Raw genomic sequence first — 47,931 nt, 5'->3', positions numbered from 1 at the left:
CCGGTCCAGGCCGACCTCGTCGACGTCGAAGAGCGCGAGTGCCTCCCGCGCCGCCGCCAGGTCGACCGAACCGGAGCCGTGCACCTGCGCCCAGTCGCGCACGCGTCGCAGCAGCCGGTTCGCGATGCGCGGTGTGCCGCGGGAGCGCCGCGCCACCTCGGCCAGCGCGTCGGCGGTCGCCGGTACCTCCAGCAGCCGAGCCGACCGCGCCAAGATGAGTTCGAGATCGGCGGTGTCGTAGTAATCGAGATGACCGGTGAACCCGAACCGGTCACGCAGCGGCGCGGGTAGCAGACCTGCCCGGGTCGTGGCGCCGACGACGGTGAACGGCGGCAGTTCGAGCGGGATCGCCGTGGCACCGGGCCCCTTGCCGACGATGATGTCGACCCGGAAGTCCTCCATCGCCAGATAGAGCATCTCCTCCGCGGTGCGCGACATCCGGTGGATCTCGTCGAGGAAGAGCACCTCGCCCTCCATGAGCGAGGACAGCACCGACGCGAGGTCACCGGCATGCTGGATCGCCGGCCCCGACGTCACGCGAATCGGCTGTTCGAGTTCGGCCGCAACGATCATCGCCAGCGTCGTCTTGCCCAGGCCGGGCGGACCGGAGAGCAGCACGTGGTCGGGTGCCGAGCCGCGCCTCTTGGCTGCCTCGAGCACGAGCCCGAGCTGCTCGCGCACCCGCGGTTGACCGGGGAACTCGCTCAACCGCCGCGGGCGCAGCGCCGCCTCGACGACCTTCTCGTCGTCGCTCCCACCGGCATCGACGACGCGGGCAGTCGCGTCGTACGACCCGTCGGACCACTCCCCCGGGCCCGCCTCGACGATCTCGGAGTGGAAGCCGGGGCGTTCGCTCACCGGCCCAACTCCTGCAGTGCGGCGCGCAGGGCGGCCGACACCTGCGGGTTCTCACCCAGGCCGGGACCCACCTTCTCGACGGCCTGCTCGGCCTGCTTGGCGGTGTACCCCAGGCCGACGAGGGCGGCAGTGACCTGATCGCCCCAGGCCGGGGCGGTGATGGCCACGGCCGGAGCGTCGTCGCCGGTCACGGGCACGACGCCCACCTTGTCGCGCAGTTCCAGGCAGATGCGTTCGGCGCCCTTCTTGCCGATGCCGGGCACCTTGGTCAGCGTGGCCGTGTCGGAGGTGGCGATAGCCCGGCGAGCATCGTCGGGGGTGAGCACGGCCAGCAACGCCAAGGCCAGGCGCGGCCCCACGCCCGAGACGGTCTGCACGGTTTCGAACATGTCGCGTTCTGCGTGGTCCCCGAACCCGTAGAGGGTCAGGGAGTCCTCCCGCACCACGAGGGTGGTCGCCACGGTGGCCTCCATGCCGGAGCGCAGTTCGCCGGCCAGGCGCGGCGTCGTGTGGACGCGCATGCCGACCCCACCGACGACGAGGACGACGTGGTCGAGACCGACCTGGGCGACGGCACCGGTCAACGAGGCGATCATCGGGCCGCCGCCTTGAGTCGGGCCCGCTCCGAGGCCGCCGCCAGATCGACGCGATCGGTGCCCCGGCCGCGCCACTGGTGACAGATGGCCAGCGCCAACGCGTCGGCGGCGTCGGCTGGCTTCGGCGCGACCTCGAGCCCGAGGATGCGTGTGACCATCGTCGTGACCTGCGCCTTGTCCGCGCGGCCGTTGCCCGTCACCGAGGCCTTGACCTCGGTCGGGGTGTGCAATCGCACGGGGATGCCGCGCTGCGCTCCGGCCAGCAAGGCCACCGCGGAGGCCTGCGCTGTGGTCATGACCGTGGGCACGTGATCGGCCGCGTAGATCCGCTCGAGGGCCATGACATCGGGGTCGAACCGATCGAGCCACGCATCCAACTGTTGCTGCAGGTAGAGCAGTCGCTCGCCGACATCGGTGCCGGCCGGCGTGCGCACCACGCCGACGGCGACCATGGACATCCGCCCGCGTGTCATCGCTCCGACGCCGTCGGGCGCGTCGACCACGCCCAAACCGCACCGGGTCAGACCCGGATCGATCCCGAGGACCCGCACCGCTGCTCCACCTGCCTCATCTCCAGGGCGACACGCCCACGTGTCGGACGTGTGTTCGAGACGAGATTAGTCCTCGGCGTCGAGTTGTTCGAGGACCTCGTCCGGGATGTCGCCGTTGGCGAAGACGTTCTGCACGTCGTCGCTGTCCTCGAGTGCCTCGACGACGCGGATCATCTTCTTGGCGCCCTCCAGGTCGAGTGGGACCTTCAGGTTGGGCACCCACTGGGCCTCGGCGCTCTCGTAGTCGAGGCCGGCGTCCTGGATGGCCTGACGCACCGCGACGAAGTCGGAGGCCTCGGAGACGATCTCCCAGTACTCACCGTTGTCGTTGACCTCCTCGGCACCGGCGTCGAGGACGATCTCGAGGATGTCGTCCTCGGTCTTGTCGCCCTTGGGCATCAGCACGACGCCCCGGCGGTCGAAGACATAGGCCACCGAACCGGGATCCGCGAGCTGACCGCCGTTGCGGGTCAGGGCCGTGCGCACCTCGGCGGCAGCGCGGTTGCGGTTGTCGGTCAGACACTCGATGAACAGGGCGACACCGCCGGGGGCGTAGCCCTCATAGACGATCTCCTGCCAGTCGGCAGCCCCGGCCTCGGCGCCGGAGCCTCGCTTGACGGCGCGGTCGATGTTGTCGTTGGGCACCGACGACTTCTTGGCCTTCTGAATGGCGTCGTACAGCGTCGGGTTGCCGGACGGGTCGGCCCCGGCCCGGGCCGCGATCTCGATCGTCTTGATGAGCTTGGCGAAGAGCTTGCCGCGCTTGGCGTCGATCGCCGCCTTCTTGTGCTTGGTGGTGGCCCACTTGGAGTGGCCTGACATCAGGTGTTCTCCCTCATCCACGCCCGGACTCCGGGTCGCGGGTCTACCTCGAGCTGACGAGCCATCCTATGACACGGCCGCGCGGACCATGTCGACGAACAGGGCGTGGACTCGATGGTCCCCGGTGACCTCGGGGTGGAAGCTTGTGGCCAGCAGCCCGCCCTGGCGCACGACGACGGGGTGCTCGCTCCCCCTGGTCTCGACGCTCGCCAGCACCTCGACCTCCGGGCCGGCCTGCTCGACCCACGGAGCGCGGATGAACACCGCGCGCATCGGCGCGCCAGCGATCCCGGTCACCGTGAGGTCGGCCTCGAACGAGTCGACCTGGCGGCCGAAGGCGTTGCGGCGCACGGTGATGTCAAGGCCGCCCAGGGTCTGCTGATCGCGGGGCCCGTCGAGGATCCGATCGGCGAGCAGGATCATCCCGGCACAACTGCCGTAGACCGGCAACCCATCGGCGATCCGGGCGCGGAGCGGATCACGCAGGCCGAAGGTGCGGGTCAACTTGTCGATCGTCGTCGACTCGCCGCCGGGCAGCACGAGCCCGTCGCACCGGTCGAGCTCGTCCACCCGCCGCACTCGAATCGTGCTGGCACCACATTCCTCCAGGGCGGAGAGGTGCTCACGCACGTCTCCCTGCACGGCAAGGACTCCGATGGTCGGGGCAGCGGCAGCAGTCATGGGCGGCAATGTATCCCGCTCAATGTCAGACACACGTAGTACATTGGATCCATGCGCACGGTGACGAAGCGGGAACTCAATCAGCGCACCGCCGCTGTCCTCGATCAGGTCACGGACACCGATGACATCGTGGTGACTGAACGTGGTCAGCCACGCTGGCGGGTCAGCCGCGTACGGGAGTCGGAGAGTGCGCTGACGCGGCTCGAACGCGAGGGCCGATATGAGCCTCCCGCCGTCGAGCCCGAACCATGGCCCACGAACACGGTCGGGCGGGCCTACACCGACGAGGAGATCGACGCACTCCTCGAGGAGAATCGCGGGGATCACTGACCGTGACGGACCGCCTCGTCTACCTGGACTCCTCGGTCGCGGTCCGGGCCATTGTGGACGGCCCGGACCGCCAGCGGCTCCAGGCGTGGATGGAGCAATCGGCCCACCAGCTCGTCTCCTCACGCCTGCTGCGGACCGAGGTGATTCGCCTCCTTCGGCGTGAAGATCTGCCGCTCACGCTCGCCACGCCACTGCTCGACAGGGTCGGCCTTCTGGACATCACCCGTGAGACCCATACGGTGGCCGAGTCCATCGAACGTCACATCCGAACGCTCGATGCGCTGCACTTGGCCACCGCCCTGCTGATCGGCGCACCGGTCACGGTCGCGACCCACGATTCGGCCATGAAGGAGGTCGCCGGGCACGTGGGACTGCTCGTCACCGATCCGGTCGGCGACCGGCCGTGACACCCCGCCGGTCCCGGTGTGGGCAATCGGCATCTGGGCTTGGCCGTCAGATCGGCCTCCGACGAACCCTGCGGCAACGCTTCCTCAGCCCTGTTCCGCTGCGGGTCTTCCCAAATCGAGTCCGTGGGTTTTGGCCGATTCATGCGAGTCAGTCGAGGGGCGGCAGGTCCTCGTCGGGGGTCTCCCGTTCGCGCGAGCCGTACGGGCCTGCCTGTATTGCCGCCCAGTGCCCCTCGTACTCGGCGATCAACGACGTCAAGAGTGCGTCCAGGTCGATGTCGCTGAGCCGCGGGTCGTCACGGTCAAGTTCCAGAGGGGGCAATAGACGCATCGGAGTGTTGTAAATGGGATGGTGGTGGGGGAACTTGGCCAGCACGGCGTCCCAGTTCATGTAGCGCGCAAATCGTGCGGCGATGGTTCTGTCGAGGCGCCAGATATACTGTTTGCCCAATCCCAATTCTCGCGCCTGCTGCATGACATCGGGCTGATCCTCACCGTTGATCAGGAAGATTCGGTCGCCGAGGAACACCAAATGGATCACACCCGAGTAGACATCTTGGGGGATGTCGGCGAGTCGAACATCCACCCCTTCTTCACCCTCGTGTTCCTCAATCCACTCAAGCCATTCCAGGTCGTAACCGTCATAGTGCGGGTGTTCGATGCGCCCCTCGATCATGGATGAGAACCTACACCTGATCACCCTGCGGCGAGTGATGGTTTCGGGCCGCCTCGTCGCCTGTGAGGCGACCCGAAACCATCACTCGGCGGGGGTGTTACCAGCCGCGCTGCGCGAACTGAATCGACCGAGCCGGCTCGTCGACGTTGATGCCGACCATGGCCTCGCCCAGTCCACGCGACACCCGCGCGATGGTGTCCGGATCGTCGTGGAACGTCGTCGCCTCGACGATTGCCTTCGCGCGCTGAGCCGGGTTGCCGGACTTGAAGACGCCCGAACCGACGAACACGCCCTCGGCGCCGAGCTGCATCATCATCGCCGCGTCCGCGGGGGTGGCGATACCACCGGCGGTGAACAGCACGACGGGGAGCTTGCCCGTCTTCGCGACCTCCTTGACGAGGTCGTAGGGCGCCTGCAGCTCCTTGGCGGCGACGTACAGCTCGTCCTCGGCCATCGAGGTCAACTTGCTGATGGCGGAGCGCAGTTCACGCATGTGGGTGGTCGCGTTCGACACGTCGCCGGTGCCGGCCTCGCCCTTGGAACGGATCATCGCGGCGCCCTCGGTGATGCGGCGCAGCGCCTCACCCAAGTTGGTCGCGCCACAGACGAACGGCACGGTGAAGGCCCACTTGTCGATGTGGTTGCTGTAGTCGGCCGGGGTCAGCACCTCGGACTCGTCGATGTAGTCGACCCCGAGGGACTGCAGCACCTGGGCCTCGACGAAGTGACCGATGCGGGCCTTCGCCATGACCGGGATGGACACGGCCTCGATGATCCCGTCGATCATGTCCGGGTCGGACATGCGCGACACGCCACCCTGGGCCCGGATGTCGGCGGGTACCCGCTCGAGGGCCATGACGGCGACTGCGCCGGCGTCCTCGGCAATCTTCGCCTGGTCCGCGGTGACGACGTCCATGATGACGCCGCCCTTGAGCATCTCGGCCATACCGCGCTTGACGCGGCTCGAGCCGTGCTCGATGGGTGTGTCGGGGGTGTTCTCAGCCATGCCGTGAATGGTACGACTGAGACGCCTCACGCCGCGCCTCTCCCGACGGGTGAGACGCAACCGCGACAATGACGTCCGCCACACCGACCCCACCGATCATCGACGATCTGTTCAGGAGCCATTGATGACCCCACCCGTTCCGCAGGCCGATCCCGGACACGGCGCGAGCGCCCCAGACCCCACCAGGCACGGCGGCGCGGTCGTCACCGGCGCGGGTCGGGGTCTGGGGCGCGAGATTGCCGGGTTGCTCGCGGCCCGGGGGCACCACGTGGTGGTCACCGACGTCGAGGCCGACCTGGCTGCCGCGACGGCCGCCGAGATCGGGCCGAGAGCCACCGCCCTGACCGTCGACGTGCGCGACCGCGATCAGATCGACCGGGCCCGCGACGCCGCGATCGCGCAGGCGGGAGTGCTCGAGGTGTGGGTCAACAACGCCGGTGTGCTGCTCACCGGACCGGCGTGGGAGCAGGACGAGTCCACCCACCGCCTCATGCTCGACGTCAACACCCTGGGCACGATCAACGGCACGGTGAGCGCGATCGAGGCGATGCGCACCCAGCACTCCCCCGGCCACATCATCAACATCGCCTCGCTGGCCGGGCTGACGGCGGTGCCGGGCGAGGCCGTCTATGCCGCCTCGAAGCACGCGGTGATGGGCTTCAGCCTCAGCACGGCGGCCGATCTACGACTGGCCGGAGTCTCGAACATCGACCTCTCGTGCATCTGCCCCGACGGCATCTGGACCCCGATGCTGCACGACAAACTCGACGATCCGGCCTCCGCCCTGTCGTTCTCCGGCACGCTGCTGCAACCCGCAGACGTCGTCGCGGCCGTCGCCCGGGTGCTCGACCGCCCCCGACTCGTCACGACGCTCCCCCGCTGGCGCGGCGCCCTCGCCCGGATCGCCGATGCGTTCCCCCGAATCGGCCTGCGCGCCGCTCCGCTCGTCGTCGCCCAGGGTCGACGTGCCCAGACGACGCTCCGATCGAGGAAGGTCACCCGGTGAAGCCGCGCATCGCCATCATCGGTGCCGGCTTCGGCGGAATCGCCGCCGCGATCGCGCTCAGGGCCCGCGGCCACGACGACATCACGATCCTCGAGAAGGGAAACGACGTCGGGGGTGTCTGGCGGGAGAACACGTATCCCGGTGCGGCCTGTGACGTCCCCTCACCGCTGTACTCCTACTCGTTCGCCCCGAACCCGCACTGGCCCCACCGGTTCTCGCGGCAACCGGCCATCCTCGACTACATCCGGCAGGTGGCCGACCACTATGACCTGCGTCGTCACCTCCGGCTCGGCAGCGAGGTGACGTCGGCGACGTATGACCAGGCCGGTGGCACCTGGCACATCGAGCTTGACGGAGGAGAGTCGTTGACCGCCGACATCCTCATCCCGGCGGTCGGTCAGTTGTCGCGTCCGGCGTTCGCGAACATCCCGGGGCGTGAGACGTTCGGTGGGGTGAGCTTCCACTCCGCCCAGTGGCGCCACGACGTCGACCTGACCGGCCGGCGCGTCGCCGTGATCGGCACCGGAGCCAGCGTCGTCCAGTTCGTGCCAGAGGTGGCCAGACAGGCCGGTGCCCTGACGGTCTTCCAACGCAGCGCGCCCTATCTGCTGCCGCGGCCCGACCGGCGCTTCTCCGCGCGGCACGCCGCGGTGTTCGAGCGGCTCCCCGTGACCGAACTCGCCGAACGGGCCACGTGGTACGCGGTAATCGAGAGCCTGACCGTGGCGTGGTTGTACTCCGCGCCGCTCGCGCGCACGATCCGCGCCATCTCCCGGCGACACATGCGCCGTCAAGCGCAGGCCAAACCGGGGCTGTTCGAGCAGGTCTGGCCCGATTACCCGATCGGGTGCAAGCGAGCGCTGTTCTCCAACGACTACCTGCCGGCGCTGACCCAACCCCACGTCGAGCTCGTGACCGACGCGATCACGGCGATCACTCCCGCCGGCGTGGTGACCGACGACGGTCGCGAGCACCGGGCGGACGTGCTCATCTGGGGCACCGGCTTCACCGCAACCGAGTTCCTGGCGCCGATCGATATCCGGCGCAGCGACGGCCACCGGCTCGCGGACGACTGGCGTGGCGGGGCGCACGCCTATTACGGCATGGCCGTGCCCGGTTTCCCGAATCTGCAGATCATGTACGGACCCAACACCAACACCGGTGGCGGGTCGGTCATCTACTTCCTCGAGGCGCAGGCGCAGCACGTCGCCGACTATGTCGACCACGTCGCGCGCACCGGGGTGCCCCACGCGGTCCGACCGGAGGTCGAGGCAGCCGTGGACGACGAGGTCCAGACTCGCCTGGCCGGATCGGTGTGGACCCAGTGTTCGTCGTGGTATCGCCAAGCCGACGGTCGAATCCCGACGAACTGGCCCGGCCTGAGCCGGGAGTACCGCCGACGCGCGGCATTCGACCCTGCCGACTACGAGCCCGTGCCGCTCACCGTCGCATAGCGGCCACTCCGCCGTCGTGGCGAGGCTAGGGGGTGACCGGCCCGAGCGTGGGCCAGTTCTCCAGTCCCTCGGGCAGGGCATCGTCGAACTCGATGACCAGCGGCCACGCGGCGTGCCCGGCCAACCGGAAGACGCGCACGAACGGTTGGCGGCGCAGGCGGGTGGCCTCGGCGACGGTCTCGGCGTGGAACGAGCGGGCCATCTGCAGTCGCACGGACGCGTCGTGGAGGCGCTGTACGGCCTCGGCGTCCGGCCCGCCGGTGTCGTGGATCTCCCGCACGACCTCGTCGGGCAACGCCAATCGCAGCGCCTCGGTGAGGTGGGATTCGACCTCGGCCCGGTCACCGAAGCGCTGGCCCTCCAGCAGGTCGGCGACCCCGGCTCCGGTGGTGGTCGCCTCCAGCGAGTCGGAGGCAGCGTCGGCGAGCAACAGGCTCGAGGCCGGATCGAGCGCCCCCGAGACCGCCAGGGCCATGGTCGATTCGGCACGGCGGATCAGATAGGCGTCGAGCGCGGCCAGCGCACCCTCGACCCGGGTGTGCATGCGGTGCAGGCGCGCGGCCGTGTACGACAGCCACCAGCCGAGCGCGATGAGCACCACGGCGGCGACGGCGACGATGATCAGCCAGTCCATTCAGCGCCCCTCCCCGACCGCCGTCGTGCGGGCGACGCCGGTCAGAACGGTGTCGTACACCGCCAGCACACTCTGCCCCACGACGCTCCAGTCGTACCGGCGGATGTGCTCGGTGGCCGCCTGCGCGCGGCGTGCCGTGGCCACCGGATCGTCGAGCACGCGCCCGATCGCGGCAGCGCAGGCCGTCGCGTCACCGACCGCGAACAGCGACCCGACGGCGCCGCCGCCCAACACATCACGGAACGCCACCAGATCGCTGGCCACCACCGCCGCGCCGGCCGCCATCGCCTCGACCAGCACGATCCCGAAACTCTCCCCACCGGTTTGCGGAGCGACGTACACGTCGGCCGAGGCGAGCAACGCCGCCTTGTCCGCTTCACTGACCCGGCCCAAGGCAACCGTGGCGGCGTTGACCCGCTCGCTCGCGCCGAGCTCGGCCAGCGTCTCGGCCGTCGCGTTCGGTCCGGCGATGAACAACCGGGCGCCCGGCCAGCGCGCCAGCACCTCATCCATGGCGGCGACCAACACCGGCAGCCCCTTGCGCGGTTCGTCGGCGCGACCGAGGAAGACGATCGTGGGGCGAGCGGCGCCGCCCACCCACTCGGGGCGCGGCCGTGCCCGGGCGAACGCGGCCGTGTCCACGCCGTTGGGGATCACGACGGCGTCGCCGCCGAGGTGGGTGCGCAGGGTTCGCAGGGCCTCGGGCGACACCGCGATCCGCCCGAGGATGCGCTCCAGCGACCCGCGCAGCAGCGGCGCCGCGGCGTGCAGGGCCCGCGAGCGCTCGATGCTCGTGTGGAAGGTCGCGACCACCGGGCACTGCGAGGCCCACAGCGCCAGGATCGACGCGCTCGGGGTGATCGGTTCGTGCAGATGCAGCACATCGAAGTCACCGGCGTCGACCCAGCGCCGCACCCGCGCCGCCGTGGTCGGCCCGAACGACACCCTCGCCACCGAGCCGTTGTACCGCACCGGCACCGCCCGGCCGATGGTCGTCAGGTGCGGCTGGTCGGCGAACGCGTCGTCGTCGCCCGGCGCCAGGATCTCAGCCTCGTGCCCACGGGAGCGCAGGAAGTCCGCGAGGTCACGCACGTGGTACTGCACCCCGCCGGGCACGTCCAGCGAGTACGGGCAGACCAGACCGACCCTCACGGCGCTCCGCCCGCCTGGCCGCGCAACGGCGCTCCGCCCGCTCGGGCCAGTCGCTGCGGGTCGAGGTCGTCGACGAACACGGCCTGCATCATGTGCCAATCCTCGGGGTGGGCGGCCATCGCCTCACCGACCGCGTCGACGCACGCCTGGGTCGCGGCCTGCACCCGAGCCGCCGAGTCGCCCTCCCCGGGCGGCACGACCCGATCGTGGAAGGTGATCTCGAGGCCGTAGCCACCGTCGCGTCGACGCGGCCGTTCACGCATCGACACCGGGAACAGCGCCACGTCGTGTGTGACGGCCAGCGCCGCCGGACCGGCCGCGACGCGGGCGCGATGTCCACGCAGATCGACCGTCAGACCCGTGTGCGTCAGGTCGCGATCCGCGAGCAGCGGCATGACCACGCCCGGCCCGAGGTGATCGCCCAACCGCTCGAACACATCTCCGTCACCCAGGGCGAGGATCGTCATGCCCAACCCTTCGCGGAACTCGAGGAACTCGACGAACAACTCCTCGGGCGTGAGCCGCTCGGCGACGGTCACGACGTGCCCGAGGTTGCGTCCGCACCACGCTCCGGCCAGATCCCAGTTGCCCAGGTGTCCGAGGAAGCACACGACCGGGCGACCGGCCGCCGACTCGGCGCGAATGGGTCCGTCGCCGCGCACGACGACCGAGTCCTGCACCAACTGGGGGGACATCGCCGGCAGGCGGAACGCCGCGCAGTAATAGCGCAGGTAGCGGCGCATCCCCTCGCGCACCGTGGCCTCGAGCCGGTCACCGGTCAGATCGGGGCGGATGCGCGCGAGGTTGGCCCGCAACTGGTCGACGCCCGCACCCCCGGCGGCGTGGGCACGATCGGCGGCGAAGGTGAACAGGCGATACGCGACCGGCTCGGGCAGTGTGCGCACCAGTGACCAGGCGGCCTTGAAGGCGCCGAGGGTCAGGGTGTCGGTCAGGTCGGCGGCCCGACGACGCGCGTCCATGGTCACGATCCCGAGAAGGCTTGGCGATGGGCGGTGGCCAGCCGCTGCACGATCGTGATGGCGGAGGCCAGCGCCAGCAGCGCGAGCATGACCGTCAGCACCTCGCGCGGCAGCCCCAGCCCGACCAGGGCGGTGGCGACCAGCACGATGACGAGTCGATCGGCGCGTTCGGCGATCCCCACCGCGGCGTTCCAGCCCAGCGACTCGGCCTTCGCGCGGGCGTACGAGACCAACTGCCCCAGGACCAGGCAGGTCAGGGCCAGATACGCCGTGGGCGCGTGGTCACCCCCGTTGAGGTACCAGATCATGACGCCGGCGAACACGGCCGCGTCACCGAATCGGTCGAGGGTGGAGTCGAGGAACGCTCCCCAGTCGCTGGTGCGCTCCATGAGCCTGGCCATGATGCCGTCGAGCATGTCGGCGAACACGAACGCCGTGACGACCAGCACGCCGACGAAGAGGTGACCGCGTGGAAAGAACCACAGGGCCGCGGCGACCACGCCCAGGGTGCCGACGACGGTGACGGCGTCCGGGCCGATCCCCAGACGGAGCAGCAGACGGGCAACGGGAGTGAGGACGCGGGTGGCGGTCGCGCGCGCGAATCGGTTCAGCATGACGGGGCAAGGCTAGTCGGTGGTGACTCCCGCCACGACTCGCACCAACTTTCGTGGATTCGGTTGTGGCGGACCGGCGAGGGGGTGAGGCTGATGCAATGAACGCCACATCGCACCTCGTACGGAAGGTCCCCGACGTCAGTTCCCCTGATGTCCTTCGCAACGTCGTGTTGGTCGGACCGAGCGGGTCGGGGAAATCTGCGCTGTTCGAGCGACTGACGGGCGTCGCGCCGCGGGACGCCGACGACCAGGAACGCTCCACCGGCCTGCGGGCCGCAGCCATCGGCTACGCGGCGCCCGGCGGCGGGGACGACCTGGCGATGACCTTCCTCGACACTCCGGGTCATCCGGACTTCGTCGGTGAGGTGCGTGCCGGGCTGCGCGCCGCCGACGCCGCGATCTTCGTCGTCTCGGCGGTGGAGGGCCTCGACGCTCCGACCCGGGCGCTGTGGCACGAGTGCAACCTCGCCGGCACCCCCCGCGCGATCGCACTGGTCAACCTGGACCGCAGCGGCGCCGACTTCGCCCAGACTCTCGCCGCCTGCCAGGCCCACTTCGGCAGCAGCGTCCAGCCGATCGGCGTGCCCGTCGGCCAGGACAACATCGGTGGCACCACGGCGATCGCGGACCTGGCCCTCGGCGAGATCCACGACTACTCCGGCGCGTCGCGGGTGGTGCGCCTGGCGACGGCGCAACACGCACCGGCCTTCGACACCTACCGGGGCTCGCTCATCGAGGCGGTGATCGAGGAGTCCGAGGACGACACCCTCATGGACCGCTACCTCGGTGGCGAGGACGTCGATTTCGCCACGCTGGAGCGCGGTCTGCTCACCGCCGTCAGCCGCGGTTCCTTCCACCCCGTCGTCGCGGTCAGCAAGGACACCGGCGCCGGCATCGACGTGCTGTTGCACCTCGTGGCCGCGGCCTTCCCCCCGCCCACGCTGCGCCCCCTGCCGGTGGTCACGGACATCTCCGGCACCCAGACAGTCGAGGTCGCCGCCGACCCGCGGTCACCGCTCACGGCCGAGGTCGTCCGCACCACGTCCGACCCCTACCTGGGACATGTCTCGCTCGTTCGCGTCTTCGCGGGCACGCTCACGGCGGCCGAGCCGGTCCATGTCTCCGGTCACCTGGCCCGCTTCGACCCCCGCCCCGGCGAGGGCCACGCGGACCACGACGAGGACGTGCGCCCCGGTCAGATCGGCTTGCCGCTGGGTGAGGACGTCACCGCGGTGGAGCAGGCCATCGCCGGGCAGATCGTCGTGGTGACCAAGCTCGGCACCGCGCAGACGCTCGACACGATCTCCTCCGTCGATCACCCGCTCCTCATCACGCCATGGGCCCTGCCCGAGGCGTTGTTGCCGGTGGCGATCAAGGCCGCCTCACGCGGCGACGACGACAAGTTGCCCGGCGCGCTGCGCGAAGTGGCGGCCGAGGATCCGGCCCTGGTCGTCGAGCACTCCGCCCAGACCGGGCAGGTCGTCCTCTGGGTGACCGGGCGCGCCCAGCTCGACCTGCTGCTTGAGCGCCTGCGCGACCGCCACCGCGTCGACGTCACCACCGAGCCGGTCAAGGTCGCGCTACGTGAGACGTTCACCCGCGCCGGCGCGGCGCAGGGCCGGCACGTCAAGCAGTCCGGCGGGCATGGCCAGTTCGCCGTCGTGAGCCTCGAGGTCACTCCCCTGCCGCCGGGTTCCGGAGTCGAGTTCACCGAGACCGTCGTCGGCGGCTCGGTCCCGCGGCAGTTCATCAGTTCGGTCGAGAAGGGTGTGCGACAGCAGCTCGAGAACGGATTGCTGTTCGGCTGGCCGGTCGTCGATGTGCGCGTGACGTTGACCGAGGGCAAGGCGCACAGCGTCGACTCCAGCGACATGGCGTTCCAGACCGCCGGCGCGCTGGCCCTACGCGAACTGGCCTCACCCGAGACGATGGGGCTCCTCGAACCGGTCGATCTGGTCAGGGTCACCGTCGACGACGAGTATCTCGGCACGGTCATGACGGATCTGAGCACCCGCCGCGGGCAGATCATGGGCACCGACGCCGCCGGCGAGCAGGAGGGTCGCACGGTGCTCACCGCGGCGATCCCCCAACTCGAACTGGTCGACTACGCCATCGGATTGCGGTCGCTGGCGCATGGCACGGGCACGTTCACCCGGGAACTCCACGGCTACCAGGCCATGCCGGACCGCGAGGCGCAGAAGGCGTCGGCGGCGGTTCGCTGACGTCGGCTCAGGCCTGACGGGCAGGTCAGGCCTGGTCGGGTGACTCGCCCGCCCAGGCCGCGGCCAGCGCTGCCCGCACGTCCTCGATCAGGACCGGGATCGCCTTGGTCTGGGCGACCAGCGGCAGGAAGTTCGTGTCGCCGCTCCAGCGCGGAATGACGTGCTGATGCAGGTGCGCCGCCACCCCGGCACCGGCCACCGAGCCCTGGTTCATGCCGATGTTGTAGCCGTGCGGGCGGGAGATCACCGTCAGCGTGTTGATCGCCGCCTTGGTCAGCGCGGAGAACTCGCGGGTCTCGTCGTCGGTCATCTCGATGTACCCCGAGATGTGCCGGTAGGGGCAGACGAGCAGGTGTCCGGCGTTGTAGGGGAACGCGTTCATCACGACGTAGCAGTGCTCCCCGCGATGCACCACCAGGCCGTCGGCGTCGTCCTTCAGCGGTGCCACGCAGAACGGGCACCCGTCACCGGCCTCATCGGTGGGTCGCTCGCCCGTGACGTAGGCCATGCGGTGTGGGGTCCACAGCCGCTCGAACCCGTCGCGGACGCCGACCAACTCGCCGGCGTCCTCGATGGGTCGCCTGGCGAAGTCCGCTTCGTCCCCCGGTGCCATGCGCGCGGGGTCAGACCTGTGCCTTGGTGCGGATGGCCTCCAGCACCTTGGCGATGGCCTCGTCGATCGGCACGCCGTTCTCCTGCGACCCGTCGCGGTAGCGGAAGGACACCGCCCCCTTGGCACGGTCCTCCTCACCGGCGATGAGCGTGAAGGGCACCTTGGACTTGCTCGCGTTGCGGATCTTCTTCGGGAACCGGTCGTCGCTGTCATCGAGCTCGGTGCGGATGCCCTGGACGGACATCTGGGCGAGCACGTCCGCCAGGTAGGCCTCGAACTCCTCGGCCACCGGCAGCCCCAGCACCTGCACCGGCGAGAGCCACACCGGGAACGCCCCGGCGTAGTGCTCGACGAGCACGCCGATGAACCGCTCGATCGAACCGAACTTCGCCGAGTGGATCATCACCGGGCACTGGCGGGTGCCATCGGCGGCTTGGTACTCGAGCTCGAAACGGCGAGCCATGTTGAAGTCGTACTGGATCGTCGACATCTGCCACGTCCGGCCGATCGCGTCGCGCGCCTGGACCGAGATCTTCGGGCCGTAGTACGCCGCTCCGCCCGGGTCGGGCACGAGCTCGAGGCCGGTCTCCTCGGCCACGGTGCGCAGCGTCTGCGTCGCCTCGGCCCACTCCTCGTCCGAGCCGATGAACTTCTCGGACTTGTCGCCGGCGTCGTCGCGCGTCGACAACTCCAGGTAGAACTCATTCAGGCCGAAGTCGCGCAGGAGCCCGAGGATGAAGTTGAGCAGGTGACGGATCTCCGCCGGGGCCTGTTCCGGGGTGACGTAGCTGTGCGAGTCGTCCTGGGTGATCGAGCGCACGCGGGTCAGGCCCTGCAGCACACCGGACTTCTCGTTGCGGTACACCGTGCCGAACTCGAAGAACCGCAGCGGCAACTCACGGTAGGAGCGCCCGCGGCTGCGGAAGATCTCGTTGTGCATCGGGCAGTTCATCGCCTTGAGGCGGTAGGCCTGTCCGTCGTCGTCGATCGGCGGGAACATGCCCTCGGCGAAGTACGGCAGGTGCCCGGAGGTGTAGAACAGCGCCTCCTTGGCGATGTGCGGTGTCCCGACGTACTGGAACCCCTCCTCGATGTGCCGGCGGCGGACGTAGTCCTCCATCTCCCGCTTGATGACCCCACCCTTGGGGTGGAACACCGGCAGCCCGGGCCCGATGTTCTCGGGGAAGGAGAACAGATCGAGCTCGGCTCCGAGCTTGCGGTGGTCACGCTTCTCCGCCTCCTCGAGGCGGTGCAGGTAGGCCTTGAGGTCGTCCTTCGTCGGCCACGCGGTGCCGTAGATGCGCTGGAGCATCGGGTTCTTCTCGGACCCGCGCCAGTACGCTCCGGCCGAGCGCATCAGCTTGAACGCGTTGCCGATGACCTTGGTGGTCGGCACGTGCGGGCCGCGGCACAGGTCGCCCCACGCCACGGAGCCGTCGCGACGCACGTTGTCGTAGATCGTCAGCTGGGCGCCGCCGACCTCCACGGACGCGCCCTCGGCAGCTTCGCCGGCCGCGCCTCCCTTGAGCCCGATGAGTTCGCACTTGTACGGCTCACCGGCGAGTTCGACGAGCGCATCCTCGTCATCGATGTCACGACGCACGAAGGTCTGACCCTCGTTGATGATCTTCTGCATCGCCTTCTCGAGGGACTTGAGGTCCTCGGGGCTGAACGGTTCGTCGACGTCGAAGTCGTAGTAGAACCCGTCACGCACCGGCGGACCGATGCCCAGCTTGGCGTCGTCGTGCAACTGCTGGACCGCCTGGGCGAGCACGTGGGCGGCCGAGTGGCGCAGCACGTCGAGGCCGTCCTGCTCGTCCGCGGTCACCGGCTCGACCGTGTCACCCTGGCCGACGAGGTGGTAGAGGTCTCGGAGTTCTCCATTGACGCGCGCGACGAGCAGCCCCTTGACGTCGGGGAACAGCTCCCCGGCAGTGGTGCCCACATCGACCGTTCGCTCGTCGCCGGCGACGTTCACGGTGAGCTGGGCTGACACGGGTTCTCCTCGGTGGTGCGGTGGGACGTGGGCGTGGTGCCACGGCCTGACGATCCTAGCCCGATCCGCCGGCCCCACCGCGCTCCGGTCTTTGGGTCACGAGGAGGCGGCCACGGTTGCCGCCGTCGTGGCCGCGATGACGGCCGAGACCACCTCATCGACGGCTTGGCGCACCGCCTGGCTCGCCCAGTCACCGGCGCTGATCTCCTTGGCCCGGGCCTGGACCGCCTTGCGCTGCTCCCTGGGGTACCCACGCTCGAGGAGCGCGGATGCCGAGAGCAGGCTGATCAGGGCCGCGGTGCGTTCTTCAGGTTCCTGAATGCCCAAGAGTGCGGCATCGAGTCGCTGCCGGATCTCGGCCTCGATTCGAGGGTCCTTCGGCAGGTACGTCGTGACGGGGAAGATCCCGGCGAACCGGCGGCGCCCGCGTTCGAGCACGCCGTCGCGTTCGAGCCGCTCGAACATGGCCGCCTTGAGGTCGCTCATACGGTTGCGGAACGTCGTGAACCCGGCCACCCGGGACACGGCGGCCTTGGGAGTACGCCCGTCTGCGAGGTCGATCACCTGCAACAGCAGCGGATCGGTGCACGTCACCTGGGTCCTGGAAAGGACCGGCTTCTTGGGGTTGGCCTCGTTGATCGCGAGGTACCCATCAAGGACCAACTGGAGCAACACCGCTCCGGCCAGCCCACCGGAGAGGTGAGTGCTGTCGACCCGCGGCCGCCCGGTCTGATCGTCCCAGGCGATGAGCAGGTACTCCTCGGACAGTGTGCGCATGACAGGCCCCTTGCTGTGATCATTTCGCGACACAACCGTTAGCCAACTGCTACCGCGTGGCTAACGTCTCACGTAGACTATCGCTGATCACGGGGTCGTGATCCTTGACCCTGCTGATGTGGAGGTGGCTGTCGTGACCGTTGTCGCGAAGCGTCCTGACCTCGAGGCCCGTCGTTTCCTGCTCGCCATGAGCATCGTCCCACCCCCGCGGCACTCCGGTTCGGACACCGTCGACGCCCTACGTCGGGATTGGCAGTTGGCCGTCAAGGCGTTCGCCACGCGCGACAAGGTCGCCTCGGTCATCGAGCGCGAGATCCCCGGACCCGACGTGCGCCCGCTGCGCATTCGCGCCTACGTCCCCCGGAAGAAGCCCTCCGGCCTACCGGTGGTGGCCTATTTCCACGGCGGTGGATTCGTGTTCGGTGACCTTTACACCGCCGGCGCGACGGCCCGGGCGCTGGCTCGCCGCACCGATGCGATCGTCGTGACGGTCGAGTATCGGCTGGCCCCCGAGTATGGGCTCCAGGATGGTCGGGCCGACTGTCAGGCCTTGGTCGATTGGCTGGCCGAACATGCCGACGAGTTGGGCGGGGACCCTGCGCGACTGGCGGTGGCCGGCGATTCGGCCGGCGGTGGCATCGCCGCGGTCGTGGCCCAGACGTGCCGCGACCGGGGTCTGGAGTTGAAGGCCCAGGTGCTCATCTATCCGGTCACCGACAACCCCCATGCCCACAACACCGATCCGGTGGCGATCGGGCTGCTCACGCCCGAACGCGTCGACTGGATCACTGCGCAGATCTCGAAGGTGAACGACCTGACCGATCCCAGCCAGACCGCTCTCCACGCCGAGGACCTCACCGGGCTGGCCCCGACGATCCTGGTGACCTGCGGGTTCGACCCGCTGCGCGACGAGGGGCTGGCCTACAAGCAGCGCCTCCAGGAGGCGGGAGTCACCCTCCAGCACCTCCACTACCCGGGAATGATCCACGGGTTCGTGACCTTGGACCGCGTCCTCAGCGCGGGCGGACATGCCCTGGACCTGCTCGGCGACGGCCTCAGAGCCGCGTTCAACGACAACCTCAAGGCGGCCGAGCGTGACAACCTCCCCGGCTTCCGACTGGTCAACCCCCTCAAGGTCGATGCGCCCCAGCGCATGCGTGAGGTGCAGGTCGGCACTCTGGTGGCCGTCGAACGCTTCCGGCAACTGCGCCACGCCATCACCGAGGTGCGCGAGGGCGACGAGCCGGCGCCCCTGGCCGGCTGAAGCCACCCCACGCACCTCGCGGCGGATGCACCCGGCGCTCGCACCTAGGGTGGAGGCATGGAAGAACATGCGCCCAAGGGCGTCACCCTGGGTGAGTTGTTGCGCCAACAGCGCGAGGCAGCGGCGATCCCGGTGCGTCGGTTGGCGAAGATGGCCGGCATCTCCGGGCCCTACCTCTCGCAGATCGAGCGGGGGCTGCGGTACCCGTCGGACGCGGTGCTGGTGGCCTTGGCCAAGAACCTCGACACCTCCGCGGACGTGTTGCGTGCTCGGACCTCGACGCGCCAGCGCAGTGCGGCGGCCGAGGCCGGGGGCACGCTGGCGGAGATCGCGTCGGACCCGCGGCTGACTCCGGCCCAACGCTCTGCCCTGATCGACATGTACTCGGCGTTCGTGCGCGGCAACGACTCGGCCAAGGCGAACGCCCCGGCCGAGGTCGGAGACTCGGCCACGGACTGGGACGACGACGAATAGTTCAGGGAACAAGGCAGGAGCCCGACCACACATCGTGGCCGGGCTCCTGTCTTTTGCCGGCTGGACCGGCGCAAGGTCTGCGTCAGTTGTTGACGAGCTTGCGGGCTGCCTGGGTGCCGCGCGCGGTCAGGCTCTCGACCAGGTCGACCTGAGCGGTGGCAACGCGCTTGGCCGTCGGAACCGGAATGTTGTCGACGAGCGAGCGCTCGAGGTCGAAGAGGCGGGTCGCGTTCGACTCGTAGGAGTCGATCGTGCGGTTGCCGATCTTGACGCCGGCCTCGCGGCTGATGTCGCGGATCTGGGTGAAGGCGTCCTCGATGGTGTCGGAGATGGTCACGACGGCGTCCTTGACCTCGTCCTTGACCTCGGTGAGGGTGGCCACGGCGGCCTTGGCGTCGGCCTTGACCTCGCCGGTGACCTCGGTGGCCTTGTCGGCAGCCTTGTTGGCGGCGCGGGTCGCGGTGGCCTTGACCTCGGCGGCGGTGTCAGCAGCCTTGTCGGCGGCCTTCGCTGCGGTGGTCTTGACCTCGTCCTTGACCGCGGTCGCCTTGTCGGCAGCCTGGGCGGCAGTGGTCTTGACCTCGTCCTTGACCTCGGTCGTCTTGTCGGCAGCCTTCGCGGCGGTGGTCTTGGCAGTCGTCGTCTTGGCAGTCGTCGCCTTGGTCGCGGTGGTCTTCGCGGCGGTGGACTTCGAAGCGGGGGTGGCGGTCATGTCGCTCTCCTCTGACGTGGATGGATGTCTCGGGTGGTACTCACCCGCTGCTAACAACGTTAGCAGGATTGCTAACACCGCATCAAATCTGTGCCCTACCCCGAGGGTGGCGTGCGTCACACCCGTTCGGATTGGGGAAGTGCCGACACTGACATATTGTTGAAGCGTCAACCAGATCATCGAGCCACCCCGTTCGATGACCAAGCTTCACGCGACAGCGTGCTCGTCAAGGAGTACAGATGACCAAGATTGCCATCGTCACCGGTTCCGTCCGCCCCGGCCGCCAGAGCCTGACCATCGCCGAGTGGGTCAAGGCCCAGGCCGCCGAGCACGCCGCAGCCGAGTTCGAGGTCGTCGACATCGCAGACTTCAATCTGCCCGTCTGGGCCGAGGCCACTCCCCCGTCGTGGGGCGCCCCGCAGACGGCCGAGGGACAGGCCTGGTCGGCCAAGATGTCGGAGTTCGACGGCTACATCTTCATCGTCTCCGAGTACAACCACTCGATCACCGGTGCCTTGAAGAACGCCCTCGACTACCTCGGCTCCGAGGTCAACAACAAGGCCGCCGCCTTCGTGTCCTACGGCTCCGCCGGTGGTGCCCGCGCGGTCGAGCACCTGCGCGGCATCCTCTCGGAGATGCAGGTCGCGCACGTGCGCGCCTCGGTCCAGTTCTCGCTCTTCCACGACTTCGAGAACTTCGCGACCTTCACCCCCGGACCGGCGGCCACCGAGGCCCTCGCTCCGGCGCTGGACCAGCTCATCACGTGGACCAAGGCGATGGAGGCCGTCCGCGAGGGCGCCTTCTCCCCGGTCGGCGCCGAGGCCTGATCCTTGCCCGGCCCGCGCGGCTGAGTGACCTTCTCGATCCCGGTGACGGTTCTCCGTCACCGGGATCGGCACAATGTGCATGTGATGAACCGGGCAGAGTTGTGGCAAGAGCTGACCCAGCAGATCTTGGAGGCCGGCCCTCAGGCTCTGGCCGACATGCTCGACCTCGAGCGCATCGAGCAGAACCTGTTCCGGGCGAACTACGTGTTCGATGAGCCGCATTCCCTGTTCGGTGGGCAGGTCCTCGCCCAGGCACTCGTGGCCGCCGGCCGAACCGTGGACGAGGATCGGCCGGCGCATTCGCTTCACGCCTATTTCCTGCGCGCCGGCGACCCGAAGCGACCACTGGTGCTCGAGGTCTTCCGCGACCGCGATGGCCGCTCGTTCTCGGCTCGCCGCGTGGTGGCCGTCCAGAACGGAGAGGTCATCCTCAACCTGTCCTGTTCCTTCGCCCTCGAACAGGAGGGGCTGGACGTCCAGCCCATCGCGGCACCGGACGTGCCCGGTCCTGGCCACACCGAACGCATGCCGCGCCTGTTCTCGTTCGAGGTGGCCCAAACGAGCGAGTCTGCGCCGCGCACCCGGATTCCCGAGCGCATCTGGGGCCGATGCCTGGCCGACCTCGGTGATGACACCCTGCTCCATGCTGCGGCACTGACCTACTTCTCAGACATCTCGGCCGGCATCGTGCGCTTCGAGACGGACGTCGATCGCCTCGGCCCGAGCCTCGACCACGCGCTGTGGTTCCACGCACCGGCGCGCGCCGACGACTGGCTGTTGCTCGATCTTGCGCCCAATCGTGTGCTCGGTGGACGCGGCCTGTACTCGGGCGGTCTGTACACCCCGGCCGGAGAACTCGTGGTGAGCGTCGCCCAGGAGCAACTCTTCCGTCGTCAGCGCTGAGAGCGCGGCCAGACGGCCAAAGCCCGGCCTGCGGCTGTAACGCGGCGCGACACCCAGATTCGCCGGTGGGGCGCTTGCTCGGGTCGTTGCCGAGCTTGACTGAGATGGGGCTCCGGTGGGGAAGCCTGGAGTTACAGTGTGAATCGGAATTGCCGACCTACTCGGTGGAGCAAGGCTCCCTGCTGAACCGATCAGGCGGAGTCGCTTGCGATCCCAACCTCGCCGCTTCGCACTGCTTCACCGCAGGCTTTGCAGGCGAGTATCGGATGGAACTCCGAGCCACAGGAGTGATCGAGTCGCAGCGGCGGGCCACCCTCTCCGACCAGGTGACGGTCGCCGAACTCCCGCATTGTGGCAACAATTGGCGTGAGGGCCCGCCCGAGATCGGTCAGGTGGTACTCGAACCGCGGAGGTCGCTGTTCATACTGAACCCGGGCCACCAACCCATGATCCTCGAGCTTGCGCAGCCGGTCGGTGAGGATGTCCCGTGGTCCGCCGGTGAACCGAACGATCTCCTCGAACCGATGGCTCCCCAAGAGCAGCTCGCGAACAATGAGCAGGGTCCACTTCGAGCCGACGAGCTCGAGCGTTCGAGCCACCGAGCACTCACGCACCTGTGATCCCATGGTCCAATCGTAGTTGAGTTGGAAAAACAAACCAACCCCAGTACGTTGGAAACACCAACTCACGTGGAGCTTCCGGGCCCGAAGAGGAGAAACCATGCCCACTCTCACCAACGCGGTCGTCCTGGTGACCGGCGCCAACGGCGGCCTCGGAACACATTTCGTCCACCAAGCACTGGAGCGGGGCGCCACCAAGGTGTACGCCGCAGCCCGCAACCCCCGCGAATGGGGCGATCCGAGCATCACGCCCCTGAGGCTCGACGTGACTGACCACGCCTCCGTTACGTCGGCCGCCGCGACGGCCGACGATGTCACCGTCGTGATCAACAACGCCGGCGGCGCCAACGGCTCCAGCGTGATGGGCGACCTGATCGCCGCACGCGAACTTTTCGAAACCAACTTCTGGGGAGCACTCGACGTCACAAACACCTTCCTACCTGCGCTGCGCACGAGCGGCGGGATCGTGCTCAATGTGCTGTCAGTGCTGAGCTGGTACGGCATCGGCGACGGTTACAGCGCCACCAAGGCTGCACTGTGGTCGGCGACCAACACCCAGCGTCTCGCGCTGGCAGCTGAAGGCATCCACGTCGCGTCACTGCACCTGGGATACACAGACACCCCCATGACGACTGGTGTCGCCGGGCCGAAGAACGACCCTGCCGACGTCGTGCGCAGCGCGTACGACGGCCTTGAGGACGACGCCTACGAGATCCTCGCCGACCAACTCAGTGCCGACGTCAAGGCCGGTCTCGCTCAGCCGATTGAGGTGCTCTACCCCCAGTTGAGCCGCTGACCAGTCCAGACCCGATTCACCCGATTCCCCCACTTCAGAAGGACTTTCCATGACCATCAGCCCCGCAGCCTGGGAACCGTTCACCCTCGGCACGATCTCCCTACCTCACCGCCTCGCCCTGGCTCCGATGACCCGCAACCGCGCAAACGATGACGGAACTCCCGCCGAGATCGCCGCCGACTACTACGCCCAACGCGCCTCGCTGGGTCTACTCATCACCGAGGGGACCCAGCCCTCGGCCGACGGTCAGGGCTACCTCAATACGCCCGGGATCTACACCCCAGAACACATTGCCGGCTGGAAGCGCGTCACTCGCGCGGTCCACGAGGCCGCGGGCCACCTGTTCATCCAGCTCATGCACGTCGGCCGTTTGGCACACCCCGACAACACCCCGCACCACCGTGAACCGGTCGCACCCTCGGCTATCTCTGCCGACCAGGACTTCTTCACGCCGAGCGGCATGCAGAAGACGCCCACACCGCGGGCATTGACCACCGAGGAGGTCAGCGGAGTCGCCGCCGAGTTCGTGCACGCTGCCCGTTCGGCGATCGAAGCCGGTGCCGACGGTGTCGAAATCCATGGCGCCAACGGGTATCTGCTGCACCAGTTCCTCGCCCCGAACTCGAACCAGCGCACCGACCAATACGGCGGCTCGATCGAGAATCGCTCACGCTTCGTCGTCGACGTCGCCAGGGCGGTCGCCGACGCGATCGGACCCGAACGCACCGGCATCCGCATCTCCCCCGGTTTCCCTCTCGGCGCACTCGACGAAGGCGGCGCGGAAGCAACCCGCGCACAGTACCGCCACTTGGTCAGCGAACTGGCGCCACTGAATCTGACCTACCTCCACGTCCACCATGCCGGCGACGACGAGCTGCTGGGCTCGATACGCGAGCTGTGGCCGAGCGCCCTGTTGGTCGTGCGTTACGGGCGCGAGCGCGATCAGATCGCCGACGACCTGGAGGCCGGACTGGCCGACATCGCTCCGCTCGGCCGGTGGGCACTGGCCAACCCCGATGTCGTCGAGCGCCTTCGCCTCGACGCACCGTTCAACCAGATCGATCCCGACACGCTGTACTCGGGAGGAAGTCGCGGCTACATCGACTACCCGACCCTGGCGCAACCGTGACGAGGGCCCCGTTGATCGAACCGAACTGATGCGCCAGCGGCGTGCACATCACCATCAACTCGAAAGACCTCAATGCCCCAGAACACGACATCCGAACAACCCGAAGCAGTGCGCAGACGCACCTACGCGTGGGCCGATCCCCAACTCCTCGCCACAGCTGCCCAAGAGCTCGATGGGATTGACTTCTTCGAACGACTGGGAGATGGCAAGTTCCCGCCGCCACCGATCAACGAGACCCTCGGCATGGCCCTGGTCGAGGTCAACGACGGTCGCGCTGTCTTCGAACTCACGCCCGAGGAGTGGCACTACAACCCGATCGGCACCGTGCACGGTGGCATCCTGGCGACTCTCGCGGACTCAGCCCTCGGCTGCGCGGTGCACACCAAGCTGAAGGCCGGTACCGCGTACACATCCCTCGACCTGACAATCAAGTTCACCCGCGCGGCCACGCTGGACAGCGGCACCCTCACCTGCGAAGGACGCGTCGTAACCATCGGACGACGCACAGCCACCGCCGAAGCGGAGATCACCGACAAGACAGGTCGAGTCATCGGTCACGCGATCGCAACGTGCCTCATCATGGCCGGGAGTTGAAGTTATTCACGCCGTCCGGCGTCGATGTCGGCCTGGGCAGCCCAGATTCCTACTCCCGCGAGACGCCCAATGCATGGACTCCGCGATAAATCGTCTGGTCGCCGAGACCTGCGTGCGACAGTTGCACTCATCCGGCCGAGTCGACGTCCACTCGCACTGCGTCATCGCTGGTTCGTCAGAGTTGATGCGGATGGCTCCCGTGCCGGCACGTGCTACCGAGCATGGGGGTCATCATCCCGAGCAGGGCGTAGAACTGGGTTGGGGTGATTGGCATGAACGGCACGTCGGCCTCCTTGGGGCTGGCGTCACGCCCCGGGGCCGCGCTAACGGTCGGCCGGGGTCTATTCGTGCCCCGAGCCCTGCCCTGCTGTGTGTGCACTGTGTGTGCATCGCGGCAAAGAAGAAGCCCGAGACCTGGGCTGTACCGCAGAATCTCGGGCTTCTCGTTCGGTGGGCGCAATGGAGCACTATGGGAACAGGCGACCACGGGTTGAGAGGCTAGTTTCCGCGTGGAATCAGGGCATCCGCGAGGATGCCACCCCTGTCGGAGAGCCGGACGACCCCCTGATCGACGCGTCGGCGGAACCAAGTAAGCGACCTCGAACACGCCTCACGGACAGCGAAGTGGACGCTATGCGAACAGCCCGAGCGAGCGGCGTCAGCGTGAACGCGCTGGCGAGGCAGTTCGGCATCCACCGTGGCACGGTGTGGGCCAGGATTCGTGAGCATTAGCCGGTCGAGCGGGATGACTTCTCACAAGGCGTCGGAACCGAGGTCCTCGATTTCAGTGGGGTCCTCATCGAAGTCCCCATCGGCTTCGGGAGCTTCTGTGATGATTACAGGTTTTCCAATTGCCTTCTCGATCAGAACCACAAGCTCATTGCGGCGCTTTCGGAACGCCGACTCGAAGTCGTCGGTGCGCAGCAGAGCCGGGTCTACGAGGTGACTCCGCAGCCTGCTATTGACTTCCTCAGGCTCAGCACCGTCGCCTTCGATGCGCGCGAGGTACTCGCTCGGTGCGATGCCTCCGATGATCCGATTGGTCCGGGCTGTAAGTGGGGTCTTGTTGATGATCGAGTCGTAGACCTGCTTCGGGATGCCCGTCTTCTTGCACCAGTCCTGCGGAAAGATGTGGTGGATGTCCACGTTCTCATCAAAGAAGATCGTGTGACTGAATGTCTGACCCGAACGGAAGTCCTCTGCCCCGCGGTTCATGAGCAGTGCGTTCACTCCCTTGTAGGCGGCAGAGAGTCTCATGCGCATCGTATCCAGACGATCGGCTCGTACCGTTGCGTCGCGCACTGTCGAGGGCTCTGAACCACCGCGCACCCAGTCCACAACCTCGATGAAGTCCTTCGCGATTCGCGTCTCAGTGGACGAGCCGTATAGCTCACCGAAAACGCCATTCCAATACCACCGACGAATCTTCTCGATGGCTGCCGGTGAGTCGGCATCTCGACCAAGCTCGGCGAGAATCGCAGCAAGTGGGACAACTTGGCTCTGGTAGGGCAAGTCCTTCACTCGGTAGATGTCGAGCTGGATCAGGAACTTGGCGGCTGAGAGGAAGCCCTCTTCGACGCGGTGCTGGTACTGCTTGTACGCGTCCAACGGGAGATTGAGCAGGACCTGCCTGGTCGCGGAGACTTGAGGGAGCTCTCTGCCCGTCTTGCCCTCTCCCTTCGCGGATTCACGCAAGTCTCGTGTGTGAAACAACGAGATCGCTTGCAGGAAGTCGGTGTTCCCGACCCCGGAGAGCACGCCCTCCGCCGCTGACGGCAGCCGCATTGCTGCGCGCAGTCTGCCATGCCGCCCTTCGCCCTCTTCTGTGCCAAACCAGTCTTTTCGCAACTCATAGCCGTCGGCTGCATACATAGCGGTGATGAGTTCGAATGCATCGAGCGCCTTACCGCCGGTATTCACCTTCTCGAAAACGACGCAGACCGCTTCTTTACTTGTAGACGCCGAAAGTTCAATCTGCGGCACGAGGTACGCCGTGAAGTTCTTGATGACCCTTTCATGGAACTCGTTCAGTCGCTGGAACCGAGCTTGGAAGTCCGCAGTGCCGCTGTATTGCATTACGAACGCCGTTTGCCAGTCGGCGTAATCGAGGACCGAGGTCAGTGGGAACATCATGTTTTCGAACTCCAACTCACGCGTGGAGAGATCGAGTTCGACTACCCGCCCGAACTCTGACGTCACCCGTCGGCTTTCGGGAAGGATGACAACGGCCTCATCACGATCCCCGGCTTCGTCCAGGCATTTCTCAATGTCGAGATAGAACCACCTTCTTACCCGCTGGCGCCTCGGAGTCAAGGTCGCCACGACCTGCTTGCGGACCAGCACTTGGTACAGCGATGTGAGACGTTGCTGACCGTCAAGCAAGAGGGAGTCGGGCGTCTCATCAGCCGCAGCCGCGGGTGCTCCCTCCAACGGCCGTGGCTTGAAGTCCACTGCACCGCCTGTACGCAGGGTCATGACGGCACCAACTGGAAACCCCCGAGAAATGGAAGCAATCAGGCCCCGGATACGCTCTTCGTCCCACACCCAGCTGCGCTGAAAGTCAGGCAGCTGAAGTCGCCCCTCTTTCGCATTCTCAAGGAGGGTCTGTAGTCGGACAGAGCTGGCGGTGAAACTGGTATCGGGGTTGGTCACTGTTTCCTCGTTCGATGCTCAGGCGTAAGGCCCAAGGAAGCGTTCGCCGTTGTAGTGGATCATGTGGGTCGGGTGGTCGGCGCACCAGACTTCGGACTCCCACGCGACCTTGTCGACGTACTTGCGAAACTCCGCCCGGTCAGGGAAGCACGACACGTAGACGAGACCTGCCGTTGACTCGGCGAACAGGTCGGCGAGTTCGGCTTGTCGTTTGGAGTCGACGGGGCCGTGAGAGCTTGCTGCTTCCAAGAGCACCAACCAGTTGCGGTCTGGAATGTAGATGACGAGGTCCGGCATCTTGCCGTGCTCGTTGACTTTCACGTTGAGCGCCGCCAGGGCTTCGCGTTCGAAAAGTGCCCACTTGTCGCCCGCATCACCGATGTAGAACACCTGACCGCCTGGGGTGAAGCGGGGGCAGAAGTCCTCGACCATCGCCTTGAGAAGTACGTTCTGCCCGCCGGGCGTCAAGGTGAAGGTCGAGCAATCCGGAAGCGTGAGCGGGATGCGATCCATCTCGCGTGCAGCCGCGTAGCGGGCCTTGAGCCCCGGCAGCTCCGCGAGGTACCGATCGACGGCCAACTGCCAGTAGTCGGTACCGTATGCGCGCAGGACTTCCAACGCCTCGGCCGTGACCTGGTAGTTCCACTTCGGAGAATTGACCGGGCGTTGCGGCTCATCGGGGTTCTGCACTACGAGCTGGACCTCCACGAACTGATGGAGCGTGAACCGACGGACAGTCTCACGAGTGTTCGGCGCGTAGTCTTTGCCGTACTCGTCCCGGATGAAGTTCATGATCGCCCGCGTGCCGAGCATCGGGTTGGCGGCCTCTGCCCAAGACTCGGATGGTGCGAGGCGCAGAAGCGCCAGGAGCACAAGCGCCGATCTTTCGTTGCTGCGCTCCGCGTCCATGCCGAGCGTTTCGAGGACTATCCGCGCATCTTCCACTCGCTCATAGGCGGTCTCGCTCAACTCGCTCACGGGGCGATCAACTCCATGACCAAGAAGTCCACTTCGACCTGGGACGCGGCACCGTTGCGGCCCAGTTCGCGCAGTGCGGCCGCTGTGGGGAACCGCAAGGATCGTAGGTCGGTGGCGTTGACCTGGGTGTGCCCGGAGAAGGTTCGGAAGAACTTGTCGATGACGGAGGAGTTGAGCCACACGGCGATGCCCTTGGCGAGGTCTTCGTCCAAGCCGTGGCCTCCGATATGGAAGACGTTGAGGTGGTTCTCGAACGCTACCTCGCCGGGGTTGTCCGCGGGCGACCAGACCGAAGCAACGATCCGACGGCGCTCTTCCTTCGCGCTGAAACGCTTGACGACCGCGTACCAGCCCTCTGGCAGGAGCATGCCGCGGTCTTTGTCATCACTGGGTCGGAACCACTGGGGCTTACGAATCTCTCGTGGCCAGAGCACGCTGCCGTCCCGGAGGTTGCCGGGATAGACCAATGGCACGGCGTCCGGCTGTTCGACGGCACTCAGAGCATGACGCGACCGGAAGTCCACCACCCGACCAGTGGAGACTTGAACACCAAGATCGGTCAGCGAGCACGGCTGGGAGAGCACCACGTCGGCGACAGCCGTGTCGTCGGCATCGGTCGCCAGCCGGATGAATCGGTGGGGGTCGTTGGGGAAGACGACCTCGTCGTAGGCAACGGCACGGGACGAGATGTCATCGGTATGGCTGCGGCTGACCGAGAGTTCGACGACCCCAGGCGTCGCACCTCGTGTTCCGGCGAAGACCACGTTTTCCTGGAGGACCCCGGTATCTGCGAAGACCGTCGAGCGGGAATCGAAGACGTGCACTCGGTCGAGCGCGATTGAGTCGAGCAAGTGGGCACGGAATGCGCCGAAGTATGGGCCGTTGAAGAAGGAGCGGGGGGTGATCGCGACGACCTGCCCGCCTGCCCTGAGTGCCGCGACGGACAGAGAAAGGAACGCCGCATACAGGTTGGGCGCATCGACTCCGGCAGCACGCATGGCCGTGCGATGTGCGCTGGACACCGCCAGCTTCCCGTATGGAGGGTTCTCGATCACGAGATCGAACTGGCCATCAAGGCTGAGTGACGCACCCAAGCCGACGGAGTCGAGAATGAAGTCCGCTTCGACAGCCTCGGCGTGGACTCGGCCACCGCCAGCGTGCTCGCACGCAGAGAGCGTGGCCCGAAGACTCGGCAACACAGCGGGGTCGCGCTCAACCGCAACGATCTCAATGGACAGGCCCGGTCGCTCCGATAGCGCGCGGCTGACGAGTGCTGCGGCAAGCACGCCTGAGCCCGCGCCAGGGTCAAGCACACGCAGAGTTCCCGCCTCGGGTAAGCGGGGCATCGAAGCGATGAGCTGAGCCGCAGCTGCAGGCGTGAAGAACTGACCAAGCTCGCTCTGCGTGCGCGCATCGAGCCCACCGAGGGCGGCAACTCGCTCGACCTCGGCGACATCCAGGAGGTCCGCCATCAGCACCATCCCATCGTATCTGGGCCCACTGACACGCCGCCGGGAACACGCAGACCGCGAGCAGAGTACCGCTCCTCCCCGGTCGTCACGCTCGTCAGTTTCGCTTGTTGCTACTGACCTCGTTCGAGTGATCACGCGTCTTGCAGATCAAGGTCCGTACTAGTCTGTATGGAACTGGGTGATGTGGCCGAGCATAGCCGCCCAGCGGTGAGGAGTAATCAACGTGGTGGAGAAGCGGCGGGGTCCGGGTCGTCCGGCGTATGACTCAAAGCAGAAGCTCGTGGCAGCGACATGCACGTTGCTGTCGGAACGTGGGTTCGAAGCGACGAGCCCGGTGATGATCCAGCAACGCTCCGGCATCGGACAGGGCAGCATGTACCACCACTTCCCCGGCAAGGGGAAAGAGGGCCTGGCGCTGGATGCGATCAGTCACATGCGGGCCAGCACCCTCGCGTTCCTCGACGGCACCCCCTCGCCTCGTGGCGCAGACGTCGAGGCGGTGCGCGAACACATCGTCGCCGCGCTCGATCGTCTGTTCGACCGTCGCGAGGGTCAGGCGCTGATCCGGCTCATGGCCGACGGGGTGGCCGGGGCGATCAAGCCCCTCGCTCAGGCGACGCAGGACTGGTGTGACGACATCCGTGGAGTGATCGTGGTGATGCTCCGCGCCGACGATCCTGCCGAAGACCCTGAGGTGGCTGATGCGGCGGCCAGCTTCCTCGCTCCCGAGTTCGAGCACCTCGCCGACGAACTCTTCACTGCTGCGCTCGGGCGCGGTCTGGCCAGGTTGCCGAAGATCGCGTTCCACCTGTTCCCGGACGGCGAAGAGGCGTAGTCTGGCCACAAGACAATTCCATACGGAGTAGTACGGTGCTCGAACTGCAAGAGGCGTGTCGTCTCGAACAGGGTCTGATTGACGGGCAGTAATCCGGTGTCGTGATCCGCATTTTGGGAGGTGCTGCGCACCTACCTGTCATGAGGACTGAGGATCGACGCCTACGGCTACGGGTGACACGGAGAGACGAGCCTGATCTCGGCAAGCTCATCGAGTGGGTGCTCGGAATCACCGAGGCCCGGCACCGCGCATGGATCAACGGCGAGCCCGACCCCTACGGGCTCCCGCTGCCCGTCGGCATAGAGCCCTTGATCTTGGGTGGCGCAGTCGGTGCCGGAAAATTTCCGGGACCGTCAGGCTCCCCGAAGCGCCGAGCGGTTCGACCACCATGATCTCCACTACTCGAAGCGACCGGCTCGACCACGAAGGAGGCCCATCATGACCACCACGCTCACCACTGACGCCAGCACCGAGGAGGAAGCCCCGGTGCTGCTTGCGGTGTCCTACCTGCGGGTCTCGACGCGGGAGCAGGCTGAGCGTGGCGGCACTGAGGAGGGGTTCTCGATCCCGGCGCAGCGTGAGGCCAACCAGCGCAAGGCCGACGAGCTGGGGGCGCGGATCGTGCGGGAGTTCGTGGACGCGGGCGAGTCTGCGCGTTCGGCGGATCGCGACGGGTTGCAGGACATGCTCGCCTTCATCGCCGCGACGCGGGTGCAGTTCTGCCTAGTGCACAAGCTCGACCGGCTCGCCCGCAACCGCGCCGATGACGTGAAGATTCACGAAGCTCTGCTTGCTGCCGGGGTCACTCTCGTGTCGGCTACCGAGTCCATCGACCAGACGCCCTCGGGGATGCTCGTTCACGGCATCATGTCGTCGATTGCCGAGTTCTACAGTCGCAACCTCGCTACCGAGGTCACGAAGGGGCTGACCCAAAAAGTCGCGCAGGGTGGAACGCCGATGCGTGCGCCGGTCGGGTACCTCAATGTGCGTCGCACCGACGAGCAAGGCCGAGAGGTCAGGACGGTTGAGGTTGATCCCGAACGTGCTCCGTTGATCCGGTGGGCATTCGAGACCTACGCCCAGGGCCAGACTTCCGTGACTGGGCTGCTGCGAGACCTCACCGCACGCGGCCTGACGACCGTGCCGTCGCCGAAGCGACCGTCGAAGCCGCTGGGGAAGAACACGCTCTACAAGCTGCTGACCAACCCGTACTACGCGGGCGTGATCCGCTACAAGGGTGCGCTCCACCCAGGCGCGCACGAACCGCTCATCAAGCCTGCCCTGTTCGACCAGGTGCAATCGCTCCTGAAGGCACGCAAGGCGCAGGCAACCCGACATGTCCAGCACGCCCACCATCTCAAGGGTTTGTTGCACTGTGGAAGCTGTGGATCACGGATGCTGCTCGACTTCGCCACCAACCCGCGCGGCACGACCTACGCCTACTTCGTCTGCTCCGGACGAGCGGCGAAGAAGACGAACTGCACGAGGCGAGCGGTGCCCGTGCAGGTTGCGGAACGACTGGTCGAGGACTCCTACGCCAACATCACGATCAGCGAAGACGACTACCGACACCTCGCCGCCGAAGTCGACGCAGCATTCGACAAGCGAGGTACCGGGCGCGACCAGGAGTTCGCCGACCTCACCGCGAACCGAGCACGACTCGAAGCCGAGAGCGACAAGCTGCTCGCCGCGCACTTCACCGACGCCATCGACCTCCCGACGCTCAAGCGGCATCAAGACCGCATCCGCGCTGGGCTGGCCGACATCGAGCAGCGCCTCACCCACCACGACGAACAACATACCGGCGGTCGGGCGTTCCTTCACGACAGCCTGCGGCTGCTCACCGACGCGCACCGCGCCTACGCGCACTCCGATGACGGAAGCAGGAGGCTCGCGAACCAAGCGTTCTACACCCGGCTGGAGATCACCGAAGACGAGCAACTACGCCAGACACTGGCCGAGCCGTTCGCGACCATGGTCCACGAGGCCGGAGGCAAGGAAGCCAAACGGGAACACTCCACATCTTCTGATGTCGCGTGTTCCCGTAAGACACTGTGGGTGGACGTAAAGGGACTCGAACCCCTGACCTTTCGCGTGTGAAGCGAACGCTCTAACCAACTGAGCTATACGTCCGTGGTGCTGTCTCCGGCCCCACGTCTCGAGCCGTGACAACCCCGGAATACTACCCACAGAACCCCGAAACCTCGAAATCGAGGGTCCAGGTCAGGCCGGATTCACCCCGGGCAGCCAGAGCAACCAGGTCGAGATCGGGTCGGGCACCCACCCGGCCACACCCGTCATCACGAGCGTGCCCCACATCAGCGCCCACGCCAGCACAAGCGTCGCGCCGACACCCACCAGACGCCACGACCAGGGCAAGACGAGCACCCAGCGCTCCCAGCCCTTGAGCCGGGCCTTGCCGTGGTGAAGCAGTCGTTGGGCCCATTCGAACTCCGACGACCACACCGCGACACCGAGGAACACCACGACCCACCCCGGCCCGGTCAGCGGGATCATCGGGATCCCCACCAGGATCAGCACCGCGCCGACGAGGCCGATGACGCTGCGGTACACGAGGTGAGTGACCGGATGGCGCCGCAGCGCGCGCCGCCACGCCCATCGATCCTCGTGCGCGTCGAGGGTGATGTTCGGATCGGCGTAGCGCCGGTCGTCTGAAGCGCGCTGCTTGGCGAGTTCCTCACGCTGCAGGTCGAGCATGAGCCGCCAGTAACCCGGCTGTCGGCCCACGGCCGAGGTCATGGGTCGAGACGGTCGGCGGCGAAGCGCGCGAAGACCTCCGCCGCGGCCGCGGTGACCGGTCCGGGCGCCGCGAACGTCGTGTCGTCCACTGCGTGAACGGCCAGGACGTCCTTGGTGGAGGAGGTGATGAAGACCTCGTCGGCCGAGAACAGGTCGGAGAGCGGCATCGTCTCCTCACGCACCTCCATACCGGCCTCGCGGCACCACTCGATGGTCAGGGCCCGGGTGATGCCGGCCAGGCAACCCGACTCCAGCGGAGGCGTGAGGATGACCCCGTCCCGGACGACGAAGATGTTCGTTCCGGTGCCCTCGCACAGCTCGCCGCGGGTGTTGGCCATGATCGCCTCGACTCCCCCACGACGCTTGGCATCGGCCAGGGACACGACGTTTTCGGCGTACGAGGTCGTCTTCAGACCCGCGGTCGCGGCGCGCTCGTTGCGCGTCCACTCGACCGTGCAGACCTTGACCGACGGCGGGTTGGCCGGTTGCGCTCCGGCGGTGACGATGTAGGTCAGCGGCGAGTCGGCCCGGTCCGAGCCCAGCGGCCCCGCTCCCCCGGTGATCGTGTACCGCAGTCGACCGAACTCGATCGGGTCACCCTCGGCCAGGACCGCCTCGACACCTGCGGCAATCACGGCGTGATCGGCCGGCGGCAGGCCCAGGCCCGCCAAGGTGTGATCGAGTCGGCGCAGGTGCCGCGTGGCCGCGAACACCTGACCCTGGGTGATCTTGGCCGTCTCGAAGGCCCCGTCCCCCACGGTGACTCCGTGATCGAGCGCGGCCACGGCGGGCTCGCCCTCCCCCGTCAGTCGCCCGTTGACCCAAACCCGGATCGCGTCACTCATACCCTCACCCTTCCAGATGCGATACCCACCAATCGGTCGGCCTTGAGTTCGGTCTCCTGCCACTCGGCCTCCGGGTCGGACCCCCACGTGATCCCGGCGCCGGCGCCGAACCGCAGCCGCCGTTGTCCATCCTCCATCACCGACCAGAACGTTCGGATGCCAACGGCGAGTTCCGCTGTGCCCGCGTCACCATCGATCCACCCGATCGCCCCGCAGTACGGACCGCGTTCGGTGGGCTCAAGCTCGGCGATGACCTCAAGAGCCGTCGATTTCGGAGCGCCGCTGACCGAGCCGGGCGGAAAGGTGGCGGCCAGGATCTCGGGCCAGCTCACGTCCTCCGCCACGTGCCCGACGACGTCGGTGACGAGATGGACCAGCCCAGGGTGCTGCTCAGGCGCGCACAGCGCCTCGACGTCGACGGTGCCGGGCCGGCAGACGCGCTGGAGGTCGTTGCGCACGAGGTCGGTGATCATGACGTTCTCGGCGACGTCCTTGGGCAGCATGGCGTCGAATGTGGGAGCGGTGCCCTTGATCGGGCGGGAGACGAGGCGCTCGCCGGAGCGCGTGAGGTAGGCCTCGGGCGAGGCGCAGACGACATCGAGGCCGCTGCCGGGGACGTGGATCCGCGCAGCGTAGGGAGCCGGGTTCCCGCTCGCGAGCAGCGCCTCGAGCCCATCGAGATCGGCGTCATCGCGCAGGGGGTGTTCGAGAACCCGGCAGAGGTTGACCTGGTAGACCCGCCCGGACGCGACGTCCTCGCGGATTCGGCGCACCCCGGCGACGTACGTGTCGCGGTCCATCGACGTCGACCACGGTGCCGTCAGCGGCTCCCACCGAGCGGCGAGCGGTGTCTGGTCAGGCCCGACAGCACGTTGCACCGAGGCAAATCGGATCGCCGTGACCTCGCCTTCGAAGGTCACGACGACGGCCCAGAATCCGGACGTGACCCCGTTGAGGTCCGGACGAACCTCAACGGGGTCGCGGCACTCGATTCCACCGAATCGAGCGTGACCGATCATTTCTTGGGTGTGGTGAAGGCCTTGATGAGTGCCTGGGCGTCCTCGGTGGCCACGGCGGCGGCCACCGTCTTGGCCTCGTCGAGCCCGGCCTCGGCGCGCGTGGACTCCGCACGCATGAGTCGCTTCGCCTGGCCGAGCGCGAACGGAGGGCCGCCGGCCAACTGGGTGGCGACCGTCGTCACCGTCTCATCCAGGGATTCGGCCGGCACGACCATGGTGGCCAGCCCCCACTCGCGAGCCTCTTCGCCGACGACGACCTTGCCGAGCAGGGCCAATTCGAGGGCGCGCTGAGTGCCGACCGCGCGCGGGATGAGGTACGAGGAGCCCACGTCCGGGGTCAGTCCCACTCCGGCGTACGCCATGAGGAACTTGGTGGAGTCGGTCGTGATGACGATGTCGCAGGACAGCGCAAGCGCCAAACCGGCACCGGCCGCGGCGCCCTGCACCCGGCCGACGACCGGCTTGGCCATGGCGAGGAGTCTCTGGTGCGCGCCGTCGAGCACGTCGGCCAACTCGGCCACGAAGGTCGCGGCGTCGTCCGCGTCGTTCATCGCCGCCAGGTCGCCGCCACCGCAGAAGCGCTTGCCCGCTCCGGAGATGACCACCACACGCACGTCGTCATCCGCGGCAGCCCGCTCGACGGCCGCGTCCAGGGCCGTCGCCAAGGGCATGTTGACGGCGTTGCTCGCCTCGGGGCGGTTGAGCGTGATGCGGGCGATACCGCCCTCGGCGGTGTAGAGCACGGGCTCAGTGGTCACGCGGTTCTCCTTCGTCGGGTGGTGAATCCGTACGGCCTTGATCATGTCGTGCGGCGGCCGGCTTCCGCGAGGCCGCGACGATGATGATCATGACAGCCACGATGACGAGGCCTCCACCCAGCACCACCGACCAACTCAAGGGCTCGCTGAGAATCGCGACCCCCAACGCGACCGCGACGATCGGATTGACGTACGTGTGCGTCGTGACCAGGGACACGTCCATGTGGTCGAGCAGCCACACGTAGACCGTGAAGCCCAGCATCGAGACGATGAGCACCATGTAGGCCATCGCGCCCCACGCCACCGGACCCATCCGCAGGTCCACCTGTTCGCGGGTCACCGTGGCCATGACCAGGAGCAGCAACGCCGCCCCGCCCAACTGGTAGGCGGCCCCGACCAGGTTGTCGGCCGGCATGGCCAGGTACGGCTTGCCCCACGATCCCACGGCCCACCCGGTCGCCCCGGTCAAGACGATGGCCGCGCCCACAAGCGGGACGTGCGACTGCCCATCGCCGGCCACGACGATGCCGAGTCCACCCAGGCCCAGAACGATGCCACCCAGGGCACCGATGGTCGGGCGGATACCGGTGAGCGCTTGAAGTCCGACGACGATCATCGGCACACAGGCCACCAGGAGGGCCGTCACCGAGGTGGAGACCCCATGCGATTGCCCGAGTGCGTTGAAGCCGTTGCCGATCCCCAGCAGCAGTGCCCCCAGGACGGCAGCTCCGACGATCTGACGCACGGGCACACGTAGCGCCCGTGGCCCGCGGGCAACGAGGACGACCAGCCCCATCAGAGCCGCCGAGAGCGCAAAGCGCATCGACATGCTCGCCAGCGGCGAGGCCTCATCGATGACCAGCCGGATCGCGAGGTAGGGCGATCCGAGCACGACGTAGACGAACATCAGCCCCGCCCAAGCCCGCGGGCTCGGCGATCCGCCCATTGCGCCTGTGACGACGTTCACGCACTGCCTCCTTGTTGACGGCGACCTCCCTCTTGCACCCGCGGCCACCCGGGGGCTATCTTTGCACCAATTGTTGGACCAATAACGAGAAGGTGGCACATGACCGACTTCACCGATATCACATATGAGGTCGACAACGGCCTCGCGTGGATCACCATCAACCGCGCCGATCGCTACAACGCCTTCCGGTCGCGCACCGTCGATGAACTGGTCAAGGCGTTCAAGATGGCCTGGGTCAGCTCGGAGGTCGGTGCGGTCGCCCTGACCGGAGCCGGCGAGAAGGCCTTCTGTACCGGCGGCGACCAGAAGCAGCGCCAGGAGACGGGCGACTACGGTCCGTCCGAGAGCGGCATGCTCGAGATCGAGGCCCTGCACCGCGTCATCCGCGACGTGCCCAAGCCCGTCATCGCCGCGGTGAACGGCTTCGCCATCGGCGGCGGCCACGTGCTGCACGTGCTCTGCGACCTGAGCATCGCCTCCGAGACGGCCATCTTCGGCCAGAACGGCCCCCGCGTCGGTTCCTTCGACGCCGGCTTCGGCACCGGCTACCTGGCCCGCGTCGTGGGTGAGAAGCGTGCCCGCGAGATCTGGTTCCTCTGCCGTCGTTACTCCGCTCAGCAGGCCTACGATTGGGGTCTGGTCAACAAGGTCGTTCCGGCCGACCAGTTGCGTGCCGAGGTGCGCACCTGGGCCGACGAGATCCTCCAGCTCTCGCCGACCGCCATCAAGGTGCTCAAGCAGTCCTTCAACGTCGACACCGAGCAGTTCGGCGGCATCGGTCAGATGGCCATCACCAGCCTGAAGATGTTCGGCGACGCCCCGGAGGCCCTCGAGGGCATCAACGCCTTCAACGAGAAGCGCCTCCCGGACTTCTCCAACTACCGCGGCAACTGACCCTCCCCCACGACTCCGGCCGCCGGACGGCGCTCCCGTCGTCCGGCGGCCGGCCACCACGACACCGAAGGACACCCGCAATGCGCTTCTCCGAGGAGCAGACCGAGTTCGCCCGCGCGATCCGCAACTTCGCCGACACCCACTGCGCGACCTTGCAGCAACGCGACAAGCTCACCGACAACGGTGCGCTCAAGAACAGCCCCGAGATGCTGGAGAAGCTCTCCGACCTCGGCTGGCTCGGGGTCTCGCTCCCCGCGGAGTTCGGTGGTGGCGGCGCCGGCATGGTCGACGAATGCATCTTCCTGGAGGAGACCTCCCGCGGCCTCGTGCCGATCCACTCATACTCCACCGGCCTGACCGCCGCCCAGACCTATCTCAAGTACGGCAACGACGACCAGAAGCGCACGATCGTGCAGAACATGGTCGCCGGCAAGCTCGAGGCGATCTCGCTCAGCGAGCCGGGCGCCGGCTCCGACCTCAGCGGCGTCCGCATCCGTGCCGTGCAAGAGGGCGACGACTGGATCATCGACGGGCAGAAGACCTGGTGTTCGGCCGCGCACGTGGCCGAGAACATCCTCCTGTTGGCCCGTACCGATACCTCCGGCACCCAGCACCAGGGTCTGACCCTGTTCATGGTGCCCCGCCGCTCCCCCGGTCTGGACATCCGTGAGATCAAGACCATGGAGGCGCGCACGGTCAACGACCTCTACTTCACCAACGTCCGGGTGCCGTCCTCGGCCATCGTGGGTCAGTTGAACGGCGCGTGGAAGCACCTCATGCGCGGGCTGGCCGTCGAACGCCTCATCATCGCCGTCATGGCCGTCGGTTCGGCCCAGCGCGCGGTCGATGACGTCATTGCCTACACCAAGCAGCGCGAACAGTTCGGCCAGTCGATCAGCTCGTTCCAGGCCGTCCGTCACCGGATCGCCGATATCGCCACGGAGGTCTCGCTCTGCCGCTCCTTCGTCTACGACCTCGCCGACCGCATCGACCACGGTGAGGAGGACGCGCTGAGCCAGATGTCCTCCATGGCCAAGATGAAGTGCACCGAGACGGCCAAGGCCGCCACCCTCGAGGCCATGCAACTCATGGGCGGCTACGGCTACGCCCGCGAGTACGGCATGGAGGAGCAGGTGCGTCACAACCTCGTCCCGCCGATCTACGGCGGTACCAATGAGATCCAGCGCGAGATCATCGCCAAGACCCTCAGTCTGTGATCCGCCACCACCCACCCACGCGCACAAGGGAGTACGCATGACCACCAGCCCATTCCGTTCCGATGTCCTTGCCGGCAAGCAGGTCCTGATCACCGGCGGAGGGACCGGCCTGGGCCGTGGCGTGGCCGCACACCTCGTCGCCCACGGTGCCGAGGTTCACCTCTGGGGCCGCCGACCGGCGGTGTTGGAGGAGGCGGCCGCACAGGCCTCCGGCGGACGTGACGGAGTCGTGTTCCACCAGACGGTCAACGTGCGCGACGCCGACCTGGTCGACCAGGCCATGCAGGAGATCTGGGATCAGCACGGCCCGTTGACCGGCGTCATCAACAACGCTGCGGCCAACTTCATCGCCCCGACCGAATCGCTGAGCGCCCGCGCATACGAGGCGGTCAGCTCGACCGTCATGGACGGCTCGTTCAACACCACCCACGCCGCCGGGAAGCGGTGGATCGCGGGTGGGGACAAGGGCGTCGTGTTGTCCACCCTGACCACGTGGGTGTGGACCGGATCGGCGTTCGTCGTGCCGTCGGCGATGGGCAAGGCCGCGGTCCACGCCATGACCATGTCCCTGGCCGCCGAGTGGGGCCGTTACGGCATCCGCCTCAACGCCATCGCCCCGGGGCCGATCCCCACCGAGTACGCCTGGGACATGCTCAACCCGACGGAGAAGTCGTCCGCCGGGGCCACACAGGCCGATGCCGTGCCGATGCGTCGGATGGGCACCATCGAGGAACTCGCCAACCTGACGATCTTCCTGCTCTCGGATTCGTGTGACTACCTGACCGGCCAGACCATCGCCATGGATGGCGGCCAGATGCTCGCCGGTCCCGGCACGTTCGCCAGCCTGACGTCGATGTCCGAGCAGGACTGGGCCGAGGCTCGCGCCAAGAGCCAGGCCGCCAGCGAGGCAGCCAAGGCCCAACGCGGCGTGTGACTCCCTCCCCCCGCCGAGTGATGAATCCGCGTGGCCTACAGGGTGCTGCAGGCCACGCGGATCCATCATTTGGCGGCAGTGGGGGGCAATCCGGCCACGCGGTGCGCGGCGTCGAGGAAGGACCGCACCTGCGCCGGGTCGTCGTAGTACGCGTCTCCGGCGCCGGAGCTCGCCCGGCGGCGGCCGTACTCGTAGAGCACCGCGAGCTTCCACAGCGCCATCGCCTCGTACCAGGCCAGATCGGACAGGTCCGCCCCCGTGGCCGCGGCGTACCGCTGCGCCATCTCGTCACGGGTCAGGTACCCCTCCTCGAGCATCGCCGTGCCGAGGTCCTCGGTCGGCGTGCGCGGAGCACCGTTCACCGGGCATGACGTGAGGAAGTACGCGAGATCGAAGAGCGGGTCACCGACGGTGGCGAGCTCCCAGTCGAGCACGGCCAGCACCCGGCCGGGGGCGTCGGCACCGAGGATGACGTTGCCCAGCCGGTAGTCGTTGTGGATGATCGCCGCACCCGATTCACTCGGGACGTTCGCCCGTAGCCACGCATCGATGGCGGCGAACTGCGCGGGGGGTTCGCCCGAGTCTGCGGCGATGAGGGCACCCATGCGGTTGACGTGGCGTGCGTTGAACCCCTCCGGCCGCCCCATGTCCCCCAGTCCCGCGGCCCGCCAATCCACGGCATGCAGCGCCGCCAGGGTGTCGACCATCGACTCGGAGATCCGACGCCGAGCCGCGGGAGTGGCCAGCGACGGGGGCGTCGTCGTCGTGACGACCGGTCCCTGCACGTAACTCATGACGTAGAACGGGACCTCGATCACCTCGCCGGCCTGGGCGGTGGCGAGCACCGCAGCGACGGGCACGTCGGAGCCGGCCAAGGCCTGCAACAGCCTCGCCTCGCGCAGCATGTCGTGCGCACCCGGTGGTGTCGGCGGCGGCGGTGGCCGCCGTACCACCACCTGACGTTCCCCGTCGTCAACGAGGAACGTCAGGTTGGAGTGACCGTCCCCGATGGGACGGGTCGTGACCGGCCCGCCGTTGGTGACGCCCCGGTCCCCGAGGAACCGAGCCAGGTCCGTGCGTTGGTCATCCGACCAGTCCCACATGGGAATCCTCCTGTGTTGCGGCCACTGCCGGCCGAGCGGTCATCGACCGGTGAAGTGCGGTGCGCGCTTCTCCTTGAACGCGGCCAGGGCCTCGGGCATGTCCTGCCCACGGGTCAGCAGCGCCTGCCCACGATTCTCCAATTCGAGGGCTGCCGCGTACGAGGTCACCTCACGGTTGTGCTGCAGCGCACGCTTGGAGAGCCGAACGCCTCCCGGCGAGTTCGCGGCGATCGCGTTGGCCAGGGCCATCGCCTCGTCCATGAGGTCCTCGGCGGGGACCACCCGGTTGATCAGGCCGATGCGTTCTGCCTCCTCGGCCTTGACGAGCCGGGCGGTGTAGCAGATCTCCGCGGCCCGCGCCGGGCCGATCAGTCGCGTCAACTGCCAAGACGTCCCGAGCTCGCCGGCCGACAGGCCGACCTGGACGAAGGCGGCACTGAGCTTGGCGCTCGGTGCGCCGAGCCGCATGTCCGCGGCGAGGGCCAGCGAGAGCCCGCCACCGGTGGCGGGGCCATGGATGGCGGCGATGACCGGGAACGGCAGATGGTGGATCGCCGCGATCCCACCGGTGGCCAACTCCTGGAACTGCAGGAACTCGCGGACCCCCATCGTCGTGATGACGTCGATCTCGTCCAGGTCGAAGCCGGCGCAGAAGGCACGTTCGCCGGCTCCGCGCATGATCATGGCCCGCGCATCGGTGTCCCGCAGCGCGTCGGCGACGACGTTGAACTCGGCGAACATCCGAACGGTGTTGGAGTTCATCCGCTCGGGTCGGTTGATCGTCATGACGACGATGCGCCCGGGAAGGATGTCCAGGGTCAGCGTCTCCAGGTCCGGCGCCGTGTAGTTCTTCAGCTCGGCCGTGGTGTCGGTCTCGTCGATGGTCATACGGTTCACTCCCCCGTGAATTTCGGTGCGCGCTTCTCCTTGAAGGCAGCCAGCGCCTCGGGCATGTCCTTGCCCCGCGTCAGCAGGGCCTGACCGCGGTTCTCCAGTTCCAGGGCCGCCGCGTACGAGGAGACCTCCATGTTCGCCTGCAACGCCCGCTTCGAGAGTTGCACGCCGCCGGGTGAGTTGGCCTTGATCAGTTCGGCCATGGCCAACGCCTCCGGCAGCAGTTGGTCGGGCTCGACGACCTTGTTGACCAGCCCGATCCGGTCGGCCTCCTCGGGGCCGACGATGCGCCCGGTGTAGCAGATCTCGTTCGCCAGGGCCGGGTTGATCAGTCGCGGCAGCAGCCACGAACAGCCGAGGTCCCCGGCCGTCAGGCCGATCTTGACGAACGCCGCATTGAACTTCGCTGCCGTCGAGGCGATCCGGATGTCGGCCGCCAGGCTCAGCGAGAATCCCCCGCCCGCCGCCGCGCCGTTGACCGCCGCGATGACGGGAACCCGCAGGGTGCGAATGGCCAGCAGTCCACGCGCGGCCAACTCCTGCTGGTCGAGCATGCCCAGCGGGCTCAGCGCGGTCAGGGTCTCGGCGTCCTCGAGGTCGAAGCCGGCGCAGAACGCGCGACCGGCGCCGGTGAGGATGAGGACCCGCAGGTCATCCTCGAGCTTGAGGGTCCGGGCGAGGGTCTCCAGCTCGCGGAACATCGTGTTGTTCTGGGCATTCATCCGCTCGGGGCGGTTGAGCGTGGCGACGACGACCCCGTCGACCGGCCGGTCGATCGCGATCGTCTCGAACTCGAGTGTCGTGGACGTCACTGCGTCTCCCTTTCGTTGCGGCGGTCGACGACGGCGCCGTCGGCCACCCATTGCTGAATCGAAGTCGGGTCGATCCCCCACTGCGCCAACGCCGAGTGCGTGTGTTCACCGGGCAGCGGCGGACGGCGCCGCAGGGCCGCAGGGGTGCGGCTGAACCGGGGTGCGGGTGCGGGCTGAACGATGCCGTCGACCTCGACGAACGTGTCCCGGGCCTGGTGGTGGGGGTGTGCGGGCGCTTCCGAGAGGGTCAGGACCGGAGCGATGCAGGGCGTGCGCCCCACCGCCCGCGCCACCCACTCCTCACGGGTGCGCCCCTTGATGGCGGCGGCGATCAACTCCCGCAACACCGGCCACCGGTCGCGGTCGTACTGCCCGGGGCGCTCCGGCGGCAACTCGAGCAGATCGCACAGGTCCTCGAAGAAGTGCGGTTCCAAGGCCCCGACCGACAACCAGGCGCCGTCGGCGGTCTCGTAGGCGTCGTAGAACGGTGCTCCGCTATCGACGAGGTTGGTCCCGCGTTCCTCACGCCACGAACCGTTCTGGGCGTACCCGAAGAAGGCCGTGCCGAGCAGGGCCGCTCCCTCGACCATGGCTGCGTCGATGACCTGGCCGAGGCCGGAGGACTGTCGTTCGTGCAGGGCCGCGAGGATGCCCAGGGCGAGCAGCATGCCCCCGCCGCCGAAGTCCCCGACCAGGCTCAGAGGCACGGCCGGAGCATCGCCGCGTCGCCCGATCGTCGAGAGCACCCCGCTGAGCGCAACGTAGTTGATGTCGTGCCCGACGGCCTGGGCGAGCGGCCCGTCCTGGCCGAAGCCGGTCATCCGCCCGTAGATCAGGCGCGGGTTCCGCTCCAGGGCCACCTCGGGACCGATCCCGAGCCGTTCGGCGACGCCGGGTCGCATGCCCTCGATGAGAACATCCGCCCGCTCGACCAGATCCAGGACGACCTCGGCCGCCCGGGGGTTCTTCAGATCGACCGCCACCGACTCCCGCCCCCGATGGAGGAGTTCCTCGCGGGGGTTCTCGTTCGGGCTGACCATCCCCGTGCCGACCGGGCGATCCAGGCGGAGCACCTCGGCGCCCAGATCGGCCAACAGCATGGCGCAGAACGGACCCGGCCCGATGGAGCCGACCTCGACGACGCGCAGGCCGGCCAAGGGCCCCGTACCCGATCGCGGATCCAACGGGGTCGGCGGGCTCGATTCGTGCCCGGGCTTCACAGCGCAATCAACTCCTGGACCTCGCGCTTGCCCAGGTCCTCGACCGGGCCGTCACCGACCAGTTCACCCTTGCGCAAAGCGAGGTAGCGATCGGCGATCTGCTGGATCATCCCGATGTGCTGTTCGACGAGCAGCAGTGCGGTGCCGGACTCCCGGATCGCGCGGAACGCCTCGGTCAACTGGTCGATGATGACCGGCGCCAGTCCCTCGGTGGGCTCGTCGAGCATGAGCAGTTTCGGTGAGGACATCAGGGCCCTGGCGATGGCGAGCATCTGCTGTTCACCGCCACTGAGGGCCGTGCCGTGCCGGCTGCGACCGCGCTCGAGGTTCGGGAAGAGCGCGAACACCCGCTCGACGGTCCAGTAGCCCGAGCGCCCCGAGGCCCGTCCCAGGTGGATGTTCTCCTCGACGGTCAGGTTCGGGAAGATGCGCTTGCCCTGCGGGACGACGCTCACCCCCCGACTGGCCGGCTCATGCCGGGAGCGACCGATGGGCGAGCCGTCGATGAGGATCTCTCCGGTGACGTGCGGCACGCCGTAGACCGACATCAGCGCGGTCGTCTTGCCGGCGCCGTTGCGGCCGACCAGTCCGACCGTCTCGCCCTCGTCGATCGCGAACGACACCCCTTGGAGCACGATGGCTCCGGCGTACGAGGCGCCGACGTTGCGGAACTCCAGGACGGGCGTCATGCCGCACTCCCCAGGTAGGCCTGCACGACGGCAGGGTTGCTGCGGACCTCGGCCGGTTCGCCCGAGGCGAGCACCTCGCCCAGATTGAGGACGGTGATGCGGTCGCAGGTGCGGAAGACCCCTTCGACGTCGTGTTCGACGAGCAGGGCGGCGACCTCGCGTTCGCGGCAGATGTCCCGCACGTGCTGCAGCATCCGCACCGACTCGTCCTGCACCAATCCGGCACAGGGCTCGTCGAGGAGCACGACCTTGGGGTCCCCGATCAGCGCCAGGGCGAGGTCCACCGACCGCTGGGTGCCGTAGGCGATCTCGCTGCACACCCGGTCCATGACCGGGGCCAGACCGAGGGTGTCGACCAAGCTGGCCAGGTCGCTCTCACCGTTGCGTTCGGCGACCATCTCCAGTTGGTGACGCACCGTCATCGAGTTGAAGACGCTCGTCCGTTGGAACGACCGCGCGATCCCGTGGCGGCGCCGCCAGCGCGGCGACCGCGCCGTGATGTCCTCACCGTTGAAGGTCACGACGCCGCTGCTGACTCGCGCCCGACCGGAGAGTCCGTCGATGAAGGTCGACTTCCCGGCACCGTTGGGGCCGATGACTCCATGGACGAGACCGGGTTCAAGGGCGATGTCCACGTTGGTCAGGGCCTTGACCGCGCCGTACCGCACGCTGAGGCCACGTCCCTCGAAGATCGTCATGACTGGTCCTCCGGACTGCTCGGTTCGGACGTGCTCGGTGGGGTGGCCTGGCGCCGCCGGGACAGCCGGCCTCGCACCCACTTCTCCAGGCTCCCGAGGATGCCTCCGGGCAGGAACATCAGCACGAGCACCAGGGCGATGCCGGTGTACAGGTGCAGGTTGCCGGAGGTGTTGAACCGCGACTGGGCCAACACGTAGACGATCGCCCCGAAGATCGGCCCGGCCAGGACGCCGAGGCCACCGACGATCGCGGCGGTCAACGCGTCCCCGGCCTTGGTGAAGCTGAGCAACTCCGGAGAGACGTAGGCCGCGTTGAGGGCGAAGAGGGCACCACCGATCGACGCCACACAGCCGGAGACGACGAACGCGATCAGGCGCGGGAGGTCGGTGTTGAAGCCGGAGAAGCGCATCCGCTCCTCGTTCTCGCGGATTCCCTCGAGCACCGTGCCGAAGCGGGACCGCCCGGTGATCCACAGCCACAGGGCGCAGACCATGAGGAGCACCCAGGCCACCGGCCAGAACAACGCCGCGTTCATCATCGACTTCTGCGTCAGACCCAGGAAGGTCCCGCCCGACAGGTCGATCTGCAGCCCGTCGTGGGCGCCGGTCCACGGGATGGCGATGCGCTGGGTGGAGAACTGATAGAGCGCCTGCCCCAGGGCCAACGTCAGCATGAGGAACGTCATCCCGGTCGAGCGCACGACCAGCACACCCATGATGAGCGCCAACAGCGTGCCGACGACGACCGCGACAACGAAGGCGACCGTGGGCGTCATCGACCATCGGCCGATCCCGATGCCCACCGTATAGGCGGCACCGCCGAAGAACGCCGTGTGACCCAGGCTGATCAAGCCGAGATGGCGCGCCAGGAATCCGATGGACAGCGCGAGGAAGGCGAGGATGACACCGTCGAGGACGAGTCCCATGTTGAACTTCGAGGAGACGAGATAGGGCACCGCCAGCCCGAGCAGGGTGATCACCGCGATGATGCCGCCGCCCACGAGCCAGTGTCGGTGGCGCGCGATGGTGCCCAATCGAGTCTGCGAGTCGCTGCCGCCGGGGGTGATGGTCAGCTCGGGCGCGCCGGTGAGGTTGTCCGTCATGTCAGGCTCGCTTTCCGGCCAGGCCCTGGGGCCGCCACAACAGCACCACGACCAGGGCCGCGTACGGAATCAGCACCGACAGGCTCGGCGCCCAGATGGCACCCACGGTCTGGAGGATGCCCAGTGCCATCCCGGCCAGCATGGCGCCGCCGATGCTGCCGGCGCCGCCGATGACCACGACGATCAGCACCTGGATGAGGATCGCGACGCCCATCGCCGGGTGCACCGAGACATACGGGGCGGCGAGGGTTCCCGCCAAGCCCGCCAACGCGGCGCCGATACAGACGACGAGCAGACTGACCCGGTCGACGTTGATGCCCAGGATCGCCGAGGTCTCGACGTCGTGGCTCGCGGCGCGGATGTGCAGGCCGACCCGGCTCTTGCGCAGCCAGTACACGAGACCGACGGCCAGCGCGAGGGCGATCCCGATGACGAGCAGTCGGTAGGAGGGGTAGTCGCTGCCGAGGACCGACGTGGTGCCGGTCAGCCCGGGTGGCGCGTCGACCGACAGGGTGCGCTCGCCCCAGATGATGACGATGACCCGCTCGATGATCATCGCCAGACCGAACGTCACCAGTCCCACCTCGATGTGGTTGCGGTGTTGCAGACGTCGGAAGAACACGAGCTCGAGCACCGCTCCGAGCGCCGCGAGCACGAGCGGCGCGGCGATGAGCGCGGCCCAGAACGAGACCTGCTGGGCGACCGAGTAGGCGATGTACGCGCCGGCCATGTAGAGCGCGCCGTGGGCGAAGTTCGTCACTCCGCGCAGGCCGTAGATCATGGCCAGGCCGGAGCTGAGGATCATCAGCAGTGAGCCGAGCGCAATGCCGTTCAGCAGCTGGGTGAGGTCCACGTCGTTCTCCTCTCCCGGGCGGGCCCGGTCCAGGCCCGCCCGACGTCAATCGAGTGGGGACGCACTCGATCAGAGTGTGCAGTCGGGGCTGGGGTCGCCCGCGATGGTCGCGCCGTCGGCCTTGTGCAGGATCTTCCAGCCCAGACCGGCCGTGCCCTTGTCGTCCTTGACGACCTGGCCGAGGTAGGACGGGCGAATCAACTGGTGGTCGGCTCCGCGCATGGTGACCTCGCCCGCGATGCTGTTGAACGTCAGGTCGTTGAGCGCCTCCTTGACCTTCTCGGGGTCGGCGCTGCCGGCCTTGCGCACGCCCTCGAAGAGGGTCTGGGCGGAGAGGTAGTTGTCGGCCACCACGTAGTACGGGCGCGCCCCGTCGTGCTTCTCTGCCCAGGCCTTGACGAACTCCTGGTTCTTCGGCTCGTCGGAGTTGACGTCGTACCCGAGGTTGTTGTTGAAGCCGACGATCTTGTCGCCGAGGGCCTTGAACAACGGCTCCGAGACCATGTTGAAGCCGAGCACGGTGTCGTACTTCTT

General features: G+C 67.6%; 50 protein-coding genes and 1 tRNA gene (1 of these 51 only partly in view). 17 read left to right on the top strand and 34 right to left on the bottom strand.

Annotated elements, in window-relative coordinates:
• The 5 genes from ruvB to pdxT all read right to left on the bottom strand — a co-directional run.
• Positions 1–858: Holliday junction branch migration DNA helicase RuvB (ruvB, locus tag KD1_RS00915; protein ID WP_083541869.1), on the bottom strand; the 858-nt coding region annotated here is incomplete at its 3' end.
• Complete coding sequence (gene ruvA, locus KD1_RS00910; RefSeq protein ID WP_068396135.1) at positions 855–1,454, bottom strand: Holliday junction branch migration protein RuvA; 600 nt, start codon at positions 1,452–1,454, stop codon at positions 855–857. The genes ruvA and ruvB, both read right to left, overlap by 4 nt.
• Positions 1,451–2,005, bottom strand: coding sequence for a crossover junction endodeoxyribonuclease RuvC (gene ruvC / locus KD1_RS00905; RefSeq protein ID WP_068396132.1), 555 nt, complete (start codon positions 2,003–2,005; stop codon positions 1,451–1,453). Before ruvC ends, ruvA begins: the two co-directional genes overlap by 4 nt.
• Positions 2,006–2,071: 66 nt before the next feature.
• Complete coding sequence (locus KD1_RS00900) at positions 2,072–2,827, bottom strand: YebC/PmpR family DNA-binding transcriptional regulator (protein ID WP_068396180.1); 756 nt, start codon at positions 2,825–2,827, stop codon at positions 2,072–2,074.
• 66 nt (positions 2,828–2,893) lie between these two features.
• Positions 2,894–3,508, bottom strand: coding sequence for a pyridoxal 5'-phosphate synthase glutaminase subunit PdxT (gene pdxT / locus KD1_RS00895; protein WP_068396129.1), 615 nt, complete (start codon positions 3,506–3,508; stop codon positions 2,894–2,896).
• A 51-nt stretch (positions 3,509–3,559) separates the two neighbouring features.
• On the opposite strand from pdxT, the gene KD1_RS00890 reads away from it, so the two are divergent.
• Both KD1_RS00890 and KD1_RS00885 read left to right on the top strand, forming a co-directional pair.
• Positions 3,560–3,838: a type II toxin-antitoxin system Phd/YefM family antitoxin gene (locus KD1_RS00890; RefSeq protein ID WP_068396126.1), complete on the top strand. Its 279-nt coding sequence runs from the start codon at positions 3,560–3,562 to the stop codon at positions 3,836–3,838.
• A 2-nt stretch (positions 3,839–3,840) separates the two neighbouring features.
• A complete protein-coding gene (locus tag KD1_RS00885; protein WP_068396123.1) occupies positions 3,841–4,245 on the top strand; it encodes a type II toxin-antitoxin system VapC family toxin in 405 nt (134 codons plus the stop codon).
• Between the two features lie 148 nt (positions 4,246–4,393).
• Here KD1_RS00885 and KD1_RS00880 read toward each other — a convergent pair whose 3' ends face one another.
• Together KD1_RS00880 and pdxS are read right to left on the bottom strand one after the other, a co-directional pair.
• On the bottom strand, positions 4,394–4,921 hold the full coding sequence (locus tag KD1_RS00880; RefSeq protein WP_068396119.1) for a hypothetical protein: 528 nt from the start codon (positions 4,919–4,921) through the stop codon (positions 4,394–4,396).
• Positions 4,922–5,018: 97 nt separating this feature from the next.
• Positions 5,019–5,927, bottom strand: coding sequence for a pyridoxal 5'-phosphate synthase lyase subunit PdxS (gene pdxS / locus KD1_RS00875; RefSeq protein WP_068396116.1), 909 nt, complete (start codon positions 5,925–5,927; stop codon positions 5,019–5,021).
• 124 nt (positions 5,928–6,051) lie between these two features.
• On the opposite strand from pdxS, the gene KD1_RS00870 reads away from it, so the two are divergent.
• The gene (locus KD1_RS00870; RefSeq protein WP_083541867.1) at positions 6,052–6,933 is read left to right on the top strand and encodes an SDR family oxidoreductase; all 882 of its coding nucleotides are present in this window, start codon (positions 6,052–6,054) and stop codon (positions 6,931–6,933) included.
• Positions 6,930–8,387: a flavin-containing monooxygenase gene (locus KD1_RS00865; protein ID WP_068396113.1), complete on the top strand. Its 1,458-nt coding sequence runs from the start codon at positions 6,930–6,932 to the stop codon at positions 8,385–8,387. The genes KD1_RS00870 and KD1_RS00865 overlap by 4 nt, the downstream gene beginning before the upstream one ends.
• Before the next feature lie 25 nt (positions 8,388–8,412).
• On the opposite strand, the gene KD1_RS00860 is transcribed toward KD1_RS00865, so the two are convergent.
• From KD1_RS00860 to pgsA, 4 genes are read right to left on the bottom strand one after another with little or no spacing between them, the layout of a single operon-like run.
• Entirely contained in the window at positions 8,413–9,021 is a 609-nt protein-coding gene (locus tag KD1_RS00860; protein WP_068396107.1) for a hypothetical protein, read from the bottom strand.
• Positions 9,022–10,173, bottom strand: coding sequence for a glycosyltransferase family 4 protein (locus tag KD1_RS00855; protein WP_068396103.1), 1,152 nt, complete (start codon positions 10,171–10,173; stop codon positions 9,022–9,024).
• On the bottom strand, positions 10,170–11,153 hold the full coding sequence (locus tag KD1_RS00850) for a phosphatidylinositol mannoside acyltransferase (RefSeq protein ID WP_068396100.1): 984 nt from the start codon (positions 11,151–11,153) through the stop codon (positions 10,170–10,172). The genes KD1_RS00855 and KD1_RS00850 overlap by 4 nt, the downstream gene beginning before the upstream one ends.
• A gap of 2 nt (positions 11,154–11,155) precedes the next feature.
• On the bottom strand, positions 11,156–11,767 hold the full coding sequence (pgsA, locus tag KD1_RS00845) for a phosphatidylinositol phosphate synthase (protein ID WP_068396098.1): 612 nt from the start codon (positions 11,765–11,767) through the stop codon (positions 11,156–11,158).
• A 98-nt stretch (positions 11,768–11,865) separates the two neighbouring features.
• Here pgsA and KD1_RS00840 point away from each other — a divergent pair, with 98 nt between their 5' ends.
• Complete coding sequence (locus tag KD1_RS00840; RefSeq protein WP_068396095.1) at positions 11,866–13,989, top strand: elongation factor G; 2,124 nt, start codon at positions 11,866–11,868, stop codon at positions 13,987–13,989.
• Positions 13,990–14,014: 25 nt separating this feature from the next.
• Here the strand turns inward: KD1_RS00840 and KD1_RS00835 are convergent, their stop codons facing one another.
• The 3 genes from KD1_RS00835 to KD1_RS00825 form a co-directional block, all read right to left on the bottom strand.
• Entirely contained in the window at positions 14,015–14,602 is a 588-nt protein-coding gene (locus tag KD1_RS00835; RefSeq protein WP_068396092.1) for an HIT family protein, read from the bottom strand.
• Between the two features lie 10 nt (positions 14,603–14,612).
• The gene (thrS, locus tag KD1_RS00830) at positions 14,613–16,598 is read right to left on the bottom strand and encodes a threonine--tRNA ligase (RefSeq protein ID WP_068396089.1); all 1,986 of its coding nucleotides are present in this window, start codon (positions 16,596–16,598) and stop codon (positions 14,613–14,615) included.
• Between the two features lie 96 nt (positions 16,599–16,694).
• A complete protein-coding gene (locus KD1_RS00825; protein ID WP_068396087.1) occupies positions 16,695–17,375 on the bottom strand; it encodes a GOLPH3/VPS74 family protein in 681 nt (226 codons plus the stop codon).
• A 133-nt stretch (positions 17,376–17,508) separates the two neighbouring features.
• Here KD1_RS00825 and KD1_RS00820 point away from each other — a divergent pair, with 133 nt between their 5' ends.
• Positions 17,509–18,639, top strand: coding sequence for an alpha/beta hydrolase (locus tag KD1_RS00820; RefSeq protein WP_068396084.1), 1,131 nt, complete (start codon positions 17,509–17,511; stop codon positions 18,637–18,639).
• A gap of 57 nt (positions 18,640–18,696) precedes the next feature.
• Positions 18,697–19,113 carry a helix-turn-helix domain-containing protein gene (locus KD1_RS00815; RefSeq protein ID WP_083541866.1) on the top strand — a complete coding sequence of 139 codons (417 nt, stop codon included), beginning with the start codon at positions 18,697–18,699 and terminating at the stop codon, positions 19,111–19,113.
• A gap of 82 nt (positions 19,114–19,195) precedes the next feature.
• Here the strand turns inward: KD1_RS00815 and KD1_RS17120 are convergent, their stop codons facing one another.
• Positions 19,196–19,825, bottom strand: coding sequence for a hypothetical protein (locus tag KD1_RS17120; protein ID WP_068396081.1), 630 nt, complete (start codon positions 19,823–19,825; stop codon positions 19,196–19,198).
• 239 nt (positions 19,826–20,064) lie between these two features.
• Here KD1_RS17120 and KD1_RS00805 point away from each other — a divergent pair, with 239 nt between their 5' ends.
• Both KD1_RS00805 and KD1_RS00800 read left to right on the top strand, forming a co-directional pair.
• A complete protein-coding gene (locus tag KD1_RS00805) occupies positions 20,065–20,652 on the top strand; it encodes an NADPH-dependent FMN reductase (protein ID WP_068396080.1) in 588 nt (195 codons plus the stop codon).
• Positions 20,653–20,736: 84 nt separating this feature from the next.
• Positions 20,737–21,555, top strand: coding sequence for an acyl-CoA thioesterase (locus KD1_RS00800; RefSeq protein ID WP_068396077.1), 819 nt, complete (start codon positions 20,737–20,739; stop codon positions 21,553–21,555).
• Positions 21,556–21,746: 191 nt separating this feature from the next.
• Here KD1_RS00800 and KD1_RS16070 read toward each other — a convergent pair whose 3' ends face one another.
• On the bottom strand, positions 21,747–22,181 hold the full coding sequence (locus tag KD1_RS16070; protein ID WP_083541865.1) for a winged helix-turn-helix transcriptional regulator: 435 nt from the start codon (positions 22,179–22,181) through the stop codon (positions 21,747–21,749).
• A 94-nt stretch (positions 22,182–22,275) separates the two neighbouring features.
• Here KD1_RS16070 and KD1_RS00790 point away from each other — a divergent pair, with 94 nt between their 5' ends.
• The 3 genes from KD1_RS00790 (at position 22,276) to KD1_RS00780 (ending at position 24,694) form a co-directional block, all read left to right on the top strand.
• Entirely contained in the window at positions 22,276–22,971 is a 696-nt protein-coding gene (locus tag KD1_RS00790) for an SDR family oxidoreductase (RefSeq protein ID WP_068396071.1), read from the top strand.
• Between the two features lie 49 nt (positions 22,972–23,020).
• A complete protein-coding gene (locus tag KD1_RS00785; protein ID WP_068396068.1) occupies positions 23,021–24,100 on the top strand; it encodes an alkene reductase in 1,080 nt (359 codons plus the stop codon).
• A gap of 108 nt (positions 24,101–24,208) precedes the next feature.
• Positions 24,209–24,694 carry a PaaI family thioesterase gene (locus KD1_RS00780; protein WP_245627220.1) on the top strand — a complete coding sequence of 162 codons (486 nt, stop codon included), beginning with the start codon at positions 24,209–24,211 and terminating at the stop codon, positions 24,692–24,694.
• Positions 24,695–25,447: 753 nt separating this feature from the next.
• Here KD1_RS00780 and KD1_RS00775 read toward each other — a convergent pair.
• From KD1_RS00775 to KD1_RS00765, 3 genes are read right to left on the bottom strand one after another with little or no spacing between them, the layout of a single operon-like run.
• Positions 25,448–27,346, bottom strand: coding sequence for a DUF262 domain-containing protein (locus KD1_RS00775; RefSeq protein ID WP_068396061.1), 1,899 nt, complete (start codon positions 27,344–27,346; stop codon positions 25,448–25,450).
• Positions 27,347–27,364: 18 nt separating this feature from the next.
• Complete coding sequence (locus KD1_RS00770) at positions 27,365–28,324, bottom strand: BsuBI/PstI family type II restriction endonuclease (protein ID WP_068396058.1); 960 nt, start codon at positions 28,322–28,324, stop codon at positions 27,365–27,367.
• On the bottom strand, positions 28,321–29,796 hold the full coding sequence (locus tag KD1_RS00765) for an Eco57I restriction-modification methylase domain-containing protein (RefSeq protein WP_245627221.1): 1,476 nt from the start codon (positions 29,794–29,796) through the stop codon (positions 28,321–28,323). Before KD1_RS00765 ends, KD1_RS00770 begins: the two co-directional genes overlap by 4 nt.
• Before the next feature lie 280 nt (positions 29,797–30,076).
• On the opposite strand from KD1_RS00765, the gene KD1_RS17130 reads away from it, so the two are divergent.
• Both KD1_RS17130 and KD1_RS16065 read left to right on the top strand, forming a co-directional pair.
• Positions 30,077–30,631, top strand: a complete 555-nt coding sequence (locus tag KD1_RS17130; RefSeq protein ID WP_217995761.1) for a TetR/AcrR family transcriptional regulator — start codon at positions 30,077–30,079, stop codon at positions 30,629–30,631.
• A 438-nt stretch (positions 30,632–31,069) separates the two neighbouring features.
• Entirely contained in the window at positions 31,070–32,731 is a 1,662-nt protein-coding gene (locus KD1_RS16065; protein ID WP_083541875.1) for a recombinase family protein, read from the top strand.
• On the opposite strand, the gene KD1_RS00750 is transcribed toward KD1_RS16065, so the two are convergent.
• From KD1_RS00750 to KD1_RS00725, 6 genes are all read right to left on the bottom strand, one after another.
• Positions 32,691–32,764, bottom strand: a tRNA-Val gene (locus KD1_RS00750). The genes KD1_RS16065 and KD1_RS00750 overlap by 41 nt on opposite strands.
• A 90-nt stretch (positions 32,765–32,854) precedes the next feature.
• A complete protein-coding gene (locus tag KD1_RS00745) occupies positions 32,855–33,391 on the bottom strand; it encodes a TIGR02611 family protein (protein ID WP_068396048.1) in 537 nt (178 codons plus the stop codon).
• Positions 33,388–34,236, bottom strand: a complete 849-nt coding sequence (locus KD1_RS00740; protein ID WP_174521082.1) for an aminotransferase class IV — start codon at positions 34,234–34,236, stop codon at positions 33,388–33,390. The genes KD1_RS00745 and KD1_RS00740 overlap by 4 nt, the downstream gene beginning before the upstream one ends.
• Positions 34,233–35,255, bottom strand: a complete 1,023-nt coding sequence (locus tag KD1_RS00735; protein WP_068396045.1) for a chorismate-binding protein — start codon at positions 35,253–35,255, stop codon at positions 34,233–34,235. The genes KD1_RS00740 and KD1_RS00735 overlap by 4 nt, the downstream gene beginning before the upstream one ends.
• Positions 35,252–36,013 carry an enoyl-CoA hydratase/isomerase family protein gene (locus KD1_RS00730; RefSeq protein ID WP_245627219.1) on the bottom strand — a complete coding sequence of 254 codons (762 nt, stop codon included), beginning with the start codon at positions 36,011–36,013 and terminating at the stop codon, positions 35,252–35,254. Before KD1_RS00730 ends, KD1_RS00735 begins: the two co-directional genes overlap by 4 nt.
• Entirely contained in the window at positions 36,003–36,980 is a 978-nt protein-coding gene (locus KD1_RS00725; RefSeq protein ID WP_157073091.1) for an EamA family transporter, read from the bottom strand. The genes KD1_RS00730 and KD1_RS00725 overlap by 11 nt, the downstream gene beginning before the upstream one ends.
• 99 nt (positions 36,981–37,079) lie before the next feature.
• Between KD1_RS00725 and KD1_RS00720 the strand changes: the two genes are divergently transcribed.
• The 3 genes from KD1_RS00720 to KD1_RS00710 all read left to right on the top strand — a co-directional run bounded on the left by KD1_RS00720 (position 37,080) and on the right by KD1_RS00710 (position 40,025).
• On the top strand, positions 37,080–37,874 hold the full coding sequence (locus KD1_RS00720; protein WP_068396040.1) for an enoyl-CoA hydratase-related protein: 795 nt from the start codon (positions 37,080–37,082) through the stop codon (positions 37,872–37,874).
• Between the two features lie 80 nt (positions 37,875–37,954).
• Positions 37,955–39,091, top strand: coding sequence for an acyl-CoA dehydrogenase family protein (locus KD1_RS00715; protein ID WP_068396037.1), 1,137 nt, complete (start codon positions 37,955–37,957; stop codon positions 39,089–39,091).
• 37 nt (positions 39,092–39,128) lie between these two features.
• Positions 39,129–40,025: an SDR family oxidoreductase gene (locus KD1_RS00710; RefSeq protein WP_068396034.1), complete on the top strand. Its 897-nt coding sequence runs from the start codon at positions 39,129–39,131 to the stop codon at positions 40,023–40,025.
• Positions 40,026–40,090: 65 nt separating this feature from the next.
• Here the strand turns inward: KD1_RS00710 and KD1_RS00705 are convergent, their stop codons facing one another.
• From KD1_RS00705 to KD1_RS00665, 9 genes are all read right to left on the bottom strand, one after another.
• Positions 40,091–41,128 carry a phosphotransferase family protein gene (locus KD1_RS00705; protein ID WP_068396031.1) on the bottom strand — a complete coding sequence of 346 codons (1,038 nt, stop codon included), beginning with the start codon at positions 41,126–41,128 and terminating at the stop codon, positions 40,091–40,093.
• Positions 41,129–41,167: 39 nt separating this feature from the next.
• Positions 41,168–42,016, bottom strand: coding sequence for an enoyl-CoA hydratase/isomerase family protein (locus KD1_RS00700; protein WP_068396162.1), 849 nt, complete (start codon positions 42,014–42,016; stop codon positions 41,168–41,170).
• A 5-nt stretch (positions 42,017–42,021) separates the two neighbouring features.
• Positions 42,022–42,834 (bottom strand): enoyl-CoA hydratase/isomerase family protein, encoded by an 813-nt coding sequence (locus KD1_RS00695; protein WP_068396028.1) that lies wholly within the window; start codon positions 42,832–42,834, stop codon positions 42,022–42,024.
• On the bottom strand, positions 42,831–44,054 hold the full coding sequence (locus tag KD1_RS00690; protein ID WP_245627218.1) for a CaiB/BaiF CoA transferase family protein: 1,224 nt from the start codon (positions 44,052–44,054) through the stop codon (positions 42,831–42,833). The genes KD1_RS00695 and KD1_RS00690 overlap by 4 nt, the downstream gene beginning before the upstream one ends.
• Positions 44,051–44,743, bottom strand: coding sequence for an ABC transporter ATP-binding protein (locus KD1_RS00685; RefSeq protein WP_068396025.1), 693 nt, complete (start codon positions 44,741–44,743; stop codon positions 44,051–44,053). The genes KD1_RS00690 and KD1_RS00685 overlap by 4 nt, the downstream gene beginning before the upstream one ends.
• On the bottom strand, positions 44,740–45,441 hold the full coding sequence (locus KD1_RS00680) for an ABC transporter ATP-binding protein (protein WP_068396022.1): 702 nt from the start codon (positions 45,439–45,441) through the stop codon (positions 44,740–44,742). Before KD1_RS00680 ends, KD1_RS00685 begins: the two co-directional genes overlap by 4 nt.
• A complete protein-coding gene (locus KD1_RS00675; protein ID WP_068396019.1) occupies positions 45,438–46,544 on the bottom strand; it encodes a branched-chain amino acid ABC transporter permease in 1,107 nt (368 codons plus the stop codon). Before KD1_RS00675 ends, KD1_RS00680 begins: the two co-directional genes overlap by 4 nt.
• A gap of 1 nt (position 46,545) precedes the next feature.
• Positions 46,546–47,397, bottom strand: coding sequence for a branched-chain amino acid ABC transporter permease (locus KD1_RS00670; RefSeq protein ID WP_157073089.1), 852 nt, complete (start codon positions 47,395–47,397; stop codon positions 46,546–46,548).
• 69 nt (positions 47,398–47,466) lie between these two features.
• Positions 47,467–47,931, bottom strand: the final stretch of a protein-coding gene (locus KD1_RS00665) for an ABC transporter substrate-binding protein (protein WP_068396016.1). It continues 768 nt past the right edge of the window; the window shows 465 of its 1,233 coding nt (coding positions 769–1,233); its start codon lies beyond the right edge, outside the window; its stop codon occupies positions 47,467–47,469.

The sequence above is a fragment of the Kribbia dieselivorans NBRC 106261 genome (genome assembly GCF_001552435.1).
GTDB classification, from domain to species: Bacteria; Actinomycetota; Actinomycetes; order Actinomycetales; family Dermatophilaceae; genus Kribbia; species Kribbia dieselivorans.
This window is presented reverse-complemented; position numbering and strand designations above follow the sequence as displayed.

Coding starts and splice junctions, on each gene's coding strand:
- ruvA (WP_068396135.1), bottom strand. CDS start 1,454: ATGATCGCCTCGTTGACCGGTGCCGTCGCCCAGGTCGGTCTCGACCAC.
- KD1_RS00900 (WP_068396180.1), bottom strand. CDS start 2,827: ATGTCAGGCCACTCCAAGTGGGCCACCACCAAGCACAAGAAGGCGGCG.
- pdxT (WP_068396129.1), bottom strand. CDS start 3,508: ATGACTGCTGCCGCTGCCCCGACCATCGGAGTCCTTGCCGTGCAGGGA.
- KD1_RS00890 (WP_068396126.1), top strand. CDS start 3,560: ATGCGCACGGTGACGAAGCGGGAACTCAATCAGCGCACCGCCGCTGTC.
- KD1_RS00880 (WP_068396119.1), bottom strand. CDS start 4,921: ATGATCGAGGGGCGCATCGAACACCCGCACTATGACGGTTACGACCTG.
- pdxS (WP_068396116.1), bottom strand. CDS start 5,927: ATGGCTGAGAACACCCCCGACACACCCATCGAGCACGGCTCGAGCCGC.
- KD1_RS00870 (WP_083541867.1), top strand. CDS start 6,052: ATGACCCCACCCGTTCCGCAGGCCGATCCCGGACACGGCGCGAGCGCC.
- KD1_RS00860 (WP_068396107.1), bottom strand. CDS start 9,021: ATGGACTGGCTGATCATCGTCGCCGTCGCCGCCGTGGTGCTCATCGCG.
- KD1_RS00850 (WP_068396100.1), bottom strand. CDS start 11,153: ATGGACGCGCGTCGTCGGGCCGCCGACCTGACCGACACCCTGACCCTC.
- pgsA (WP_068396098.1), bottom strand. CDS start 11,767: ATGCTGAACCGATTCGCGCGCGCGACCGCCACCCGCGTCCTCACTCCC.
- KD1_RS00840 (WP_068396095.1), top strand. CDS start 11,866: ATGAACGCCACATCGCACCTCGTACGGAAGGTCCCCGACGTCAGTTCC.
- KD1_RS00835 (WP_068396092.1), bottom strand. CDS start 14,602: ATGGCACCGGGGGACGAAGCGGACTTCGCCAGGCGACCCATCGAGGAC.
- KD1_RS00825 (WP_068396087.1), bottom strand. CDS start 17,375: ATGCGCACACTGTCCGAGGAGTACCTGCTCATCGCCTGGGACGATCAG.
- KD1_RS00815 (WP_083541866.1), top strand. CDS start 18,697: ATGGAAGAACATGCGCCCAAGGGCGTCACCCTGGGTGAGTTGTTGCGC.
- KD1_RS17120 (WP_068396081.1), bottom strand. CDS start 19,825: ATGACCGCCACCCCCGCTTCGAAGTCCACCGCCGCGAAGACCACCGCG.
- KD1_RS00805 (WP_068396080.1), top strand. CDS start 20,065: ATGACCAAGATTGCCATCGTCACCGGTTCCGTCCGCCCCGGCCGCCAG.
- KD1_RS00800 (WP_068396077.1), top strand. CDS start 20,737: ATGAACCGGGCAGAGTTGTGGCAAGAGCTGACCCAGCAGATCTTGGAG.
- KD1_RS16070 (WP_083541865.1), bottom strand. CDS start 22,181: ATGGGATCACAGGTGCGTGAGTGCTCGGTGGCTCGAACGCTCGAGCTC.
- KD1_RS00790 (WP_068396071.1), top strand. CDS start 22,276: ATGCCCACTCTCACCAACGCGGTCGTCCTGGTGACCGGCGCCAACGGC.
- KD1_RS00785 (WP_068396068.1), top strand. CDS start 23,021: ATGACCATCAGCCCCGCAGCCTGGGAACCGTTCACCCTCGGCACGATC.
- KD1_RS00765 (WP_245627221.1), bottom strand. CDS start 29,796: ATGGCGGACCTCCTGGATGTCGCCGAGGTCGAGCGAGTTGCCGCCCTC.
- KD1_RS16065 (WP_083541875.1), top strand. CDS start 31,070: ATGACCACCACGCTCACCACTGACGCCAGCACCGAGGAGGAAGCCCCG.
- KD1_RS00745 (WP_068396048.1), bottom strand. CDS start 33,391: ATGACCTCGGCCGTGGGCCGACAGCCGGGTTACTGGCGGCTCATGCTC.
- KD1_RS00740 (WP_174521082.1), bottom strand. CDS start 34,236: ATGAGTGACGCGATCCGGGTTTGGGTCAACGGGCGACTGACGGGGGAG.
- KD1_RS00735 (WP_068396045.1), bottom strand. CDS start 35,255: ATGATCGGTCACGCTCGATTCGGTGGAATCGAGTGCCGCGACCCCGTT.
- KD1_RS00720 (WP_068396040.1), top strand. CDS start 37,080: ATGACCGACTTCACCGATATCACATATGAGGTCGACAACGGCCTCGCG.
- KD1_RS00715 (WP_068396037.1), top strand. CDS start 37,955: ATGCGCTTCTCCGAGGAGCAGACCGAGTTCGCCCGCGCGATCCGCAAC.
- KD1_RS00710 (WP_068396034.1), top strand. CDS start 39,129: ATGACCACCAGCCCATTCCGTTCCGATGTCCTTGCCGGCAAGCAGGTC.
- KD1_RS00705 (WP_068396031.1), bottom strand. CDS start 41,128: ATGTGGGACTGGTCGGATGACCAACGCACGGACCTGGCTCGGTTCCTC.
- KD1_RS00700 (WP_068396162.1), bottom strand. CDS start 42,016: ATGACCATCGACGAGACCGACACCACGGCCGAGCTGAAGAACTACACG.
- KD1_RS00685 (WP_068396025.1), bottom strand. CDS start 44,743: ATGACGCCCGTCCTGGAGTTCCGCAACGTCGGCGCCTCGTACGCCGGA.
- KD1_RS00680 (WP_068396022.1), bottom strand. CDS start 45,441: ATGACGATCTTCGAGGGACGTGGCCTCAGCGTGCGGTACGGCGCGGTC.
- KD1_RS00675 (WP_068396019.1), bottom strand. CDS start 46,544: ATGACGGACAACCTCACCGGCGCGCCCGAGCTGACCATCACCCCCGGC.